48 protein-coding genes (2 of these 48 cut by a window edge) are annotated in these 57,671 nt (G+C 71.2%); 27 read left to right on the forward strand and 21 right to left on the reverse strand.

Translation table 11 applies throughout. The annotated features are described in order from the left end of the window. Positions 1 to 491: the 3' portion of a maltose alpha-D-glucosyltransferase gene (gene treS / locus ACH34R_RS28230; protein WP_397564554.1), read on the forward strand. Its footprint begins 1,195 nt before the window's first position; 491 of the gene's 1,686 nt are visible here — the last part of the coding sequence; the start codon falls outside the window, past its left edge; it ends in the stop codon at positions 489 to 491. A 6-nt stretch (positions 492 to 497) separates the two neighbouring features. Here the strand turns inward: treS and ACH34R_RS28235 are convergent, their stop codons facing one another. Genes ACH34R_RS28235 through ACH34R_RS28245 form a run of 3 tightly spaced genes read right to left on the reverse strand, consistent with a single transcriptional unit; the run spans position 498 to position 4,110 of the window. Next, positions 498 to 2,822, reverse strand: coding sequence for an FtsX-like permease family protein (locus ACH34R_RS28235; protein ID WP_397564555.1), 2,325 nt, complete (start codon positions 2,820 to 2,822; stop codon positions 498 to 500). A gap of 5 nt (positions 2,823 to 2,827) precedes the next feature. Next, a complete protein-coding gene (locus tag ACH34R_RS28240; RefSeq protein ID WP_397564556.1) occupies positions 2,828 to 3,607 on the reverse strand; it encodes an ABC transporter ATP-binding protein in 780 nt (259 codons plus the stop codon). Further along, a complete protein-coding gene (locus ACH34R_RS28245; RefSeq protein ID WP_397564557.1) occupies positions 3,604 to 4,110 on the reverse strand; it encodes a PadR family transcriptional regulator in 507 nt (168 codons plus the stop codon). Before ACH34R_RS28245 ends, ACH34R_RS28240 begins: the two co-directional genes overlap by 4 nt. A gap of 130 nt (positions 4,111 to 4,240) precedes the next feature. On the opposite strand from ACH34R_RS28245, the gene ACH34R_RS28250 reads away from it, so the two are divergent. The 4 genes from ACH34R_RS28250 (at position 4,241) to ACH34R_RS28265 (ending at position 9,254) form a co-directional block, all read left to right on the forward strand. Beyond that, positions 4,241 to 5,512 (forward strand): ABC transporter substrate-binding protein, encoded by a 1,272-nt coding sequence (locus ACH34R_RS28250; protein ID WP_397564558.1) that lies wholly within the window; start codon positions 4,241 to 4,243, stop codon positions 5,510 to 5,512. An 80-nt stretch (positions 5,513 to 5,592) separates the two neighbouring features. Further along, a complete protein-coding gene (locus ACH34R_RS28255; protein WP_397564559.1) occupies positions 5,593 to 6,924 on the forward strand; it encodes an ABC transporter substrate-binding protein in 1,332 nt (443 codons plus the stop codon). Positions 6,925 to 6,936: 12 nt separating this feature from the next. Next, on the forward strand, positions 6,937 to 8,367 hold the full coding sequence (locus ACH34R_RS28260; RefSeq protein ID WP_397564560.1) for a carbohydrate ABC transporter permease: 1,431 nt from the start codon (positions 6,937 to 6,939) through the stop codon (positions 8,365 to 8,367). Further along, positions 8,364 to 9,254 carry a carbohydrate ABC transporter permease gene (locus ACH34R_RS28265; RefSeq protein WP_397564561.1) on the forward strand — a complete coding sequence of 297 codons (891 nt, stop codon included), beginning with the start codon at positions 8,364 to 8,366 and terminating at the stop codon, positions 9,252 to 9,254. Before ACH34R_RS28260 ends, ACH34R_RS28265 begins: the two co-directional genes overlap by 4 nt. Positions 9,255 to 9,631: 377 nt before the next feature. Here ACH34R_RS28265 and ACH34R_RS28270 read toward each other — a convergent pair whose 3' ends face one another. Further along, positions 9,632 to 9,967, reverse strand: a complete 336-nt coding sequence (locus ACH34R_RS28270; protein WP_397564619.1) for a transposase family protein — start codon at positions 9,965 to 9,967, stop codon at positions 9,632 to 9,634. Between the two features lie 1,379 nt (positions 9,968 to 11,346). Here ACH34R_RS28270 and ACH34R_RS28275 point away from each other — a divergent pair. The 3 genes from ACH34R_RS28275 to ACH34R_RS28285 are packed head-to-tail and all read left to right on the forward strand — an operon-like array spanning position 11,347 to position 12,683. Further along, the gene (locus ACH34R_RS28275) at positions 11,347 to 12,024 is read left to right on the forward strand and encodes a uracil-DNA glycosylase (RefSeq protein ID WP_111166411.1); all 678 of its coding nucleotides are present in this window, start codon (positions 11,347 to 11,349) and stop codon (positions 12,022 to 12,024) included. Between the two features lie 18 nt (positions 12,025 to 12,042). Next, the gene (locus ACH34R_RS28280; protein ID WP_111166412.1) at positions 12,043 to 12,390 is read left to right on the forward strand and encodes a hypothetical protein; all 348 of its coding nucleotides are present in this window, start codon (positions 12,043 to 12,045) and stop codon (positions 12,388 to 12,390) included. Further along, positions 12,387 to 12,683, forward strand: a complete 297-nt coding sequence (locus ACH34R_RS28285; RefSeq protein ID WP_397564562.1) for an MTH1187 family thiamine-binding protein — start codon at positions 12,387 to 12,389, stop codon at positions 12,681 to 12,683. Before ACH34R_RS28280 ends, ACH34R_RS28285 begins: the two co-directional genes overlap by 4 nt. Before the next feature lie 701 nt (positions 12,684 to 13,384). Here the strand turns inward: ACH34R_RS28285 and ACH34R_RS28290 are convergent. After that, a complete protein-coding gene (locus ACH34R_RS28290; RefSeq protein ID WP_397564563.1) occupies positions 13,385 to 13,738 on the reverse strand; it encodes a hypothetical protein in 354 nt (117 codons plus the stop codon). Between the two features lie 2,559 nt (positions 13,739 to 16,297). On the opposite strand from ACH34R_RS28290, the gene ACH34R_RS28295 reads away from it, so the two are divergent. Beyond that, a complete protein-coding gene (locus ACH34R_RS28295; protein ID WP_397564564.1) occupies positions 16,298 to 16,948 on the forward strand; it encodes a PadR family transcriptional regulator in 651 nt (216 codons plus the stop codon). Positions 16,949 to 17,257: 309 nt separating this feature from the next. Here ACH34R_RS28295 and ACH34R_RS28300 read toward each other — a convergent pair whose 3' ends face one another. The 5 genes from ACH34R_RS28300 to ACH34R_RS28320 all read right to left on the reverse strand — a co-directional run bounded on the left by ACH34R_RS28300 (position 17,258) and on the right by ACH34R_RS28320 (position 25,358). Continuing rightward, the gene (locus ACH34R_RS28300; protein ID WP_397564565.1) at positions 17,258 to 18,652 is read right to left on the reverse strand and encodes a sugar porter family MFS transporter; all 1,395 of its coding nucleotides are present in this window, start codon (positions 18,650 to 18,652) and stop codon (positions 17,258 to 17,260) included. A 150-nt stretch (positions 18,653 to 18,802) separates the two neighbouring features. Next, on the reverse strand, positions 18,803 to 20,539 hold the full coding sequence (treZ, locus tag ACH34R_RS28305; RefSeq protein ID WP_397564566.1) for a malto-oligosyltrehalose trehalohydrolase: 1,737 nt from the start codon (positions 20,537 to 20,539) through the stop codon (positions 18,803 to 18,805). Further along, the gene (treY, locus tag ACH34R_RS28310; protein ID WP_397564567.1) at positions 20,529 to 22,751 is read right to left on the reverse strand and encodes a malto-oligosyltrehalose synthase; all 2,223 of its coding nucleotides are present in this window, start codon (positions 22,749 to 22,751) and stop codon (positions 20,529 to 20,531) included. Before treY ends, treZ begins: the two co-directional genes overlap by 11 nt. After that, complete coding sequence (gene glgX, locus ACH34R_RS28315) at positions 22,744 to 24,861, reverse strand: glycogen debranching protein GlgX (protein WP_397564568.1); 2,118 nt, start codon at positions 24,859 to 24,861, stop codon at positions 22,744 to 22,746. The genes treY and glgX overlap by 8 nt, the downstream gene beginning before the upstream one ends. A 170-nt stretch (positions 24,862 to 25,031) precedes the next feature. Beyond that, positions 25,032 to 25,358: a hypothetical protein gene (locus ACH34R_RS28320; RefSeq protein WP_397564569.1), complete on the reverse strand. Its 327-nt coding sequence runs from the start codon at positions 25,356 to 25,358 to the stop codon at positions 25,032 to 25,034. 376 nt (positions 25,359 to 25,734) lie between these two features. Here ACH34R_RS28320 and ACH34R_RS28325 point away from each other — a divergent pair, with 376 nt between their 5' ends. Both ACH34R_RS28325 and ACH34R_RS28330 read left to right on the forward strand, forming a co-directional pair. Continuing rightward, positions 25,735 to 26,586: a helix-turn-helix domain-containing protein gene (locus ACH34R_RS28325; RefSeq protein ID WP_397564570.1), complete on the forward strand. Its 852-nt coding sequence runs from the start codon at positions 25,735 to 25,737 to the stop codon at positions 26,584 to 26,586. A gap of 54 nt (positions 26,587 to 26,640) precedes the next feature. Next, complete coding sequence (locus ACH34R_RS28330) at positions 26,641 to 26,862, forward strand: DUF397 domain-containing protein (RefSeq protein WP_397564571.1); 222 nt, start codon at positions 26,641 to 26,643, stop codon at positions 26,860 to 26,862. Here the strand turns inward: ACH34R_RS28330 and ACH34R_RS28335 are convergent. The 3 genes from ACH34R_RS28335 to ACH34R_RS28345 are packed head-to-tail and all read right to left on the reverse strand — an operon-like array spanning position 26,846 to position 30,680. Further along, entirely contained in the window at positions 26,846 to 28,531 is a 1,686-nt protein-coding gene (locus ACH34R_RS28335) for an alpha/beta hydrolase (RefSeq protein ID WP_397564572.1), read from the reverse strand. The genes ACH34R_RS28330 and ACH34R_RS28335 overlap by 17 nt on opposite strands. A 47-nt stretch (positions 28,532 to 28,578) precedes the next feature. Continuing rightward, positions 28,579 to 29,709, reverse strand: a complete 1,131-nt coding sequence (locus ACH34R_RS28340; protein WP_397564620.1) for a glycosyltransferase — start codon at positions 29,707 to 29,709, stop codon at positions 28,579 to 28,581. 14 nt (positions 29,710 to 29,723) lie between these two features. Further along, positions 29,724 to 30,680: a glucosyl-3-phosphoglycerate synthase gene (locus tag ACH34R_RS28345; protein WP_111166438.1), complete on the reverse strand. Its 957-nt coding sequence runs from the start codon at positions 30,678 to 30,680 to the stop codon at positions 29,724 to 29,726. 161 nt (positions 30,681 to 30,841) lie between these two features. On the opposite strand from ACH34R_RS28345, the gene ACH34R_RS28350 reads away from it, so the two are divergent. After that, complete coding sequence (locus tag ACH34R_RS28350) at positions 30,842 to 31,813, forward strand: Gfo/Idh/MocA family protein (RefSeq protein WP_397564573.1); 972 nt, start codon at positions 30,842 to 30,844, stop codon at positions 31,811 to 31,813. Then, positions 31,806 to 32,897 carry a zinc-binding dehydrogenase gene (locus ACH34R_RS28355; protein WP_397564574.1) on the forward strand — a complete coding sequence of 364 codons (1,092 nt, stop codon included), beginning with the start codon at positions 31,806 to 31,808 and terminating at the stop codon, positions 32,895 to 32,897. Before ACH34R_RS28350 ends, ACH34R_RS28355 begins: the two co-directional genes overlap by 8 nt. On the opposite strand, the gene ACH34R_RS28360 is transcribed toward ACH34R_RS28355, so the two are convergent. The 3 genes from ACH34R_RS28360 to ACH34R_RS28370 are packed head-to-tail and all read right to left on the reverse strand — an operon-like array spanning position 32,787 to position 36,151. Next, positions 32,787 to 34,190, reverse strand: coding sequence for an amylo-alpha-1,6-glucosidase (locus ACH34R_RS28360; protein ID WP_397564575.1), 1,404 nt, complete (start codon positions 34,188 to 34,190; stop codon positions 32,787 to 32,789). The two genes, ACH34R_RS28355 and ACH34R_RS28360, sit on opposite strands and share 111 nt — an antisense overlap. A gap of 45 nt (positions 34,191 to 34,235) precedes the next feature. After that, positions 34,236 to 35,045, reverse strand: a complete 810-nt coding sequence (locus tag ACH34R_RS28365; RefSeq protein WP_397564576.1) for a sugar phosphate isomerase/epimerase family protein — start codon at positions 35,043 to 35,045, stop codon at positions 34,236 to 34,238. 14 nt (positions 35,046 to 35,059) lie between these two features. After that, the gene (locus tag ACH34R_RS28370; RefSeq protein ID WP_397564577.1) at positions 35,060 to 36,151 is read right to left on the reverse strand and encodes a zinc-binding alcohol dehydrogenase; all 1,092 of its coding nucleotides are present in this window, start codon (positions 36,149 to 36,151) and stop codon (positions 35,060 to 35,062) included. Between the two features lie 250 nt (positions 36,152 to 36,401). Here ACH34R_RS28370 and ACH34R_RS28375 point away from each other — a divergent pair, with 250 nt between their 5' ends. Genes ACH34R_RS28375 through ACH34R_RS28390 form a run of 4 tightly spaced genes read left to right on the forward strand, consistent with a single transcriptional unit; the run spans position 36,402 to position 40,752 of the window. Beyond that, positions 36,402 to 37,763, forward strand: a complete 1,362-nt coding sequence (locus ACH34R_RS28375; RefSeq protein WP_397564578.1) for an ABC transporter substrate-binding protein — start codon at positions 36,402 to 36,404, stop codon at positions 37,761 to 37,763. Continuing rightward, positions 37,760 to 38,704, forward strand: a complete 945-nt coding sequence (locus ACH34R_RS28380) for a carbohydrate ABC transporter permease (RefSeq protein WP_397564579.1) — start codon at positions 37,760 to 37,762, stop codon at positions 38,702 to 38,704. The genes ACH34R_RS28375 and ACH34R_RS28380 overlap by 4 nt, the downstream gene beginning before the upstream one ends. After that, a complete protein-coding gene (locus ACH34R_RS28385) occupies positions 38,701 to 39,585 on the forward strand; it encodes a carbohydrate ABC transporter permease (protein WP_397564580.1) in 885 nt (294 codons plus the stop codon). Before ACH34R_RS28380 ends, ACH34R_RS28385 begins: the two co-directional genes overlap by 4 nt. 24 nt (positions 39,586 to 39,609) lie before the next feature. Beyond that, positions 39,610 to 40,752, forward strand: a complete 1,143-nt coding sequence (locus ACH34R_RS28390) for an ROK family transcriptional regulator (RefSeq protein WP_397564621.1) — start codon at positions 39,610 to 39,612, stop codon at positions 40,750 to 40,752. Positions 40,753 to 40,760: 8 nt separating this feature from the next. Here ACH34R_RS28390 and ACH34R_RS28395 read toward each other — a convergent pair whose 3' ends face one another. Beyond that, positions 40,761 to 41,942 (reverse strand): serine hydrolase domain-containing protein, encoded by a 1,182-nt coding sequence (locus ACH34R_RS28395; protein ID WP_397564581.1) that lies wholly within the window; start codon positions 41,940 to 41,942, stop codon positions 40,761 to 40,763. Positions 41,943 to 42,069: 127 nt separating this feature from the next. Between ACH34R_RS28395 and ACH34R_RS28400 the strand changes: the two genes are divergently transcribed. Then, positions 42,070 to 42,633 (forward strand): TetR/AcrR family transcriptional regulator, encoded by a 564-nt coding sequence (locus ACH34R_RS28400; RefSeq protein WP_397564582.1) that lies wholly within the window; start codon positions 42,070 to 42,072, stop codon positions 42,631 to 42,633. On the opposite strand, the gene ACH34R_RS28405 is transcribed toward ACH34R_RS28400, so the two are convergent. Next, positions 42,614 to 43,294, reverse strand: coding sequence for a hypothetical protein (locus ACH34R_RS28405; protein WP_397564583.1), 681 nt, complete (start codon positions 43,292 to 43,294; stop codon positions 42,614 to 42,616). The two genes, ACH34R_RS28400 and ACH34R_RS28405, sit on opposite strands and share 20 nt — an antisense overlap. A 158-nt stretch (positions 43,295 to 43,452) precedes the next feature. Then, positions 43,453 to 44,061, reverse strand: coding sequence for an NYN domain-containing protein (locus tag ACH34R_RS28410; RefSeq protein WP_397564584.1), 609 nt, complete (start codon positions 44,059 to 44,061; stop codon positions 43,453 to 43,455). A 147-nt stretch (positions 44,062 to 44,208) separates the two neighbouring features. Here ACH34R_RS28410 and ACH34R_RS28415 point away from each other — a divergent pair, with 147 nt between their 5' ends. Further along, on the forward strand, positions 44,209 to 45,309 hold the full coding sequence (locus ACH34R_RS28415) for a mandelate racemase/muconate lactonizing enzyme family protein (RefSeq protein WP_397564585.1): 1,101 nt from the start codon (positions 44,209 to 44,211) through the stop codon (positions 45,307 to 45,309). Positions 45,310 to 45,316: 7 nt separating this feature from the next. Here ACH34R_RS28415 and ACH34R_RS28420 read toward each other — a convergent pair whose 3' ends face one another. Further along, positions 45,317 to 45,973 (reverse strand): response regulator, encoded by a 657-nt coding sequence (locus ACH34R_RS28420; RefSeq protein ID WP_397564586.1) that lies wholly within the window; start codon positions 45,971 to 45,973, stop codon positions 45,317 to 45,319. Next, entirely contained in the window at positions 45,970 to 47,097 is a 1,128-nt protein-coding gene (locus ACH34R_RS28425; RefSeq protein WP_397564587.1) for a sensor histidine kinase, read from the reverse strand. Before ACH34R_RS28425 ends, ACH34R_RS28420 begins: the two co-directional genes overlap by 4 nt. 453 nt (positions 47,098 to 47,550) lie before the next feature. Between ACH34R_RS28425 and ACH34R_RS28430 the strand changes: the two genes are divergently transcribed. From ACH34R_RS28430 to ACH34R_RS28465, 8 genes are all read left to right on the forward strand, one after another. Continuing rightward, positions 47,551 to 48,573 carry a LacI family DNA-binding transcriptional regulator gene (locus ACH34R_RS28430; RefSeq protein ID WP_397564588.1) on the forward strand — a complete coding sequence of 341 codons (1,023 nt, stop codon included), beginning with the start codon at positions 47,551 to 47,553 and terminating at the stop codon, positions 48,571 to 48,573. A 48-nt stretch (positions 48,574 to 48,621) separates the two neighbouring features. Beyond that, a complete protein-coding gene (locus tag ACH34R_RS28435) occupies positions 48,622 to 51,396 on the forward strand; it encodes a glycoside hydrolase family 2 TIM barrel-domain containing protein (RefSeq protein WP_397564589.1) in 2,775 nt (924 codons plus the stop codon). Between the two features lie 41 nt (positions 51,397 to 51,437). Then, a complete protein-coding gene (locus tag ACH34R_RS28440; RefSeq protein ID WP_397564590.1) occupies positions 51,438 to 52,484 on the forward strand; it encodes a LacI family DNA-binding transcriptional regulator in 1,047 nt (348 codons plus the stop codon). Positions 52,485 to 52,578: 94 nt separating this feature from the next. Next, on the forward strand, positions 52,579 to 52,860 hold the full coding sequence (locus tag ACH34R_RS28445; protein WP_397564591.1) for a metal-sensitive transcriptional regulator: 282 nt from the start codon (positions 52,579 to 52,581) through the stop codon (positions 52,858 to 52,860). A 43-nt stretch (positions 52,861 to 52,903) separates the two neighbouring features. Continuing rightward, the gene (locus tag ACH34R_RS28450; protein WP_397564592.1) at positions 52,904 to 53,125 is read left to right on the forward strand and encodes a heavy-metal-associated domain-containing protein; all 222 of its coding nucleotides are present in this window, start codon (positions 52,904 to 52,906) and stop codon (positions 53,123 to 53,125) included. Beyond that, entirely contained in the window at positions 53,122 to 54,075 is a 954-nt protein-coding gene (locus ACH34R_RS28455) for a hypothetical protein (protein ID WP_397564593.1), read from the forward strand. The genes ACH34R_RS28450 and ACH34R_RS28455 overlap by 4 nt, the downstream gene beginning before the upstream one ends. Before the next feature lie 18 nt (positions 54,076 to 54,093). Beyond that, positions 54,094 to 56,322 carry a heavy metal translocating P-type ATPase gene (locus ACH34R_RS28460; RefSeq protein WP_397564594.1) on the forward strand — a complete coding sequence of 743 codons (2,229 nt, stop codon included), beginning with the start codon at positions 54,094 to 54,096 and terminating at the stop codon, positions 56,320 to 56,322. Between the two features lie 1,279 nt (positions 56,323 to 57,601). Further along, positions 57,602 to 57,671 carry the 5' end (the start) of an Lsr2 family protein gene (locus ACH34R_RS28465; RefSeq protein ID WP_111167193.1) on the forward strand. The gene runs 272 nt beyond the window's last position, so the window shows 70 of its 342 coding nt (coding positions 1-70); its start codon is at positions 57,602 to 57,604; its stop codon lies beyond the right edge, outside the window.

Raw genomic sequence — 57,671 nt, forward strand, 5'->3', positions numbered from 1 at the left:
TGGGCGACAACATCTGGCTCGACGACCGCGACGCCGTCCGCACGCCGATGCAGTGGAACCCGGACCGCAACGCGGGCTTCTCCGCCGCCGACCCCGGGCAGCTCTACCTGCCGGCGGTGATGGACCCGATCTACGGGTTCCAGGCCGTCAACGTCGAGGCCCAGCAGAAGAACCCGGCCTCGCTGCTGCACTTCACCAGGAGGATGCTGGAGATCAGGCGGCAGCATCCGGTGTTCGGCACCGGCGTCTACAGCGAGCTGTGGTCCTCCAACCCGGCCGTGCTGACCTTCATCCGCGAGGACGGCGACGACCGGATGATGTGCGTCAACAACCTGTCGAAGTACCCCCAGCCGGTCGAACTGGACCTGCGCCGCTTCGCCGGTTCGACGCCCGTCGAGTGCCGGGGCGAGGTGCCCTTCCCGGTCATCGGCGAGATGCCCTACCTGCTGACCCTGCCGGGCCACGGCTTCTACTGGTTCGCCATCCGCTAACGCCGCTCACCTGGTGGCGACGGGCACCTGCGCCAGGGCCGCCCGTCGCGCCAGGAACAGCCGGAACAGCAGGGCCAGGGCCAGCGCCGCCACCGCGGCGGTCACCAGCGTGAGCACCGACGGCGGATGCCCGAGGCCCGCGCCCACCCCGCTGGTGTGGCCCTGCACGTCGATCAGCCGGGCGACCAGCGAGGCCCCCGCCACCGTCCCGGCGACCACGCCGATCAGCACCAGCAGGCCGGTACCGGTGATCATCGTGGCGACCACCTGGCGGGGCGTCAGCCCCATCGCCTTGAGCACCGCGAGGTCGGGGCCGTGGTCGCGCTCGGCCACCACGCTGGCGGTGTAGAGGTTGCTCAGCCCGATCAGCACCAGCAGCATGACCGGGATCAGGATCATCCAGCGGAGTTCGGTGAACCGCCGCGCCGGGTTGACCACCAGGCGCACCTCCAGCGCGTCGCCGGACGCCTCGCGCAGCCGCTGGGCGGTCTCCTCGGCCGGCTCGCCGGGCTTCAGCACCACGCTGTAGAACTCCGGCGGCGTGGCGTCCTTGGCGGGCAGGCTGTCGATCCCGAAGGACAGCACCTCGCCGTCGTGTTCCAGTTCCACCACCCGGCCCACGATGCGCACGATGAGCGGGGTCCCGCCGACCAGCACGCGGACCCGCTGGCCGATCTTCTTGTCCAGCCGGTCCAGCAGGCCCTGCCCGGCCACGGCCTCGCCCCTGGCGGCGTACGGCCGCCCCTCCACGACCTTGAACGGGTACGGCCGGGCGGACTCCCCCATCGCCCGGGCCAGCACGGTCCTCGGCTGCCCCTGGACCACGGCGTCCATGTCGGCGCCGGGGTAGATCGCCTTGACCGCGGGATCGGCCGTGATCAGGGCCGTGGCACGGGTGGCGGGCAGCCGTCCCGGCCTGACCTCCAGGGCGGCGGCCTGACCGACCTGCTCGGGGTGGCGCAGGATGTTGTCGAGCGTGGACAGGCAGCCCAGCCCGATCGTGATCACCATCATCGGGATCATCACCCCGAAGACGGTGAGGACGGCGGGCAGCCTGCGGGTGAACGCGTCGCGGGCGCCGAGCACCAGGGCGGGCGGCAGGCGTACCAGGAGGGCGAGCCTGGCCAGCTTGGACAGCCGGCCGCGCGGCGGGGCGACCAGTACGGCGGGCGTCGGCGGCGTGCGCCCGGCGCGCCAGGCCGGCAGCGCCGCGGCGAGGATCACCACGGCGGCGGTGCCCGCCGCGATCAGCAGCGTGAGCATCGGCGACAGCCCGATCCCGGCGCCGCTGTGCAGCGACAGCGCGGTGACGAACCGGCCGGCCGCGAGCCCGGCGGGCAGGCCGGCGGCCACGCCGATCAGGCCGAGCGCGGCGTGCTCGACGATCAGCATCGAGGTGACCTGGGCCCGGGTCATGCCGAGCGACTTCAGCGTGGCGAAGTCGCGGGACTGGGTCAGCACCCGGCTGCCCACCGCGTGCGCGATCGCCAGGCCGCCGGCCAGCAGCCCGCACCCGCCGAACAGCCCGAGCAGCAGACCGAACAGGCGGTTGTCGAGCATCATCGCATTGCGTACGTCCAGCCAGGTCGAGACCCGCAGGACCCGCCCGTCGAACTGCGCGGCCGAGTCGCCCGCCACCTGGACGGTGTTGTCGCGTCCCGGATCGGCCAGGCGCAGCCCGATGACCGACTGGCTGCGGCCGATGACCGGCTCGACCTGGTCGAGGGTGCGCGGCAGGGTCCAGGCCAGGCCGGGGGTCGAGGTGGGGTAGAACCCCTGCTCGGCGGTCTCGGCGATGCCGACCACGACGAGTTCGTGCCGCTGGCCGGACAGCGCGGTGACCGTGAACGAACCGCCCGGCCGGAGGTTCTCCGCCGCGGCGAAGGACCGCTCCAGCACGACCCCGTCGGCGTCGTCCGCGCTCAGCCAGCGGCCCTCGCGCACCACCGGGCGCGCGATCCTCGGCGGCTCGGGCCCCAGCGCCCGCAGCGCGAGCGGGGCGTTGCGCCCGTCGTGGGTGAGCGTGACCGGCGCGCTGCGGTACGGCCCGGCCACGCCGGTCCGCTCGGGGATGCCCGTGGGGGCGGTGACCTGACCGCCCTGCCCGTTCTGTACGTGAATCCACACATGGGCGCCGTTGGTCTCGTCGAACAGCCCGCGCCAGGGGTTGGTGCCGCCCTCCAGCAGGGTGGCCGCGGCGACGAGCGCCGTCACGATGCCGCCCACCGTCAGCACGGTGACCAGCGCGTGGCCCCACCGCGCCCGCAGGTCGGCGGCGATCCACCGGATCGGCGCCCGGTGCGCGCCCATCGTGCGCGGGGACGTTCGCACGACGCCTAGCCTCCGAAATCGGCCAGGCCGCCGGGACCGCCCGCCGTCCTGCGGCCGGGCGGCTCGATCGGCGCGTCGTCGGCGACCTGCCCGTCGAACAGGTAGATCATCCGGTCGGCCAGGCCGGCCAGGCGGGCCTCGTGGGTGACCATGACGATGGTCTGGCCGGTCTTGTGGACCTTGTTCAGCAGGCCGAGCACCTGCTGGGCGTTGCGGCTGTCCAGGTTGCCGGTCGGCTCGTCGGCCAGCAGTACGCTCGGCCGGTTGGCCAGCGCCCTGGCCAGCGCGACCCGCTGCTGCTCGCCGCCGGACAACCGGCTCGGGGCGGCGTCCGCCCGCTCGGCCAGCCCCAGGGCCTCAAGCAGCTCCTCCCGCCGCTCGCGGGCCTCCCGCGCGCTCGCGCCGGCCAGCAGCGAGGGCAGCTCCACGTTGTCGGCGACCGTCATGTTGGCGATCAGGTTGAAGAACTGGAAGACGAAGCCGATCTTCGTACGCCGCAGGACCGCCCTGGCGCTCTCCGACATGGTGTCCAGCCTGCGCCCGTCCAGCCAGACCTCTCCGCTGGTCGCCGAGTCCAGGCCGCCCAGCAGGTGCGCGAGCGTCGACTTGCCCGACCCGGACGGGCCCATGATCACGACGAACTCGCCGGGGTGGATCTCCAGGTCGATCCCGCGCAGGGCGGCGACGGACACGCCGCCGTTGGGGTAGATCTTGGTGAGGTTGACCGTCCTGATCACCGGCTCCGGGCGCACCACCTCCAGCGGCTTGCTCTCGGCCCGTCTCACGGAAGCTCCTCCTGGCAGCGTTCCAGCCAGTTGAGGTCGGCCTGCAGGTGCAGCATGAACCCTTCGATGAGCAGATGGGCCACCCGGTTGGCCGGATCGGTGCGCGCGGCCAGCTCGTTGTACTCGCGCATCTGCCGCAGGCAGTGCCGGCGCTGCCGGTTGATCAGCGCCATCCGGTCGGCGATCCCGGTGAGCGGGGCGAGCACCAGCTTCATGAAGAACTCATCGCGCACCCGCGGGCCCTCGGCCGGCCCGTCCACCCAGGCTGAAAGCGCCTCCCGGCCCGCCGCGGTGATGTAGTAGACCTTCTTGTTGGGCCGGTTGGACTGCTCCACGCCCACCGAGCGCACCAGGCCGTCCTTCTCCAGTCGCCCCAGCGTCACGTATATCTGGCCGATGTTGGGAGATGGATATGCCGTGCCGAAGATCTGTTCGAGCGCCTGTTTCAGCTCGTACCCGTGGGCAGGCTCTTTCGCCAGAAGCGCCAGCAGCGGCGACCGCACGCCCCACCTCCTAAGGACCGAGTGACATGAGCGTTACGGGAATACCGGTTGACGCCCACATTACCGCTGTGCATAACATGCATGCATCTACCTAACACGCATGTAGCCACCTGGAGACCGGGAGGACAACGTGCAGCGCCGGATCGTCGCCCTGCTCGCCCTGGCAGCCGTGCTGCCCGCGGGCTGTGCGGGGCTCGGCGACGGCGGCGGGCCCACGGCGGCCGCCCCCCGGGACGAGAAGATCACCCTGGTCGTCGGCCGCGAGGGCAGCGACTACCTCAAGACGCTGCTCGCCCGGTGGAACGAGCGAAACCCGGCCAAACAGGCCAGACTGCTCACTCTCCCTGAGGCCGCCGACGAACAGCGGGCCCAGTTGGTGGCCAACCTCCAGGCCAAGAGCGACGCCTACGACGTGCTCGCGCTCGACGTCGTGCTGACGGCGGAGTTCGCCGAAGCGGGGTGGATCATCCCGCTGGACGAGACGCAGTTCCCGCTCGACCGGTTCCTGCCGCCCGTGGTGCAGACCGCCCGCTACAAGCAGAAACTCTGGGCGGTGCCCTACTCCAGCAACGCCGGCCTGCTCTACTACCGCAAGGACATCCTCAAGAAGGAGGGCCTGGCCCCGCCCAAGACCTGGGCGGAGCTGCGCGACCAGGCCAAGACTCTGACCGCCCGCCACGACATCGGCGGGTACGCGGGGCAGTTCCTGGCCTATGAGGGCCTGACCGTCAACTTCGCCGAGGCGCTGCAGTCCGCCGGGGGCAGGGACATCCTCAGCCCCGACGGCGCGCGCGTCACGATGGACGTCGAGCGGGCCGGCCAGGGCATCGACTTCCTGCGCCAGGGGCTTCGCGAGGGCTGGATCCCCCGGGAGGCGCTGAGCTACAAGGAGGAGGAGTCGCGGGTGGCCTTCCAGGAGGGCAGGCTGCTGTTCGCCCGCAACTGGCCGCACGCGTACGGCTCGGCCGCCGCCTCCGAGATCAACGGGCGGTTCGCGGTGACCGGCCTGCCCGGCCGCGACGGCCCCGGCGTCAGCTCACTGGGCGGCCACAACCTGGCGATCAGCGCCTACTCCGCCCGGCAGGGGCCCGCGCTGGAGCTGATCAAGTACCTCACCCGGCTGGACACCCAGCGCCTGGTGCTGACCGAGGGTTCCTTTCCGCCCGTCTGGGAAGAGCTGTACGACGATCCCGACCTGATCCACGATTTCCCCTACCTGCCGGTGCTGAAGAAGGCGATCCGAACCGCACGACTCCGGCCCACCACGCCCGACTACGACCAGGTGAGCCTGACCATCGCCAACGCGGTGTCCCGGGCCCTCGCCGCGCCTTCAGAGGGGGACGGCGGCGACATCGCCGCCTCCATGAGAACCGAGCTCGCCGAGATCATCCAGACCGGATGACCGCCGGGGCGAACCCCCGTCCATGCCGAGCCGTCATACCCATAGTCACTTTGAGAAGCACATCGAACACAGGAGGTAACATGCGTACTGCCAAGGCCCTGGCAGCGTTGGCAGGGCTGGCGCTCGCGGCGGCCGCGTGCGGCGGCGGTGGCGGCACACCCCAGAGCGGGCAGACCGGAGGCGCGGCGACGAGCAGCGCCCCGGCGGGGCCCAAGCCCCTCGACGGCGTGAGCATCGAGGTCGCGGCCAAGTGGACCGGCGAGGAGCAGCGCAACTTCGAGCAGGTGCTCAAGGCGTTCCAGGCCAAGACCGGCGCGAAGGTCACCTACGCCTCGACCGGGGAGGACACCGGGGCCTACCTCGGCCCGCGCGTCCAGGGCGGCAACCCTCCGGACATCGCGATCCTCCCGCAGCCCGGCCTTGTCCAGCAGTACGCGGACCAGGACGCCCTCAAGCCGCTGTCGCCCGAGGTGCTGGCCGAGATCGACAAGAACTACACGCCGTACTGGAAGGAATTGGGCTCGGCCGACGGCAAGGTGTACGGGGTGCTGGTCAAGGCCGCGCACAAGTCGCTGATCTGGTACAACTCCACCTCCTTCGAGGACGCAGGCGTCCAGCCGCCCACCGACTGGGCCGGGCTGGTCACCGCCGCGCAGACCGTGGCCGACTCCGGCGTGGCACCGTTCTCCCTGTGCGGTGCCTCCGGCTGGACCCTCACCGACCTCTTCGAGAACGTCTACCTCTCCACGGCCGGACCGGACAACTACGACAAGCTCTCCAAGCACGAGATCAAGTGGACCGACGCCACCGTCACCGCCGCCCTCCAGAAGATCGCCGAGATCACCGGCAAGAAGGAGTACGTGCTCGGCGGCACCTCCGGCGCGCTGCAGACCGACTTCCCGACCTGCGTGACCCAGGTCTACGGCCAGAAGAAGGCCGCGATGGTGATCGAGGCCGACTTCGTGGCCGCGTCGGCGGCGGAGTCGGGCGCCAAGGTCGGGGAGACCGCGAAGTTCTTCCCCTTCCCCAAGGCGGGCGAGACCGAGCCGGTGGTGCTCGGCGGTGACATCGCGGTGGCGCTGAAGGAGTCCAAGGGGGCGATGGAACTGCTCGCCTACCTGGCCTCGGCCGAAGGCGGTTCGGTGTGGGCCAAGCTGCCCGGCTACCTCTCCCCCAACCGGAACGTCTCACCGGCCAACTACCCCAGCGAGCTGACCAAGACGCTCGCCCAGACCATCATCGACGCCGGGGAGTCGGTCCGGTATGACATGTCCGACCTCGCGCCGAGCGCCTTCGGCGGCACCGACGGCAAGGGCGAGTGGAAGCTGCTCCAGGACTTCCTGCGCGACCCCTCCGACATCAAGGGCATCCAGCAGAAGCTCGAAGACGAGGCCGCCAAGGCCTGGAAGTAAGAGGAGAAGGCCGTGACCGAACGGTCGGACGGCCCGCGGGACTCGCGGAGCGGCACGACGGCCGCCCGCGAGGCTCCCGCCGAGCCTGCGCAGCACCCCTCCGCGACGAGCGGAGGCGGCGGCTCCGCCGCCGCGAAGCCCACGTGGGGCGGACGGAGCGGGAACCTCGGACCGTCACCGCGCGTGGCGATCTTCTTCCTGCTCCCCACCCTGATCCTGCTCGGCGCGATGGTCGTCTACCCGATCATCTACTCGATCTATCGCAGCCTGTTCGACCGCGCCGGGAACACCTTCGTCGGCCTGGGCAACTACACCGACATCTTCACCGACCAGTCCATGCTGACCACGATCAGGAACAACCTGATCTGGGTGGTGGTCGCCCCCATCCTGGTCACCACGCTCGGGCTGATCTTCGCGGTGCTGACCGAGCGGATCCGCTGGGCGACGGCGTTCAAGCTGATCGTGTTCATGCCGATGGCGGTGTCGCTGCTGGCCTCGGGCGTCATCTTCCGGCTGGTCTACGAGCAGGACCCGGACAAGGGCGTGGCCAACGCGGTGATCACCACCGTGCGGGACGCGTTCTCGTCCAGCGCCGGATATCCCGGGGCCCGGCCGCGGCCGAACGACGGGGCGCACGCCGTACAGAACGGAGCCGTGGTGACCCGGCAGCCGGTCGGAGCGGGCGGTCCCGCGCTGGTGCCGCTGGTGGGCCTGCGGCCGAACGCCGTCCCCGCCGACGCCGCGCCCGCCAAGGCCCCGGCCGCGGGCGGCGGGCTGAGCGGCACGGTCTGGCTGGACTTCACGCCGGGCGGCGGCGGGAAGACCGGCCAGATCGACGCGAGCGAGAAGGGCATGCCGGGCATCACCGTCGAGGCGCTGCAGAACGGCGCGGTGCGCGGCACCACCACCACCGGGTCCGACGGGACCTTCGCCTTCGCCGGACTGCCCGCGGGCCAGTACACCCTGCGGCTGCCGCAGGAGAACTTCGCGGCGGCCTTCAACGGGGTGAGCTGGCTCGGCCCGGCCCTGATCACACCGGCCATCATCGGGGCGTTCATCTGGGTGTGGGCGGGCTTCGCGATGGTGCTGATCGCCGCCGGGCTGGCGGCCATCCCGCGCGACGCGCTGGAGGCCGCCCGGATCGACGGCGCCACGGAATGGCAGGTGTTCCGCCAGATCACCGTGCCGCTGCTGTCGCCGGTACTCGTGGTGGTCTTCGTCACGATGATCATCAACACCCTCAAGGTGTTCGACCTGGTCTTCGTGATCGCGCCCGGGTCGGTGCAGCCGCAGGCCAACGTGATCGCCCTGGAGATGTGGCGCGTCTCCTTCGGCGGCGGCGACAACCAGGGCCTGGGCTCGGCGCTGGCGATCTTCCTGCTGGTGCTGGTGCTGCCATTCATGATCATCAATATCCGGCGGTTCAGGAGGGAGGGCCGATGACCACCGCGCCACTCGATTCCGGCCTCGCGGGCGCGCCGCGCCGCGGCGTGCTCGGCCGCATCGTGGACCGCGCCGGAGGCGGGCTCCTTCAGGTCTTCCTCATCGTGATCGCGCTGTTCTGGCTGATCCCGACCCTGGGACTGCTGGTCGTCTCGATCCGCGGCGAGACGTTCAACAACTCTTCGGGATGGTGGACGGCCTTCACCCGCCCGGCCGAGCTGACCCTGGAGAACTACCAGAACCTGCTGGCCACCGGGTTCACCTCCTCCTTCTGGAACACCGTCCTGATCACGGTCCCGGCCACCGTACTGGTGATCGGCATCGCCGCGATGGCGGCCTACGCCTTCGCCTGGATCGAGTTCCCGGGGCGCGACCTGCTGTTCCTGGTGGTGATCGCGCTGCTCATCGTGCCGATCCAGATCGCGCTGATCCCGATCGCCCGGCTGTACGGCACGCTGAACATCGCGGGGTCGATCCTCGGGGTGGTGCTCTTCCACGTGGCGTTCGGCCTGCCGTTCGCCGTCTTCCTGCTGCGCAACTTCTTCGTCGGCATCCCCAGAGAACTGCTGGAGGCGGCCCGGATGGACGGCGCCGGCGAATGGAAGATCTTCGCCACGGTGGTGTTCCCCCTGGCCGCCCCGGCGGTCGCCTCCCTGGGCATCTTCCAGTTCCTCTGGGTCTGGAACGACCTACTGGTGGCCCTGGTCTTCGCCGACACCGAAAACCAGCCGATGACCAAGGCCCTCCAATCGCAAATGCGCCAGTTCGGCACCAACGTCGACATCCTCGCCCCAGGCGCCTTCCTATCCCTGATCATCCCCCTGGTGCTGTTCTTCGCCTTCCAGCGCTACTTCGTCCAGGGAATGATGGCCGGCTCCGTAAAGTAACCCCTCCCGCCCGGTATCGCCCTAACCCCGCGATACCGGGCCCTTAAGGAGTCACCGGCCAACGCGACCACCCCACGCCCCCACACCCCTTAACACAACGCCCATCCCGAACATGTGAATTCAACCCACACAGATAACCACCACAATTTCCCCCATATAAGCGCAGCCCGGCAGACCAGCGCGCCCCAGACGATCTGCGAGCCCAACAGAGCAATGCAGACCAGGCATCCAATGAGCACGGGGTGAATGAGACCACCCCACAACAACGCGAATTCACCCATCAATCCCCCCTGTCCTTCACTAACTGGACCAGATAAAACCAGTAGAGTGGTCGAACTCTCCCGCAGCCGGCGTGGCCATCCTTCGCGAAACCCATTTCAGCGGGCTTCGTGGAGTTGTGGAACGAGGATGGCTTTGACGAGTTGACCCGCGTGGAGCAGGCAGCAGCGGAGCTTGCGCAGGACCCGCCAGGCTTTCAACACCGCATTGGCACGTTCGCCGAGACCTTGGAGCATGGCACGCGACTGCCGCTTGTTGCGCCTCTTCTTGTGCGGCACAAGTACTCCCTCACCTGCGCCGACGTACGCCATGTCCACGAGCGTGATCAGTTCCCCGGCCTGCACACGACGGATGATGTCCCAGATGCGGGCGACCCTCAGATCGTGTACCGAACCGGGCAGCGACCCCGAGGTACACAGCGGAGTACCGTCCAGGACGGTCGGCGGGCAGGCGGTCTATCCGGCTCGTTCGGCCGCGCGGATGGCACAATGAACCTTTTCCAACCTCAAGTTCCCTGGTCAGAGACGGCAAGCGAGCTACCCCACCCGGTTGACCAGGTGTCCTGCCGAGGTGCCGGATTCGGTCCGAGGCCGCTGGAGCGGCCTGTGACCTGGTCCAAGCGACCGGTTGAAAGAGGTTCAATCCAGGCGGGCCCGAGCAGGGTGACGGCCTCCTGTACGGTGCGCCAGACGGTCGCCGTGCCGGCCTCGAACCCCGCGGCGATCTCGGCGAGGGCTCCCCTTTGCACAGGTGGACCAACACGACCATGGCCTGTCGACCGGGCGCGAGGGGGCGCGCGGTGGACTTCAACGCCCGCCGGTGCCGGCCGAGTATCCCGGCGAGATGAATCAACGTCTTGGATGACCACGACAGCACAGCACATCCCACCCTGGCGGCGATGGTTGATCTTGATCCCCCCGCAACGGGCCCGCGACCTGCCAGATCACGGCGAAATGGGCTCCCGCCCTCCGATTTTCACGCTCCCCATCACACCACTCAGCAGGACAGCGGCCTTGAGCATCACCACCACCCACCCCTCCCCACCAGACCGCATCCCGCCGAGGAAGGAACCTCCCCCAGCCGACATATCCCCTATCCCACCTGCACAACCTCCAATTTGAGCATTCCCGATCACACCACCCGCCAAGGCAACAGCCTGGAGCATCACCACCACCAGCCCCTCCCCACCAGACCGCATCCCACCGAGAGGGGGAACCTCCCCCCAGCCGACATATCCCCTATCCCACCTGCACAACCTCCAATTTGAGCATTCCCGCTTACACCACCCGGCAGGACTTCCCCGCCGTAAAACGCCCCCTATACCACGCCCGGACAAGGACCCACTCCCGTTGCGCGATGCCTCCGTGGGCGGTGTCCGGGCACGGTGGAACTTGCGGCCAGACCCTAGGGTGAACGCCTGGGCCTACACGGACCCACCACCACCCCCTCCAAAGGAGGACAAAACCCCCAACAAGTGAGGGCAGGATCGCATTGCCCGGGCCCCGGAACGGCGAGGCGACATCACCTGCTCGCCGCCGCCGGGCCGACTGACCGGGCACGGTGGAGCTTACGGCCAGACCCTAGGGTGAACGCCTGGGCCTACACGAACCCACCACCCCCCAAAGGAGGACAAACCCCCACGGGGTGAAGGGTGGGATGGCATTGGCGGGGCCCCGGAATGGCGAGGTGGCATCGCCTGTTGGCCGCCGCCGGGCCGACTGAGAAGAGGGCTGATGGGGAGTCCTCTGGCGGGTTTGATCGTTTTTTGGATAGCCGCCGCGAGCGGGCTTCCGTGGCACTAGAGTTTGCGGACATGGCCGCACGTCCGTTGCACGAAGTCGTCGAAGCAGGGTGGGCGCAAGCCCTTGAGCCGGTCGCGGATGCGATCTCCACGATGGGAGACTTTCTGCGCCAGGAGATCGCCGACGGGCGGTCCTACCTGCCTGCCGGAGCCCATGTGCTGCGCGCCTTCCAGCAGCCGTTCGACGAGGTCAAGGTCCTGATCGTCGGACAGGACCCGTACCCGACGCCCGGCCACCCCATCGGCCTCAGCTTCTCCGTGGCCGCCGACGTGCGCCCGCTGCCGGGCAGCCTGGTCAACATCTACAAGGAGTACATGGCCGACCTCGGCCACCCCGCGCCGTCCAACGGCGACCTGACGCCCTGGACCGAGCAGGGCGTGCTGCTGCTCAACAGGGTGCTGACGGTGATGCCCGGTAAGCCCGCCTCCCACCGTGGCAAGGGCTGGGAGCAGGTCACCGAGCAGGCCATCCACGCGCTGGTCGCCCGCGCCAAGCCGATGGTCGCCATCCTGTGGGGCCGCGACGCGCGCAATCTGCGTCCGATGCTCGGCCAGGTGCCCGCCATCGAGTCCGCGCACCCCAGCCCGCTTTCGGCGCGCAGCGGGTTCTTCGGTTCCCGCCCGTTCAGCCGGGCCAACGAGTTGCTTGAGCAGCAGGGCGCCGCACCGGTCGAGTGGAAACTGCCGTAGGCGCATAGGGTTTCCGTTATGAACGGGGACCTTTCCCGCGTTGAAGCGGAACCGGACGGCGAGCGCCACCTGCGGATCACTCTGGAGCTGACGGTGGAGGTGCTCGATGTCGACGCACTACAGGCCGCCGCTCTGGCCGAGCTGCGCGATCCGGACCATGGGTTCGACGAGTCGCAGCGCCAGGAGCAGTCGGCCGCGGTCACCGGCGACGAGAGCGGGGCGAGTGCGCTGCAGTGGCTCATCCAGCCCGACCATGTGCGCGCCCTCATCGAGCACATCGACGAGGTGGAGCCACGCGATGCGGTGCTCAGCGTGACGCTCGCCGAAGACCTCGACGAGGACGAAGAGGAGGAGGAAGACCAATGATCGTCGCCTTCTCCGTCACCCCGCTCGGCGTCGGCGAAGGCGTCGCCGAGCCGGTGGCCAGGGCCGTCAAGGTCGTCCGCGACAGCGGCCTCCCCAACCGAACCGACGCCATGTTCACCACACTCGAAGGCGAGTGGGACGAGGTCATGGACGTCGTCAAGCGCGCCGTGGAAGCCGTCGCCGAGGTGGCCCCCCGGGTGAGCCTCGTACTCAAGGCCGACGTCCGCCCCAGCGTGGACGACGCCATGACCTCCAAACTCGAATCCCTGGAGCGTCATCTCCCTCCTTCCTAGCCGTGGTGCCCCGCTTTCGCTCTCCTGGAGGCCCGCGACCCTGGTGCCATCGCCATGACGCCTGGAAGCCTCTCCGGTAAGGAATGGTCCTGCGGGATCGAGTCTCACCTCGCCTGAGCGGGCGAGGCCCGATCCCGGACCTGCGGCAGCAGCCCGACTGGGCGATGTGGCGGGTTTCGTGCAGAGCGGTCGCGGCCATGATCGATACCATGGCCGGGCCGATTATGCTTGTGCCATGTGCGCGTACGCGATGACCAACTACAAGGTCCACTATGTGTGCGTCGAGTGCCGCCGGTCCCAAAAGCTCCCACGGGATGGCAGGGTGCATCCCTGCGCCCAATGCCGCGAGCCGATGATCTACGCGGGTCACGATTTCGCCGCCCCGCGTAGGGGCGATCTGCGCCGGTGGGCGGCAGTGACCGCCGTATTGGGAGCCGGCCTGCGGTACGAGGGTTTCGAGCCTTGCGGTTGCGGGCGGGTGCCGGCGTACCGCCCTCACACGAGCGCTCAGGTCCGTGCCCGTCTCCGAGCGGCGGCCCGCGAAGGTCTCACCACGGCCGAAGCCCTTGCGTTGCGCGACCTCCCCTCCCCCGTCCGGCACGGCGGAACGCGGTCTCACCCCCGGCGGCGGGCGCGCTGAGGGCGGCACGCACCGTATGGACCATGCTTGCCGGGGCCTGCAAAGGCGCTGGCGGGGCCGGTCAGGTGCCATAACGCGCTCTGGAGGCGAAGAGAGCCGTGGACTCGGTCATCACGCACAGCCCGGCCGAGGGAGCCACGCTGACCTCCAGGCATCCGGCCGGGGCCTTCCCCAGACCGGAGGTGACGACGGGCTCCAGCCAGCCGAGCCGGATGTCCATGTCTTCGATGAACAGACGGTCATCGATGGTGCGGCTCATGGCGATCGGGTGAGAGGCGAGCCAGTCGAAATGGGAGGTGAGCAGCGACTCGGCCACAGCGCGGACAAAGCCGGCCGTGCACAGGCCATGGCCGCAAGGCGAGACGCGGGTGACGATCTCCGGCAGCCCGAACCTCCGCAGCCCCCTGCTGACCACATGTGGACAGGGCGGCCGATCACTCGGCGGGCTGGACCGTTGATGAGTTGTGGCCCTGGCATTCGGATGGTCGGTGGGACGGGCCTGCTGAACGCCGACCAGGCTGGATCGCCGATCGCCGTACGGGTGGAAACGCCGATCGGCACCTGCATGGGATCTCTGATCGACCGATCGACTGAGCCCCTGGTCACCTGACCTATCGGAATGCCGGTCACCCGGCGGTCCCGACACCTGATCATTGAACAGGCCAGTCCTGGGGGCCGCATGTGGCTGAGAGTCCCTATCGCCGGGACGGTCGGCCCCCTGCCCGTCCAACGGCCAGAGAAGCTGATCACGTTGTAGGCGAGGATGCTCGTCAGCAGAGGCACTAGGACGTTGGTCACCTGGTGCTTCGGGCTCGCGATCATCCCACGAGCACCGGTCTCTCCCCGAGAAAGAACGCGCACCACCTGACGACAGGGGTCCATGATCGCCTGGTGGTCGGTCATTCGGGTCGCGAGGCGAGACCGAATCCTGATCATGCGCTAGCCGGAACCCTCGATCACCCTGCGAGCCGGAAGGCTGATCAGCCGGGACACGGATGTCCCGGCCAAGCAGGTGCATCCCCTGGTCACTTGACGGGCAGGGCCCCGCGCCAGGTATGAAAGATCCGTGATCAACAGATGACTGCGATCGCTGATCGCCCGACGGGATGGTGTAGGGATCAACTGGTGCGTACGCAGCCTGGTCAGACACCCGGCGCGACCCTCGATCTCCGGACACGCCCGTTGCCCCCTCACCACCAGTCGGCTGCCCAGGCGAATGGCGCCCCAGATCGCCAGGAGGCCACGCGCCACAGGGATACGGGTCATCCAGCGAATGGGAACGCTGGACACTTGGCGAAGTAGGCCATCCATCGCCCGGCCGGGTAGATCCCTGATCAGCAAGCGACGGTGATCGCTGGTCGCCTGACGGGCTGCTGTACGGATCAGCAGGTGAGTACGCAGCCTCGTCGTACGCCAGATGGGGCCCCCGAGCGCCGAACACCCCCGTTCCCCCATCACCACACGGCTGAGACCGCCCAACACCGCCCCCCTCATCGAGCGCACGAGGCTGCCGTCCATCTGGTGAATGGGAGCCCCAGTCACCAGACGCCAGACGGAACTCCCGATCGCCGGGCGGCTGAGACCGCCCAACGTCGAACCCCTGATCAAACGCGCCATGCTGCCGGCCATCCAGCGAAAGAGCGCCCCGATCACCAAACATCCGAAACTCCGAATCACCAGGCGGGGAAGAACCCTGATCGCCAGGTCGCTGATCGCCTGACAGGCTGGTATACGGACCACCAGGCGAGCACGCAGCCTCGTCGTACACCAGACCGGGCCGCCGATCGCCGGGCAACTGAGACCGCCCGACGCCGAGCCCCTGATCACCGGGAGGCCGCGATCGCCGATCAAGCGATGGTCGGCTATACGGACCCATGGGTGAGTACGCAGTCTCGTCGTACGCCAGATGGGACTCCCGACCGCCGAACACGCCGGTTCCTTCATCGCCGGATGAGCGAGATCGACCGACATCGACCCCCTCACCAAATCCACCAGGCTGCCCGTGGGAGCCCCGGTCACCAGACATACGACGCCCAGGATCGCCTGATGACCCAGTTCCCTGATCGCCAGGCAAGTGCGCCATACCGAGATGCGGTGCAGCCAGGGCATCTGGTGGAGGGAGCGGTTCATCGCCCGGCGGGTCATCCGGGGGCCGCGACCGTCGTACGGTCAATAGGCCAGCGGCCTCAGTAGCCCGCATAGGAGGACGCCGGTCGTCAGGTGGATGGGGCTGGCGGGCGGGCGACAGGGCAAGGCCCTGAGAGGGGGCCGGGCGATCCTTTGAGGCGCGTCCTGCGTGTTCGTGGGGATGGCGGTCATCCGGCAGGTGGCAGGGGCATAAAGGGCCGGCGGGGCCCCAGGTGAGCCAGTCGTCGGTGAGGGTGAAGGATGGGCGTTCGCCTGGGCAGTCGTCGCAGTGGAAGACGGACGAGGCGGTGAGCGGGTCGATGATAAGGCCGTCGCACATGCTCGCGACCGCGCGGGCCGCGGCTCTGGCGGTTTGGGCCGCGGCCGGTTGGGCGGTGGCCGGGGCGAGGCTGGAGATGACGACGTGGCGGCGGGCGCGGCGCAGTCGTGCGTACTCTTCGCCGCCGATGAACCGGTCTTTCAGCTCGCGCCAGGGTGACGCCGCCGCCCGCCAGGTGGAGATCGAGAGGCGGCGGGTGCCCAGGGACTCCAGCACGCCCCTCCTGTAGGGCCGGCGCATCCGCCACGGCAGCATCGGTTCGAGGGTGCGCGGAACGCGGGCCGCCGCGACCACGAAGACCGACCTCATCTCGGCCGGCAGCGGAAACGTGATCTTCATTGGTGTCCTCCTTGCAACGAGCTTGGGGTGCGGCGCCTTATGGCACCGATGCCGCAAGCATTCACGGAAACGGCCCGCTCCCGCGCCGCCGAACCGCGTTCTGTGGACAACCGGCCGTCATCCCGCTCGATATAGTCGATCCTGACTAATCGGCCCTGAGGAGAAGCAGTGGCAAAGCGCCGCAAAGTCGCCAATCCGCTGGCACTGGCCGTGCTCGCCGGACTGCTCAAGGAGCCGATGCACCCTTACGAGTTGGGCAGGCGGTTGATGGAGAGCGGCAAGAGCCGCCACATCAGGTACAACCGCGGCTCGCTCTACATGGTGGTCGAACAGCTCCGTAAGGCCGGGTTCGTCACCGAACGGGAGACCGTACGCGACACCCAGCGCCCCGAACGTACCGTCTACGCGATCACCGACGAGGGCCGCGCCGAGTTGCGTGACTGGATGCACGAATCGGTCGCTCTCCCCCGCGCGGAGTATCCGCAGTTCGGCGTCGCCCTGTCCCTGCTCGGCGCGCTGGATCCGGCCGAGGCGGCCGGGCTGCTCGACCGCCGGTCGGAGGCCCTGGCGACGGAGGCTGACGAGGTGCGCGCCCACGTCAAGGACGCCGTCGATCACGGTGTCGCCTGGGCGCTCCTCGCGGAGGAGGAGTACCGTCTCACGCTGCTCAACGCCGAACGGCGTTTCGTCGCCCGCCTGGCGAAGTCGCTCCGGCACCCAGACCACATCAGCGTGCCGCAGGAGCTGCTCAGGCCGGTTCCCAAGAGGACCCGGCAGGAACCCGACCGAACCTATCGCGCTGGGCGACAACCTGGCTGAGCCACGGCCGGGCCAACGCCTGACCGGACCGGACGGCAACCGCCTCCAGCAGCCGGTGTTGCCGGCGCGTTTCCCGGCGTACTCCAGGTGAGGGGCGAGCCGGTACTAGGTGGTGATCGCGGGAGACGGTGGAAGAGGAAGGTTGCCCCCGCGGCGAACGGCCCGCGGGTAGCCGCGCCCAGTGGTCCATCCGCCCCTGGGCTGCGAGGCCCCCACCATGTTCCCCGGCCCTGGATGCCGGGCAATGGACGCGCACGGCTCCGCGAGCGAGGCCGCCGACCGAACCGCCGCCAAATCCACGGCAGGCGATCACCTGTGCTGTAGCTCCTCGTCGATCTGCCGGAACGACCGGCCCTTGGTCTCCGGTACCGAGCGGATCACGAAGACCAGGGCCAGCACGCAGATGACCCCGAATATCCAGAATGTCAGTGCCTGCCCGATCGCCGCCGCCAGCGGCAGGAAGGTCAGGCCGACGACGAAGTTGGCCAGCCAGTTGACCATCGTGGCCAGCCCCGCCGCCTGCGCCCTGGCGAACGGCGGGTAGATCTCCGAGTTGAGCAGCCAGAAGACCGGCCCCAGGCCCGCCGCGAACGCCGCGATGTAGACCAGCATCGAGCCCAGCGCCAGCGCGCTGGAGGCGTCCCCCGCGAAGGGCGTGAACGACAGGCCGAGCGGCACGGTCGCGGCGGCCATCACGGTCAGCGAGATGATCAGCAGCGGGCGGCGGCCGAGCCGGTCCACGACGGGCAGCACGACCGCGGTCAGCACCACGTTGATCGCGCCGATCATGATCGCGTAGACCAGCGAGTTGGACGCGTTGAGCCCCGTCTTCTCCATGATGCTCGGCGCGTAGTAGATGATCGTGTTGATCCCGGCCAGCTGTTGCAGCGCGGCCAGTGTCAGCCCGATGACCAGCGCCGGCCTGGCCGAGGAGGCGAACAGCCGCCGCCAGGTCTGCTTGCCGCCCTGTTCCTCGCGCGACCTGGTGTAGCCGCGCAGGATGTCGTCCACGGCGTGCGGCGGGTGGAGCGAGGCGAGTACCCGCCTGGCCCGGTCGTGCCGGCCGTTGCGCTCCAGCCAGGCCGGTGTCTCCGGCACGGTGAGCACCCCGAGGAGCATCGCCACCGAGAAGATCAGCCCGACGGCGAACATGCCGCGCCAGTTGGCGGTGCCGGCCAGCGCCAGATCGACGCAGTAGGAGACCAGGATGCCGATGGTGACCAGGAGCTGGTTGAGCGACACCAGCAGGCCGCGTATCCGGGTGGGGGCGATCTCGGAGAGGTAGACCGGCACGATCGCCGACGCGCCGCCGACGCCGAGGCCGAGCACCAGGCGGGCCATCAGCAGCAGCGGGTAGCCGGGCGACAGCGCGGCGAGCAGCAGCCCGATGGTGTAGACGACGGCGATCACGATGAGGGCGGGCCGCCTGCCGTACCGATCGGCGAGCCGGCCCGCCGCGAGCGCGCCGGCCATGGCCCCCAGCAGCAGGATGCTGACCACGCTGCCCTGCTGGAAGGGGCCGAGCCGGAAATCCTCCCTGATGAACAGCAGGGCCCCGGAGACGACCCCGGTGTCGTAGCCGAACAGGAACCCGCCCAGCGCGGCGAACGCCGCCCAGGTGGTCAGCCGCCGCCGCGCGTGCGGCGGGACGTCGTGGTCTCCGTGCTCGTGTGTGACCGGCCGCGCCGGGAACCCGTGCGTCACCGCCCGCTCCCCGGCCACACCTTGAGCGCTCGTCGCCGCACGTGCCGTCCTCCCCCGCCATGACCGTCCATGTCAGGGGGACTTCTCCGGGTCTACCCCGGACCGCGCGCCCGCATCCCTGTACGACGCTCTCCCCGGGCGGAACCGCCGTCAGGGGGCTTTCAGGATGGCGAGACTCATGGCGGGAAGCGTGACGCGCGCGAAGTCGTGGGTGATGTCCTCGTCAGAGGCCAGCAGGACACGGGAGTGCGGCAGCGGCAGGTCCACCGGGTCGGCGCCCAGGTTGGCGGCCACGCGCAGCGTGCCGCGGCGGACGACCAGCCAGCGGGCGTCCTCGTCGAAGTCGACGGCGACCTCGCGCAGCCGCGGGTCGGTCAGCTCCGGCAGGGCCCTGCGCAGCGCGATCAGGTCGCGGTACCAGTTGAGCAGGGAGCGGTGGGAGTCGTGCTCCAGCTCGCTCCAGTCGAGTTTGGAGCGCAGGAAGGTGGTCTCGTCCTGGGGGTCGGGGGCCTTCGCCGCCCAGTCGTCGTAGCCGTGGTCGACGAACTCCCGCCGCCGCCGTTCCGCCTCGCCCTCGGCGAGTTCGGGCTCCACGTGGTCGGTGAAGAACAGGAACGGCGTACGCGCCCCCCACTCCTCCCCCATGAACAGCATGGGGGTGAACGGCGAGGTCAGCAGCAGCCCGGCGCCCACCCGCAGCAGCTCACCCGGCAGCCGGTCACCCTCCGCGCGGTTGCCGATCTGGTCGTGGTTCTGTAAGGCCGCCACGAACCGGTAGCCGGGGATGTGCCAGGCCGGGCGGCCGTGGCCACGCCCTCTGAAGCTGGAGTAGGTGCCGTCGTGCAGGTACGCCGAGGTGAGCGTCTTGGCCAGCACGGCCATCGACCCGAAGTCGCCGTAGTAGCCGTGCCGTTCGCCGGTCAGCGCCGCGTGCAGGGCGTGGTGTACGTCGTCGTCCCAGACCGCGTCCAGGCCGTATCCGCCGGCGTCGCGGGGGGTGACCAGGCGTGGGTCGTTCAGGTCGGACTCGGCGATCAGCAGCAGCGGCCTGCCGAGCGAGACGGCCAGCAGGTCGGCCTCGACGGTCAGTTCCTCCAGCAGGTGGACGGCCCGCTTGTCGTGCAGCGCGTGGACGGCGTCCAGCCGCAGGCCGTCGATGTGGAAGTCCCGCAGCCAGGACAGCGCGTTGCCGATGATGTAGCGGCGGACCTCGTCCGACCCCGGCCCGTCCAGGTTGACGGCCTTGCCCCAGAAGCTCCCCAGCGACTCGTGGAAGTACGGGCCGAACGGTTGCAGGAAGTTCCCCGACGGGCCCAGGTGGTTGTAGACGACGTCGAGGATCACGCCGATCCCGGCCCGGTGGCAGGCGTCCACGAAGATCTTCAGCCCGTCGGGGCCGCCGTAGTTTTCGGTCACCGCCCACAGATCGACCCCGTCGTAGCCCCAGTTGTGCCGGCCGGGGACCGGCGGGACCGGGAGCAGTTCGACGAAGTCGACGCCCAGCTCGACCAGGTGGTCGAGCCGCCGGACGGCCTCGGCGAAGGTGCCGCCCACCGTGAAGGTGCCGACGTGCATCTCGTAGATGACCGCGCCGCGCAGGTCGCGGCCACGCCAGTCGTGGTCGCTCCAGGTGAACCTGTCGTGGTCGTAGACCCGGCTGGGGCCGAAGACGCCCTCGGGCTGCCGCCGGGACATGGGGTCGGGGTAGGGCCCGTCACCGTCCACGATGAACGCGTAGTCGGTGCCGTGGCCGGCTCCGGGGACGGTGGCCGACCACCAGCCCCGCTCGCCGGTCCGGCGCATTCGATGGCGGGTGCCGCCGATCTCCGCTTCCACGCTGTCGGCCCGGGGGGCCCAAACCTCGAAGGTCCAGCCGTCATTGCGCATCGATGACTTCCCTTTCCAGCAGTGCGACGGGGTACCTGGACAGCAGGTGGGCCAGCGGGACGCGGCCGGTGTGGAGGTGGCCGGTGAGCAGGTCGCGCCAGCGACCGGCGGGCAGCGGGAGCCAGGTGCCGCCCCAGCCGCCGCGCCGGGACAGGCCCACCGGCAGGCGCGTGGCCACCGCCACCGCCACGGGCGCCGACCGCCTGCCGCGGGCGAAGGCGACGGCGTGGCCGGCCGCGGGCCCCTGCGCCCGAAGCGGCGCGTACGGCAGGCCGCCGCCCATCCGCCGCCGCAGCCCGAGGGCGGACCTGGTGAGCAGCAGCTTGGCCGCGTCCCACTCGCCGTGCGGCACGCACGGGTACCGCACCGGGCGCCGGTTGTCCGGGTCCACCAGGGAGAAGTCGGTGACCTCGTTGCCCTGGTAGACGTCGGGGACCCCCGGCATCATCAACTGGACGATCTTCTGGCCGAGCGAGTTGGCCATGGCGTGCGGTTCGATCCGCCGGGCGAACGCGGCCACCGAGTCGCCGCACTCGGCCACCGCGCGGGCGGCGAAGTCGTCCAGGCCGTGCTCGTAGACAGGGTCGGGGCGCACCCAGGAGATGGCGGTCTTGGCCTCCCTTGCCGCCTTGTGCAGGTACGCGGCGAACCGCGCCGGGTCGATCGGCCAGGCGGCCATGAGGTTCTGCCAGGCCAGGTAGTCCAGCGCCGGGTCGAAGGCCACCCGCGAGGACCAGTCGTCCACCGCCCGCGCCCACTCGTCAGGGATCTCCGACAGCACCGCCAGCCGGGCCCGCACGTCCTCGCTGCGCTTGGTGTCATGGGTGGACAGCGTGGTCATCGTGCCCGGCGGGAGCGCGGCGCAGTAGTCATGGAACTCCTCGACCGAGCCGCCGAACTCGCCGGGCTCGCCGCCGACCTCGTTGAGGCAGGCGAGCGGGTACCAGCGGTACAGGGCGGTGTCCTCCACGCCCTTGGCCATGACCGGGCCGGTGGTCTGCTGGAAGCGCACCACGGCCTCCGGCGTGCCGTACAGGACCCGCTTGACGACCTCGGCGACCGCGGCCTCGTCGCCGAGGCGGGCGGCGGCCACCCGGCCGGCGTCCTCCACCAGGCGGACGGCCTGCGCGGACGGCGGCTCGCCGGGCACCACGTAGGCGCGGTAGACGGGCATCGCCGCCAGCAGCTCGACCGCGGCGGCCCGCAGGTGCGGGCCGCCCAGGGCGGCGACCAGGCGGTCCACCTCGGTGGTGAAGAACAGGTCGAGCACCTCGCGCTTGGCCTGGTAGACCACGGCGGCGTAGTCACGGGAGACCCCGGTACGCCGGGCGAACTCCGCCACGAGCGGTTCGCCGCCCTCCGGATCGACGAACAGGCCGGTGATCCGGTTGAGCGCGTCGTAGCCGGTCGTGCCGTCGCAGGCCCAGCCGGCGGGCAGCCGCTCCTCGCCCACGAGGATCTTCTCCGCCACCGTCCACACCCCGCCGGACCGCTCGCGCAGCCGGGTCAGGTAGCCGCGCGGGTCGGTCAGGCCGTCGGGGTGGTCGACCCGCAGGCCGTCCACCAGCCCCTCCCCGACCAGGGAAAGGATCACCCGGTGGGTGGCCTCGAACACCTCCTCGTCCTCCACGCGCAGCGCGATCAGCGAGGAGACGTCGAAGAACCGCCGGTAGCCCGGCCCCTCCCAGTAGTAGCCGAGCCGGTAGTGGTCGGCGGGCAGCGGGAACTCGTGGTCGTGGTAGCGCAGCACCCCGCCCTGCGGGCGCGGCGGGTCGTCCTCCGCGCCGGGGCCGAGCACCGGCATGGTCATCCGCCCGTCCTCGCCCCAGTCGATGTCGAACCACGCAGCGTACGGCGACGCCGCGCCCTCCCGCAGCACCGACCACAGCTGGGCGTTGCCCGATTCGGGCACCGGCACGGTCATGTGGTTGGGCACGATGTCCAGCACGACACCCAGACCGTGCGCGGCCAGCGCGCCCGCCATGGCGCGGAACCCGGCGAGGCCGCCGAACTCCGCGCGGACCCGCGAGTGGTCGGTCACGTCGTAGCCGTGCAGGGACGCGGGCACCGACTGCAGGACCGGCGACAGGTAGACGTGACTCACCCCCAGCCCGGCCAGGTACGGCGCCAGCGCGGCGACCTCGGCGAACCCGTGCTCGGGCGTGAGCTGGACGCGGTAGGTGGACACGGGCGCGGAGGGGGTCTCAGACACGCCGCAGCACCCGCACCGAACGGCCGGTCACGGCCACGTCCTCACCGGCCCGGCAGGCCCGGGTGTCCAAGGTGATCGGCATCGCGGTGTCGATCTCGGTCAGCCACATCTCGCCGTAGTCCTTCGGAATCGTGAACTTGATGACCTCGTGGTGGGCGTTGAACATGAGCAGGAAGGAGTCGTCGGAGATCCGGCGGCCCCTGCGGTCGGGCTCGGTGATGGCGTCGCCGTTCAGGAAGACGGCGAGCGAGCGGGCCTCGCCCTCGTTCCAGTCGGCGCCGGTCATCTTCTCCCCCGCCGGGGTGAGCCAGACGATGTCGCTCAGGCCCTCGCCGGGCCCGTCGTCCGACCCCCGCACCGGGCGGCCGTAGAAGAACCGCCTGCGCCGGAAGACCGGGTGCGCGCGCCGCAGCCCCGCCAGGCTCTTGGTGAACTCCAGCAGCAGCCAGTTCTCCCGCACGTCCGACCAGTCGACCCAGGACAGCTCGTCGTCCTGGCAGTAGGCGTTGTTGTTGCCCCGCTGGGTGCGGCCCAGCTCATCGCCGTGGGAGAGCATCGGCACCCCCTGGGACAGGAACAGCGTGGTGAGGAAGTTGCGTTTCTGCTGCTCGCGCAGCGCCTCCACGGTCAGCGAGGCGGGGCCCTCCACGCCGCAGTTCCAGGAGCGGTTGTCGTCGGTGCCGTCGCGGTTGCCCTCGCCGTTGGCCTCGTTGTGCTTGTGGTCGTAGGAGACCAGGTCGCGCAGGGTGAACCCGTCGTGGCAGGTGACGAAGTTGATCGAGGCGGCCGGGCGGCGGGTGTCGAGCTGGTAGAGGTCGCTCGACCCGGTCAGCCGGGAGGCGAACTCCGGCAGCGCGGCCGGCTGGCCCCGCCACAGGTCGCGGATGGTGTCGCGGTAGCGGCCGTTCCATTCGGTCCATCTGGGCGGGAAGTTGCCCACCTGGTAGCCGCCCGGCCCGACGTCCCACGGCTCGGCGATCAGCTTGACCTGGGACAGCACCGGGTCCTGCTGGACCAGGTCGAAGAACGCCGACAGGCGGTCCACCTCGTGCAGCTCGCGGGCCAGGGTGGCGGCGAGGTCGAAGCGGAAGCCGTCCACGTGCATCTCGATGACCCAGTAGCGCAGCGAGTCCATGATGAGCTGGAGGACGTGCGGGGAGCGCATCAGCATGCTGTTGCCGGTGCCGGTGGTGTCCAGGTAGTAGCGCGGGTCGTCTTCCACCAGCCGGTAGTAGCCGACGTTGTCGATGCCGCGCATGCTCAGCGTCGGCCCGAGGTGGTTGCCCTCCGCCGTGTGGTTGTAGACCACGTCGAGGATGACCTCGATGTCCGCCTCGTGCAGAGCCTTGACCATCGCCTTGAACTCCAGCACCTGTTCCCCCCGGCGGCCGGTGGAGGAGTAGGCGTTGTGCGGGGCGAAGAAGCCGATCGTGTTGTAGCCCCAGTAGTTGGTCAGCCCCCGGTCGGCCAGCGCCTGGTCGGTCACGAACTGGTGCACCGGCATGAGTTCGAGCGCGGTGACGCCGAGGCCGCTCAGGTGGTCGATGATCTCGGGGTGGCCGAGCGCGGCGTAGGTGCCGCGGATGCGCGGCGGGATCTTGGGGTGCCTGATGGTGAGGCCGCGCACGTGCGCCTCGTAGATCACGGTGTCGTGGTACGGCGTGGCGGGCGGCCGGTCGTGGCCCCAGCCGAAGAACGGGTTGATCACGACCGAGCGGGGGACGTAGGGGGCGGAGTCGGCGTCGTTGCGGCTGTCGTGGGCGCCGAAGCGGTAGCCGTACACCGCCTCGTTCCAGGTCACCTCGCCCTCGATGGCCTTGGCGTAGGGGTCGAGCAGCAGCTTCCTGGGGTTGCAGCGGCGGCCCTGGCGGGGTTCGTAGGGCCCGTGGACGCGGTAGCCGTAGCGCTGCCCGGGGCCGATGCCGGGGAGGTAGCCGTGGTAGACGAAGCCTTCGACCTCGGTCAGCCGGACGCGGGTCTCCTTTCCCGCGTCGTCGAACAGGCACAGCTCCACTTTCTCCGCCATCTCCGAGTAGAGGGCGAAGTTGGTGCCCGCGCCGTCGTAGGTCGCGCCGAGCGGGTAGGGGTCACCCGGCCATATCTCCGTCATCGCACCGCCCTTCAGCGGTGAGGGGTTATGCCCATTTACGGGTACGGCCATGCGTGGCCGGGCGGCTTGGGAGAAGAGAGCGGGATCCGGGCCGGAGGAGTAGGGACGAGAATCCCCCCAATACATCAAACTCCTCATAATCCCGCTATTTCATGCTTTATTTGCCGACCTCAGACAGAACGGATGCCCCGCCGCTTCACCCGGCCATGGCCCCCACAGCCGCGGCACTTCGGCGCCGGCGTCGCCGGCCGTACGGCGGTGCCGGTGCGCGCCTCGCCGCTTCCTGCGCATCCGGGGCAGACGGTGAACGCCCGGAAGCGGGGATCGCGGTACGCGCGCGCGAACGGCGCCGGGCGGGCGGTCTCCCACCCGACGACGAACGCGAAGGAGTCGACCTCGCCGAACACCTCCGCGCCCAGGGCATAGGCCCACATCAGCACCCGCCGGCAGGCGAGCGCCCAAGGACCGCTTCTCCAGTGGTAATTCTCAACAAGCATGAATCCCCGTCATCTACCTTTTGGCTAGAAATTTCCGATTCATCGGGAAGCCGGCCCGATGACCACCGCACCGGCCCGGCTTTCGTGGATCGGCGGCAGCGGGACCGGGGCGGACCCCCCGGCCCCCTCGCTCCCGGACCTCCTTTCGATCTTGCAGAATCCCGGCAGGAGACCTACTCTCCTTTTACGCCGATTCGTTGCCAAAGACGACATGCCTCTGGCAATTGCCACAGGAATGTACCTGTGGCGGTCACCTATCGTGCCTGCCATACCGGGCTATCGTTGGCAGTCAGGATCGCTTCGCAGGCGGGGGCAGGCCGCCCGCGGACGACCGATTCCGCCAGGTCCCCGCGGCATCGTGATGAGGTGAGCGCCGATGGCCGCAGCCAATCCCACCCTCCGGCGCCGCCAGCTCGCCGCCCGCCTGCGCGAGCTCCGCAAGGAGTCGGGCCTCAGCATCGACGAGGTGGCCCAGAAGCTGCTCTGCTCTCCCGCCAAGATCAGCCGCATCGAGACCGCCCAGCGCGCGGCGAGCCTGCGCGACGTACGCGACCTCGCCGCCATCTACGCCGCGGGCGACGCCACCGAGACCCAGACCCTGATGACGATGGCCCAGGAGGCCAAGCAACCGGGCTGGTGGCAGCAGTACGACGACCCCGACGTGCGCGGCTTCATCGGCCTGGAAGAGGCGGCCACCTCGATCACCGTCTACGAGACCTGCCTGGTGCCCGGCCTGTTCCAGACGGAGGACTACGCGCGGGCCGTGATCAAGGGCGTGCTCCCCCGCATCCGGCCCGACGTCCTTCAGGAGCGGGTCGAGACCCGGCTCAAACGGCAGGAGCTGCTGTTCCGCGAGTCGCCGCCGCGTTACTGGACGGTGCTGGACGAATCGGTCCTGCACCGGCACATCGGCGGCCCCGGCGTGATGCGGGCCCAGCTCGCGCGCGTCGTGGAGCTGGCGGAGCTGCCGCACGTGGTGGTCCAGGTCGTGCCGTTCAGCGTGGGCGCGCACATGGGGCTGGACAACGCGTTCACCTTCCTCCAGCTTTCCGATCCGGCGGTGCCCGACACCGTCTTCGTCGAAGGTCTCATGGGGCTGATCTATCTCGAAAAGCCCACCGAGATCGAGATCTATCGGGAGGCCCTGGAAAGCCTCCGCGCGGCGGGGCTCGATCCGGCGAGGTCGACGGCCCGGATCGCGGAGATCAGCAGATCGTACGCGGAGTGATGGCGACCGGCCGGCGCGCCCGGCACGTAACTCGGCCAATGGCAAGGAGAGTCGATGGAAAATCCGGGTGATGACCGGCATTCCGGTCTGCGGTGGAGGATCTCCTCCCGGTGCAACGGCGGCAACTGCGTGCAGGTCGCGGTGCTGCCGGGCGGCGGCGTCGCGGTCCGGGACGGCAAGCACGAGGCGGGGCCGGTGCTGGAGTTCACCCGGGCCGAGTGGCACTCATGGATCGACCGGGTGAAGGGCGGCGAATCACCTATCGGTACTGGATGATCGTGCGGAGCCGGTCGGTGTCGGCGGGGGTCCAGCCCTCCGGGGCGGCGACCGCGGCCCAGCCGTTCACCAGGTTGGGGCCGTAGCGGTGGCCGTGCCCGTCGGGCACTCCCAGGGCGATGGTGAGATCCACCACGACCTGCCAGAACGTCACGACCGGATACCACCGCATGGCCGGGGCGACGTCGGGACCGCTCGGCTCGGCCAGCCAGGCCGGCTTGCGCCAGATCAGTGACGGGTTCCACCACACCACCGGATCGGACGCGTTCTGCAGGTAGACCAGGCCGGGCCGGCCGGCGTCGGCCAGGTCGTGCGGGGTCTGCCCGAACGCCACCTGCTTGCCCCCCTGGTAGAGCGGTCGCCACTCGGGGCTGCCAGGGTCGCGCCGGGCCACGACCGAGCGCCAGATCGGATTGGCGTTCGGCGGCCCGGCGAGCAGCACCCCGTCGGTGGCGGTGAGCAGGTCGTCGAGGTCGCCGCCGAACCCCTGCTCGACGAAATACGACCCCAGGCTCTCGCCGAACGCCACCAGCCGGGGCCTGCCGCCGGCGGGCAGCGTGGCCAGCCTGGCCTCCACCGCCGAGACCAGCGCCCGCCCCGCCTCGGCGGCCTTGGCCTGGTCCACCACGAACGACAGCCAGCTCGGCAGGTAGGAGTACTGCATGGCGACCATGGCGGTGTCGCCCGCGTACATGTACTCCAGCGAGTCGGCCCCGTCGGAGTCGACCCACCCGCTGCCGGTGGTGCCCATCACGGCCAGCACCGCGCGGTCGAAGGCGCCGGTCCGCTCCAGCTCGCGTACGGCCAGGCGGGCCTGCTCGGCCATGGTGGGCGCGGAGTCCAGCCCGACGTAGACCCGGATCGGCTCCTTGGCGGGCCGCCCGGCGAAGGTGCTGAGCTGCTGCTTGGTGGGTGTGGTGCCGATGAGGTCGCGGCCGGTGCGGCCGAGCGATCCCCACGACACCAGCGAGCCGGGACCGCCGGACAGCCTGCTGGAGGCGGGCGCGTGGATGCCCGGGCTGGTGGAGCCGTTGGCCAGCGAGGAGGTGTTGTTCATCACCTCGACGAACCCGGCGAACAGCACGTCGTTGGCGAACACCGAGACCAGGAACCCGGCGACGGCCAGGCCCGCGACCTTGGCGACCAGCGCGGGCACGAAGCGGCCGAGCAGCGCGATCAGCTTGCGGGTGCCCAGCCGTACCGCGCGGGCCAGGGCGAGCAGCGCCGTGAAGGTGGCCAGGGCGACCAGCGCGATCAGCGGGATGAACCACACGATGTTCGGGTCCATGCCGACGCTGAGCCGGATCTCGCGCTGCCAGTCGGCGCTGAACCACAGCACCGACAGGGCCACCACCGCGCCGCCGGCCACCAGCAGCCACCAGGCGACGCGCCGGGCGCGCGGGCTCGGGATGAGCCCGAAGACCCGGCGCAGCACCGCGGAGATCGCGCTGCCGAGGCCGTAGCCGAGGACCGCCGCGAGCCCGGCGACCACGCCCTGCAACGTCCAGGGGCGGGGCAGCAGCGACGGCGACAGCGAGGCGCACAGGAAGGCGACGGCCACGAGCGTGCCGCCCATGCCCAGTTCGCGCCGGATCACCCGAGAGGCCCGGCGGGCACCTTCCGGCTCGCCCTCCCGGTCCTCTGAGCGACGCCCCACCTGTTCTGCCAACAATGATCTCCCGCTGGAAAGACCGACTTCCTCACCAGCCGGAAACACTAACTCCTGTCACGCCGCCGTGTTGAGGTGACCTCGTGGTAAAGCTCCAGATACCGCTCGGCCATCGCGCCCGGCGTGAACCGCTCGCGCGCCACCGACCTGCACTCCTCCGGGTCGATCTCGCCGATCCTGCCGAGAAGTTCGGCGAGTTCCTCCTCGGTGTCGGCGAGCAGCCCGGTACGCCCGTGCTCGACGATCTCGGGCAGTACGCCCCTGCGCAGCCCGGCCACCGGGACGCCGAGGGCCAGCGCCTCCACGACCGCCGTGCCGCCCGGTTCGTCCCACTGGAGCGGGAACAGCGCGGCGCGCGCCGACGCGTACAGCCGGTCGCGCTCCTCGCCGGTCACCGAGCCGACCCAGCGGACCATGTCGCCGTCCACGTAACGGGCCACGCTGCCCGCGTAGTAGCGCACGTCGGGGTTGGCGTGGTGGGGGTCGTCCGGGTCGTCCAGCACGGCGGCCAGTTCGTCGGGATCGTCCAGCGGCCCCACCGGACCGGCGAGCACCAGCGGGATGCCGAGCTTCTGGCACAGCCGGGCGGCGACGTGCTGGCCCTTCAGATGGCAGATCCGGCCCATGACCACCAGATGGTCCTCCTTGCCCGCCACCGGGGCGCACCCGGCGAGCGGGGTGGCGAGGTGGACGAAGCCGAGGGCGGAGTCGCGCAGCGCGGCGGGGGCCCGGTCCAACTGCGAGCGGGACACCCCGTTGGTGCGGATCCGGTCGCCGGGGAAGGCCCCGTAGAAGTGCGGGTGTTTGGCGAGGTCCCAGTGCAGGGTGTGCAGCACGGGCGGCCCCTCGTCGCCGAGCGCGGACAGTACGGCGGGGCCGACGACCTCCACGTGGTCGTGGACGAGGTCGATGTCGTGGCGGCGGCGCAGTTCGGCCACCACCTTGGCCAGGTGGGCGTGCGGCACGCCCATGACCTGGTTGTAGGGCCGTTGCAACAGAGGGAACCGCCCCGCCGGGTAGACCTCCACCCGTTCGTCCACCTCAAGGGTGCTGTCGCCGACCGCGGCGAGCACCACGCGCACGCCCCGGCTGCGGAGTTCGGGGACCAGGGTGGCGACCACGTTCTCGATCCCGCCGTACCCGGCGGGCGGCACGGCCAGCCACGGCCCGCTGTTCATCAACACGGTGAGGTTCATCCTTGCCGCCCCGCTTTCTGCCTGGCCACCGAGGCGAGCGGTGGCCGTTCCGCGACACTGACGTCGCTGACCCGTGGTCGTCCCCGCTCGTACTGGAGCAGGTAGGGGTTCAGAGGTTCGGATGAGACGATCCGCCCCTGCCGGTCCAGGCGGGACCACGCGGTCAGCAGGATCTGCCCGGCCATCCGGCCGAGCGCGGCCGTGGACTGGTGGGCGTGTACGCGGTCGCCGAGGTCGACCTGTGCCATGCCGTCCAGCCCGATGATCCCGAGCAGGTCGATGAGCAGGCCCAGTTCGACTCCGTAGCCGCTGACGAAGGGGACCCGTTCCAGCACGTCCCGCCGGCCGGCGTACTCGCCGCCGAGCGGCTGGACGAAGCCGGACAGCTCCGGCCAGTAAAGGTTGAGCAAGGGCCGGGCCACCAGTTCGGTGACCCGGCCGCCCTCGCCGGGGTGCGTGACGCCGTCCTCGGTGATGTGCGGGCGCTCGTAGAGCGCCTTGACGAACCCGATCTCCTCGGTGGTGAGCAGCGGGCCGAGCAGGCCGCTGACGAAGTGCGGGCCGAAGTTGCGCAGGTCCGCGTCGACGAACACGACGAAGTCACCACCTGCGGCGGCGAGTCCCTTCCACAGTGCGTCGCCCTTGCCGGGCAGCGCGGGAAGGTGCGGGAGCACGGCGTCCTGGTGGACGACCCTGGCGCCCGCCTCCGCCGCGACCCTGGCGGTGGCGTCGGCCGAGCGCGAGTCGACGACCAGGATCTCATCGACCAGCGCGGGCAGGCCGGTGCGGATCGCCGAGACGATCCCGCCGACCGTCGCCGCCTCGTCCTTGGCGGGCAGGATGACGCTCACCCCGCGCGTTCCCTTGGCCGCCACGAGCCGGTCGAGGGGCCAGTCGGTCGCCCTGCTGGTGCGCCGCCGAGCCCAGCGCCGCACCTTGGCGTACGCGTCCATCGCGCCGCCCCGCAGGTCTACCCGCGGGTACACCGGTACCTCATGGTCCATCGCCTTCCCCGATCGGTGGAACGTTGGGTGCGACACTGACTGCCCTGATCTGAGGTGAATGAACATCACATCGCCGGTTTGAGCGGATGTGCTGGTGGCAGTCCATCGTCGTGAATCGCATACGGATCGGCATCGTGGGCGCGGGAAACGTGGCCGCGCGCCACGCCGCGGTGCTGTCGTCGTTCCCGGACGTGGAAATCGCCGGAATCGCCGACACAGTGCTTGATAAAGCACGAGTACTCGCTGGCGAATATGGGGTGCCCGCATATTCCGGGCATGAGGCGTTGCTCGCGGCGGATTCGCTGGACGCGGTGTACGTCTGCGTCCCGCCGTTCGCCCATGGCACTCCCGAACTGGACGCGCTCTCCCTCGGCCTGCCGCTGTTCGTGGAGAAGCCGCTTGCGCTGGACGCCGCCACCGCCGAGAAGATAGCCGCCGAGGCGGCCCGGCGGGGCGTGCCGACCGCGGTCGGCCACCACTGGCGCTACCTGGACGTCCTGGACCGGGCCCGCGCCCTGCTGGACGGCCGTCCGGTACGGCTGGCCCTCGCCCACTGGCTGGACAAGATCCCCCCGGTGGGCTGGTGGCCGCACCGCGCGATGTCCGGCGGCCAGGTGCTCGAACAGGCGATCCATGTCCTTGACCTGGCGCGGACGCTGGTCGGCGAGGTCGGCGAGGTGCACGCGGTGCCCTCGGCCGCCACAGATGGGCAGGAGGGCGACGTCGATCGGGCCACGGCGGCCGTGCTGCGCTTCCGCAACGGCGCGGCCGGGCTGCTGGCCACCAGTTGCCTGCTCGGCTGGAAGCACCGGGCGGGGCTGGAGGTGCAGGCCGACGGCATCGCGCTGGACCTCGGCGAGGACGAGCTGGTGACGCACACCTCGGAGGGCAGGCGGGTGGAGCGCGACCCGGGCCATGCCCGCACCCGGGTGGACCGGGCCTTCGTGGACGCGGTGCGCGGGACCGGCGACGACGTGCGCGCGCCGTACCAGGAGGCGCTGCGCACCCACCGGCTGGCCTGCGCGCTCACCTCCTCGGCCGGGCTCGGCCGGCCGGTCGCATTGGAGGACGGCGATGGGTGAGGGACGGGTGCTCCGCATCCCGGCGGCGGGCCGCGCGGAGATCGTGACCGAGGCCGTGCCGGACGTGGCCGACGGCCGGTTCCGGGTGGAGACCCTCTACAGCGGGATCTCCGCGGGCACCGAACTGACCTACCTCAAGGGCACCAACCCCTACCTGCGCACCTCCTGGGACGGCGGGCTGGGCCTGTTCACCGACGGTGAGCCGGCCATCGAGTACCCGGTCACCGGGATCGGCTACATGCAGGTGGGCCGGGTCACCGAGAGCCGCACCGCCGCCGTGTCGGAGGGCGCGGTGGTCGCCATGACGTACGGCCACCGCACGGTGCACGTGGCCGATCCGATGAGCGAGCGGTTCGTCGAGCTACCCGGCGAGATCGACCCGATGCTCGGCATCTGGGTCGCCCACATGGGCCCGATCTGCGCCAACGGGCTGCTGCACGCGGCCCACGACGTCTACGGCCCGGCCGCGGGGCAGCTCGGCGACGGGGTGCGCGGGCGGCGGGTGGCCGTCACCGGCGCGGGCGTGGTCGGGCTGCTGGTCACGGCGTTCGCGCTGGAGCACGGCGCGGCCGAGGTGATCGTCGTCGACGGCACGCCGTCGCGGCGGCGGGCCGCCGAGGCGCTCGGCGCGCGGGCGCTGGACCCCGAGGCGGCGGACGCGCCGCTGACGGTCAAGCAGCGCTGGCGGCACGGCCCCGGCGACCGCGGGGCCGACGTGGTCTTCCAGTGCCGTGGCCGGCCGGGCGCGCTGGCCCTGGCGCTGCGCCTGCTGCGCCCCCAGGGGACCGTCATCGACCTGGCCTTCTACACCGACGGCGCGGAGCAGGTACGGCTCGGCGAGGAGTTTCATCACAACGGGCTGGGCATCCGCTGCGCGCAGATCGGCCGGGTGCCGCGCGGCATGGCGCACCTGTGGGACCGCGAACGGCTGTCCGCCGAGACCATCGGCCTGCTCCGCGCGCGCGGATCGGCGCTACGCGAGCACCTGATCACCGAGGTCGCCGCCTTCGACGACGCCCCCGCGCTGCTGGTCGAGCTGGCCGAGCGGCGCAGGCACGCGGTCCAGGCGGTACTGAGCGCGTAGCGCGGGGTCGGCGAGCACGTCGAGGGCCAGCGCGGCGGACCAGCCGAAGTCGCCGCAGCCGTGCCCCTCGCCGGTGAACGGGTTGAAGTATTCGCGAAACCCGGCCTCGCGCACCGCCCGCAGCATCTGCGCGCCCAGCCTGTGGGCGAGCCCGGGGTCGGCGGCGCGCAGCCCTTCGAGCACCAGCCAGCTCGTGTTCAGCCAGCTCGGGCCGCGCCAGTAGCGGGCGGGCTCGAAGGCGGCCCCGCCCGGCGGGTAGCTCGGCAGCAGCGTGCCGTCCTTCAGGCCGAACCGGGCCACGGCGGTGGCCACCAGCCGGTCGGCGACGTCGGCGGGCAGGCCGGGCAGGATCAGCGGGACCAGCCCGGCCACGCTGTCCTCGGGCAGCATTTCGCCGGTGCGCGCGTCTCGGGCGCGGAAGATGCCGCCCGAAGGGTCCCACAGCCGCTCCAGCATGGCCTGGGTGATCTCTTCGGCCCTGCGCAGGTGCGGGGCGGGGTCGGCGTCCACCACGGCCGCGATCCGCGCGAGCGCTGACTCCGCCGCGCCGTACAGGGCGTTGAACAGCGGGTCTTCCACCACGAAGCCGGTGCGGCCGGTGTAGCCGGCGTCACGGTAGGCGGCGGCGATGGCGGTGTAGCGGGCGTAGTCGCGGTCGGTGGGCCGCTCGCCCGCGGCGACGTGCGCGAGGTCGCGGCGGCGCTCCCGCATGGGCGGAGCGGGGACCTTCGCCAGCGGAGCGTCCCATACGGGGCTGTTGTCCATCCCGGACTCCCACGGGTGCACGATCGACACCAGCTCCGACCCCGACATCCGCCGGGACGTGCGCAGAAACCGGTGCTGGGCCTCCAGCCTGGGGTAGATCCGGTAGAGGAAGGCGCGGTCCGGGTCGGCCAGGTGCACCCGCCAGGCGGCCAGCGCGTGCACGGGGGGCTGCACGATGCCCGAGGTGCGCGCTCCGGAAGGCGCGGTGGCCTGCCAGAAGGCCGGGCCGGGGAAGTAGGCGTCTTCGGGCACCGCCGGGTTGAACACGATGTGCGGCACCCGGCCGTCGCGCCACTGCCCGCCGAACAGGGTCATCAGCTCGGTGCGGGCCCGGCGCGGCGACCAGCGGGCGGCGCCGATCGCGATGAACGCCGAGTCCCAGCTCCACTGGTGGGGGTAGAGCCTGCGGGAGGGCACGGTGTAGGCGCCGGTCCAGTTGGCCAGCAGGACGCGGATCGCGCCGCGGCGTATTCCGGCCTCTTCGGCCGAGGGCTCGGCGATGGTCGTGGGGCGGGCAGGTGCTTGCACCGGGGGAATCATGGCTTCCTAGGGGTCACCGGGGGAGGACGGGGATCACAGGAACTTTCTGAGGAACGCGGCCGTCTGCGGGAGCGCCGTCTCCGGCTCGCCGCGCAGCCGGCACTCCAGGGCGAGGTCGCCGTGGTAGCCGACCGCGTCGAGCGTGGCCAGGTGGGCCGCCCAGTCCAGGTGGCCGGTGCCCGGCTGGTGCCGGTTGGACTCGCTGACCTGCATGTGCGCGAGGTAGGGAGCGGCTTCGGCGAGCGCCGAGCAGGGGTCGTCCTCCTCGATGTTCATGTGGTAGGTGTCGCCGACCGCCCGGACCGAGCCGAGCCCGGTCGCCCGGCACAGCTCGACGGCCTGGGCGAGGGTGTTGACCATGTGGTTCTCGTAGCGGTTGAGCGGTTCCAGCATGATCAGCACGTTCAGCGCGCCCGCGTGCTCGCCCAGCTCGGTCAGCGCGTCGAGCAGCACCGCCCGGTCTTCAGCGGGTGGGCGCGGCGGCTCGAACGGCGGCAGCCGCAGCGAGAACCGCCCCCACGAGGCGGGCGTCATCACTCCGAGGCCGCCCAGCTCGGCGATCACCGAGAGCTGCGACCGCAACTGGTCGATCGCGTCGCGGCGCAGCTCGGCCGAGAAGTCGCCGATGAAGTGGGGCATGTCCACACAGACCGTCGGCATCACCACGCCGTCGGCCTTGGCCCGCGTCAGCTCGGGCAGCCGGGACTCGAAATGCCGCCCGCCCTTGCCGCGCAGCTCAATGCCGTCGAACCCGGCAGCGGTCGCGAAGTCGAACTTCTCCTGCAAGGAGCGGCCGGGAAGGAGCTGCTCCTGGCAGGTGATCCGCATGGTTTTCGCTGTCATAGCTGTCATAGCTGTCATCGCTGGACGGACTCCTCGGGCGCCGTACTCTGCTCGGACGCGGAATCGAACTTGAAGACCACCTGGAGCACCTCGTGCGGACGCCGGTCGATCATCGCGTAGACCTCGGCGGCCTCGGCGACATCGACCACATGGGTGACCAGCGCGGCGGTGTCGACCCGGCCGGCGACGGCCAGGTCCATGAACGTGCGCTGCAACCGCGGGACGTCCCACCGGTGGACCAGCCAGGAGGCCACGCTGGAGATCTGGGAGGCCACGAGCTGCACCTGGTTGTGGTGGAACTCCTCGCCGAGCCGCAGGTCGAGCGCGCCGTCCTGGTAGAAGCCGGCCGCGACCACCCGGCCGCCGCGGCGGACCGTCCTGATCGCCTCGTGCAGCCCGGCGTGGTTGCCGCTCAGCTCGATCGCGGTGTCGGCGCCCACGCCGCCGGTCAGCTTGCGGACGAACTCGGCGGCCGACCCGGAGGTCACGTCGAACGCCTCGGCCGCGCCGTACGCCTTGGCCAGCGCGAGGCGCTGCGGGATCGCGTCGGCGGCGACCACCCTCGCCCCGTTGAGCACCGCCAGGCGGGTGGCCAGCAGGCCGATCACGCCCTGCCCGAAGACCGCCAGCTCGTCACCGAGGTGGATCCCCGCGGCGTGCACGGCGTTGAGCGCGATCGCGCCCACCCGGGCGAAGACGCCGGTCAGCGGGTCGGCGCCGGGCGGCAGGACGTGCCCCGCCAGCTTGGCCGCGGGCACCACCGCCTCGCCGCGATGGCCCCAGATGCCCCACACGATCGAGCCGAGCGGGGGGTCGGTGACGTCGGGGGCGGCCTCGACCACCTCGCCGACCTCCTGGTAGCCCCAGCCGGTCAGCGGGTAGAGGTGGGTGCGCCCTTCGACGAACAGGCCGTTGGCCGCGTCCCAGCGCCGGGTGAGGTAGGGGTTGGTGCCACGGTAGGCGGTCAGCTCGGTGCCCGCGGAGATGCCCGAGTAGAGGGTGCGGACGCGGACACTGCCGGGAGACAACTCCGCGGGACGCTCGCCGATCACCTCGACGGAGCCCGGTCCCTTGATGCTGACGACGCGGTTCACAACAGTCTTCACAGGGGGATTCACAGTCGGTTTCGGGGGATTGTAACGTTGCACACCGAGACTTATGCTTTCTGATCAATCAAAAGCATCTGGGTTACTGCTTCCACCAACACTCTACCCGCTTTTGAATCACGCATAAGTGGAATGAGACGTACCACGCCCCCAAGCCCGCGCCCCCACGCGACTGGATTACCGCCGCCGCCAGGGGTAGTGGACGCGCACATCACCGATGGGGGCCTACCTGACGTGAGGGGGCGAGCACATGCCGGGAAGGGCGTTCGCCGCGGCCTGCTCCCTGACCCTCGCCGCACTCCTGGCCGGTTGCGGCGGCGGCGAAGGGCGCGACGACTCCACCATCACCGTCTGGACGGAGGAGAACCTCCCCGACCGCATGGCGGCGCAGCGGGCGATCGCGGCCGACTTCGCCGAGCGGACCGGGATCAAGGTCGATCTCGTGGGCGTCGCGGAGGACCAGTTCAGCCAGGTCATCACCGCCGCCGCGGCGGCCGGTGAGCTGCCCGACGTGATCGGCGCGCTGCCACTGGCGTCGGTGCGCGAGCTGGAGGCCGACGACCTGCTGGACCTGGAGACCCCCGGCGCGGTCGTGGAAGAGCTGGGCAGGGACACCTTCATCCCGCGCGCGCTGGAGCTCAACACCGCGGATGGGCGGCTGCTGGCTGTACCGAGCGACGCCTGGGCGCAGCTCCTCCTCTACCGCAAGGACCTGTTCGCCAAGGCGGGCCTGGAGCCGCCGCGGACGCTTGCCGGGCTGCTCACGGCGGCACGCGCGCTGAACCGCGACGACATGGCCGGGATCACGCTCGCCCTGTCGGCCCGCGACTCCTTCACCGCGCAGAGCTTCGAGCACCTCGCGCTGGCCAACGGCTGCCAGATGATCGACGGGCGCGGCGCGGTGGCGCTGGACTCCCCCGCGTGCGTACGGGCCTTCCAGCTCTACGGCGAGCTGGCCAGGAACTTCTCCGTGCCCGGCAAGCAGGACGTGGACACCACCCGGGCGACGTACTTCTCCGGCAGGGCCGCGATGACGATCTGGTCGTCGTTCGTGCTCGACGAGCTGGCCGGGCTGCGCCGGGACACGCTGCCGAGCTGCGCCGAGTGCCGCGCCGACCCGGAGTTCCTGGCCGAGAACACCGGCGTGGTGACCGCGCTGTCCGGCCCGGACTCCCCGCGCCCCGCGCAATACGGCGAGATCGTCTCCTGGGCGGTCACCAGGGAGGCCGACAAGGACGCCGCGCGCTCCTTCGTCACCTACATGATGAGCGACGGCTACGAGCGGTGGTTCGGCATGGCGCCCGAGGGCAAGGTCCCGGTACGCGAGGGTTACGCGGACGCCTGGAGCCGCGCGCCCGCCGGCGTCGACGGCAAGCGGCCACTGTCGGAGGTCTACCCGAAGTCCGTGCTGGACGCGCTGCGCACCAGCCCTGAGACCTTCTCCCGGTGGGGCATCCCGCAGGGCCAGGGCAAGCTGGTCGGCGCGGCCATGGGCGAACTGCCGGTGCCCAAGGCGCTCAACGGCGTCGTCACCGGCTCGCTCACCCCGCAGCAGGCCGCCGCGCAGGCCAGGCGGGACGTCGAGGCGATCAAGCGCGGCCTGCGGCAATGACCCCGGCGCGCACCTCCCCCCGCCGCTCGCGCACCCTGCGCGGGCAGGAGTCGCGCGCCGGGCTGGTCCTGATCTCCCCGACGCTGGTCATCACACTGGTCGTGGTGATCGTCCCGATGGCCTGGGCGATCATGCTGGCCTTCCAGGACGCCCGGCTCATCAACATCCGCTACACCGGCCTGCTCGGCAACCACACGCTCGGCAACTTCGCCTACGTGCTGTCCGAGCCGGGCTTTTGGGGCTCGCTGGCCACCACCCTCGTGTACACCGTGGCGGGCACGGCCCTTTCCATCGGCGGCGGGCTGGTCGCCGCGCTGGCGCTGCGCGGCGGCTTTCGCGGCCGCACGCTGGTGCGCGCGTCCATCCTGCTGCCGTACGTCGCGCCGGTGGTCGCCGCCACGTTCGTGTGGGAGGTCATGCTCGACCCCCGGTACGGCATCGCCAACGTGCTCGGCACCCGGCTGCTCGGCTGGGACGCCCCGGTCGCCTTCCTCACCCAGGCCGAAGGCACCTTCCTCGGCGTGGACGTGCCCCTGGCACTGCTCACCGTGATCGCCTTCGAGGCGTGGCGGTACTTCCCCTTCGCGTTCCTGTTCATCCTGGCCAGGCTCCAGGCGCTGCCCCGTGACCTGGACGAGGCCGCGCTGGTGGACGGGGCCACGCCCGTGCAGCGGTTCGCGCACGTCACGCTGCCCCAGCTCGGGCGGGTGATCGCGCTGCTGGCGGTGCTGCGGTTCGTGTTCACCTTCAACAAGTTCGATGACGTCTACCTGCTGACCGGCGGCGCGGCCGGGACCGAGGTGGTCAGCGTGCGGGTCTACAACCTGCTCACCGCGCGCGGCGACATCGGCGCGTCGGCGGCCCAGGCTCTCGTGCTGGCCGTCGTACTGGTCGTCTTCCTGACGATCTACCTGCGCTTCTTCGCGAAGGAGGGGCCATGAGCACCGCGCCCGCCCGCCGGTGGACCCGCGACCGGGTGGAGCGGGCCGTCTTGGGGGTGCTGCGGTGGGTGGTGATCGCGGTGCTCGTGGTGGCCACCGCGTTCCCGTTCTACTACATGGTCATGCTGTCCCTGCGCGACATCCAGGACCTGATCCTCCGCCCGGGCGCGCTGCTGCCGTCGGAGATCACCATCGGGACCTACCGTGAGGTGCTGGCCTCGGAGGAGTCGGGCGGGCAGGGTTTCCTGACGTTCATCAGGAACAGCGCGCTCATCGCGATCGCCGCCGTGGCGCTGACTTTGGCGATCGCCATTCCCGGCGCTTACGCGGTGGCCCGGCTGCGTTTCTTCGGCCGCCGTCAGGTGCACTTCCTGTTCCTGGCCGTCTACCTGTTCCCGGCGATCGTGCTGGCGATTCCGCTGTTCGTGCTGTTCACCATGATGGGGCTGCGGGGCTCGCTGGTGGGGCTGGTGCTGGTGTACATCTCCCAGACGATCCCGGTGACGGTCTATATGCTGCGCAACTATTTCGAGACGGTGCCGGCCGGCGTGGAGGAGGCGGCGGCGATCGACGGCTGCGGGCGGCTGGCCACGGTGTGGCGGGTCACGCTGCCGCTGTCCAAGCCGGCGCTGATGGCGACCGGGCTCTACGTCTTCATGATCGCCTGGAACGAGTTCCTGTTCGCGCTGCTGTTCCTGGTGGAGCGCAGGGAGAAGTGGACGGTTTCGCTAGGTCTGTCACAACTTGCCGGGAGTATCGAGATTCCCACTACGGTACTGATGGCGGGATCGGTGGTGCTGACGCTCCCGGTCGTGATTTTGTTCTTCGCCGGCGAACGCCTGCTCACCGAGGGGCTGACGGCCGGCGCGGAGAAGGGGTGAGAGAGCCTGTCACCTGGCCAGATCCTGCGGCTCATCCGGGAAGGGCGCTGCCGTACCCGCAAGGAGCTGATCGCGTACACCGGGCTGTCCCGATCGACGATCAGTGATCGGGTGGACCGGCTCATCGAGGCGGGCTACATCCGCGAGTGCGGGGTGGGCGTCTCGGAGGGCGGACGTCCGCCGTCGGTCCTCGAAGTCGACCCGGCCGCGCGGCTGGTGCTCGTCGCCGACCTCGGAGCCGGGCATGCCGGCGTCGCGCTGACCGACATGTCGGCCACGGCGGTGGCCGAGGAGTTCGCCGAGATCCACATCGACCGCGGCCCGCAGCACGTGCTGGACTGGGTCCGCGAGGCGTTCTTCCGGCTGCTGGACAAGACCGGCAGCCCGATGTCGGCGGTGTGCGGCGTCGGAATCGCGGTACCCGGCTCGGTGGACCACGAGTCCGGCCGGGTCGTGCGGTCCTTCCTCATGCCCGGCTGGGACGACTACCCCATCGCCGATGTCCTGCGCGGATCGTTCGACGTGCCGATCCTGGTGGAGAACGACGCGACCGCCATGGCGATGGGCGAATGGTGGGCCTCCTGGCGCGGGTCCCGGTCGCTGCTGCTGGTCAAGGTCTCGACCGGCGTCGGCGCGGGGATCGTGCTCGACGGCCGCATCTACCGGGGCGCGGAGGACGCGGCCGGCAGCATCGGCCACGTGCGGATCAGGGAGGAGGACGACCGCGTTTGCTCGTGCGGGTCGCGCGGTTGCGTCGCCTCCCTGGCCAGCGGGCGCGCGGTGGCGCGCGAGCTGACCCGGATGGGACGCGACGCGTCCTCCAGCCGCGACGTGGTACGCCTGGTCCAGGCGGGCGACCCGGACGCGATCGACGTCACCCAGGAGGCCGGCCGCACGCTCGGCATCGTGCTGGCCACGGCGGTCAGCCTGCTCAACCCCGGGGTGCTGGTGCTGGGCGGCGACATGGCCGAGACCAAGGAGCACTACCTGACCGGCATCCGGGAGACGGTCTACCGGCGCTCCCTCCCCTACACCACGCGCAACCTGGAGATCGCGACCAGCACGCTGGGACGGCGCGCCGGGATCGTGGGGAACGCGGTCCGGGTGATCGAGCACGTCCTTTCGGCCGAGGCGGTGGACGCCCGCCTGGCCTCATCGGCCCCCTGACCCTCCGGTCAGGCCACGACGGCGTATACCGCTTCGACCAGCGACCTGACCCGGAAGTCACCGCCTTCGAGGAGTTCGGAGCCCCGGTTGGGCACATAGCCGAAGGCGAGGCCGCGGTCGGGGTCGGCGAAGGCGAACGACCCGGTGGCCCCGCTCTGCCCGAAGAGCCCGGTGATCTTCTCGGGCGCGGGCCAGAACGGCCCGCCGGGCACGGCGAAGCCCACGCCCCACGCCGTGCGCGTCCGCAGGATCATGTCCATCCCGTCGGCCTGCGGCTCCCTGATCTGTTCGACCAGATCAGGGCCGAACAGCCGGATGCCGTCCACCTCGCCGATCATCGCGGCGAAGTAGCGGGCCAGCGAGTGCGCCGAGGCGACTCCGTCCATCGACGGGCTCTCCACCTGGAAGGTCCGCGGGTCGTTGCCCGACTCCCAGCCCATCGCGACGCTCCCGTACAGGGCGCGGTAGGTCAGGGTCTCCGGGTCGTTCAGCGCCGTGACGAAGTCGGCCATCTCCGGTATCCGCATGCCCAGGCGCAGCGACTCGGCGTCCGGCAGCACCATCGTGGCCAGCCGCGGCATGGCCGCGTCCGGAACCCGGACGTAGCAGTCCAGGCCGAGCGGCCCGGTGATCTCACCGGCCAGGTACTCGCTCAAGGTCCCGCCGGAGATCCTGCGGACGATCTCGCCGGCCAGATGGCCGATGCTGACCCCGTGGTAGCCGTGCGCGGTGCCGGGCGGCCACTCGGGGGTCGCGGCGGCGAGGGTGTCGGTGATCGGGGTCCAGGCGCGCAGGGTCTCCAGGCTGACCGGGCAGTCGTGCAGGCTGGGCAGCCCGGCCTGGTGGGAGAGCAGCGTGCGCACGGTGATCTCGCCCTTGCCGCGCTGGGCGAACTCCGGCCAGTAGCGGGCGACCGGGGCCGCGAGGTCCACCTCGCCGCGCTCGACCAGCGTCAGCAGCGCCCCCGCGGCGAAGGTCTTGCAGGTGGAGGCGATGGCGGCGATCGTGTCCCGCTGCCAGGGGCGGCGGGTCTCCGGGTCGGCGTACCCGCCCCACAGGTCCACCACTGGCTCACCGCGCCGGTAGAGCGTGACGCCCGCACCGACCTCTCCGCCTTCGGCGAAGTTGCGCTCGAACGCCTCCCGCACCGCCTCGAACCCGGCGGCCGTGGAGCCGTGGATCTCTGTCATCGTCGATCCTTCCCTCGGCAAATGACCCGACCTATCGGTCGGTAGGCAGCCGACGATAGCCTACCTACCGGAAGGTAGGCAATGCTAGGCTGGGATCACTCGTCACCACCGGACCGAAGGACCGCCGTTGCCGCCCAATACCGAGCCAGGCGACACCCGCTCACGGATCATCGAGACGGCGCGGGAGCTGTTCGCCGCGCAGACGTACCGCGCGGCCTCCATGCGCGACATCGCCGAGCGGGTGGGGATCAGCAAGCCCTCGCTCTACCACCACTTCCGGGGCAAGAGCGAGATCCTGGCCGCCCTGGTCGCCGCGCCGATCGAGCAGTTGGCCGCCACGGTGGAGGCCGCCGCGGCCCTGCCGGCCGACCAGGTACGGCAGGGCGTGCTCACCGGCTGCACGGACGTCATGCTCGCCCACCGCGACACCATGGCCCTGCTCCTTCGCGACGCCTCGGTCTACGGCGACGAGACCACCGAGATCATGTCCCGGGTGGTGCGCATCATCGAGCAGGCCGTCGCCCTGCTCGCGGGCCCCGACCCCGACTGGCGCGCCCGCGTCCGCGCCGCCCAGGCGCTCGCCGCCGTAGCCGACCCGATCACGCAGTTCCCCGACATCCCGGCGGGCGCGCTGCGCGCCGAACTGCTCCGCGGCGCCGGGGCCATCCTCGCTACGGACCCGCGCCGATGATGTCGAGCATGGGGCCCAGGGCGGACGACAGCAGCATCCCCATCGCGATGAGCCCGACCGCCGCCACCGCGGACCGTGACACCCCGTCGGCCGCGGCCTCCCCGCCCTGGCTCACCCCGGAGGGCGCGCCGCCGAGCAGTGCGGCGAGCAGCCAGGCCAGGCCGCAGATCGCCATCAGCCCGCCGAGGTAGAGCATCCGGAAGCGCAGCCAGTCGAGCGGCGAGCAGTCGTAGGTGCCGATCCTGATCCAGGCCGGCCAGGACGAGCAGTCGAACAGGCTCTGCAGGATCCACAGCAGCAAGGTGGCGCCGGGCACGGCGATCACGATCCGCGCCGCCAGATAGGCCAGCAGCGCGCCTGCGGTGCCATCGCCCGGCGCGACCAGGATCATCCCCGCGATGATGACGCCCAGCATCGCGCCGCCCACCCACGGCAGATAGTCCGGCACCAGGTATCCAAGCCGCCCCGCCCCGAAAGTGCGGTAGATCCAGGCGTTGCCGAATCCGCCGATGAACGCGAACGCCGGGACATAGACGATCTTCCCCGCGAGCCCCACCACCGACCCGGCCCGCCGCCGCAGCCAGTCGGTCGAACAGATGAGCCCGGCCAGCTCCAGTACGAACCCCAGAAGCTGTAACCAGCTCAGCACCAATTTGTCCACGCCACGACCCGCCTACACCGGACTACGGCCGCCCTGACGTGCCCCCCGGCCGCAGCCCTCCGGCCGCCGGCTGCGCGCAGACCACACTATGCCGGTCCATGCCACCCGGGCCATCGCTTTTACATCAGGTCCCCATCACCTCGGCGCTCCCACAGGGATCACGAACGCTTGCTGTAGTCGGTCAGGTCCTCGACGGACCGGTAGTCGGCCTCGTCCATCCAGTGGCACCAGGGCAGCGATGTGCCCGGCAGCATCAGCCTCCCGCCACCCCGCCACGCCGCGACCTCGACGTGCCCGCAGCGCAACTCCATGACGGCCTCGATCGCAGGCAGCAGATCTGTGTCTCCACTGACCAGCACACCGACATCGAAGGCGTTGTCGATCCCAGCGAGCCGGACGACGTCCACCGCCAGAGCAACATCGATGCCCTTCTCCTGCGCGGGCATGGTCGGCCATCCCCTTGGGTAACGAAGGGGGCGGCGCTTCACCACGACCAGCGGCGACCGGCTCCAGGCGTCGGCCTGGCGGTCGTTCGCGGAGGCCGCGGCGGGCTGCCGATCACGACTCGGGTAGCCACGGTAGACACGGACCTGGGCCAGTCGGCTAAGCCGTCCGCTGGCCGATCGCCTGTCCACGATCAGGTGGGCGAGGCGGACCGGATCGATGTGACCTTGAGAAGGGTGGGTGTTTCTCGGCCAGAACCGGCTGAGCGCTGCGGTGTGCAGGTTCTGATAGTCGATGAACACCACGACACGTGCGGGGGACATCACTCTTAGATATCACATGACTACAGTGTGTGGGGGCAAAAAAAATTCCCCGCCAGGCCCGGAGGACGGCGGGGAGCAATCGCTTTCAGCGTACACCAGGTCACGGTGAGTTGTCACCTGGTCTTGCGTGGGGGGAAGGGGGCGGCGGTGAGCAGGCGGGTCGAGCGGGTGCGGGTGGTGGCGGTGGAGGTGCCGTTGGTACGTCCGTTCGTCACCGCCGTGCGGCGTACCGACCGGCTCCGGGCGGTGCTGGTAGAGGTCACCGACGACGACGGGCGGAGCGGGTGGGGGGAGGCCGCGACGAGCTGGCGGGTCACCGGGGAGAGCCCGCGAAGTGTCGCGGCGGCCGTGCTCGGGCCGATCGCCGGCGCGGTGACCGGCCTCGCCGTCGATGACCCCGGCGCCTGGGGCCGGGCGATAGAGACGAGCGTCGTCGGCAACGCGGCGGCGCGCTCGGCGGTGGACTGCGCGCTGTGGGACCTCGCGGCCCGCGCGGCGGGCCTGCCGCTGGCCGAGTTCATCGGCGGCCGGGCCGCCCCGGTGCGGACCGACATGACGCTGTCCGTCGGCGCGCCGCGCGACCTGCTCGAACGCGCCCGCGAGCACCCCGGCTTCGGCACGCTCAAGGTCAAGGTCGGCGGCGGGGAGCACGACGTCGAGGGCGTCGAGTCGCTGCGCCGCGAGCTGGGCCCGGCGATCGTCCTGCGGGTGGACGCCAACCAGGCGTGGACCGCCGGGCAGGCCGTCGAGGCGATCCGGCGCTGGGAGGATTCGGGCGTCGGTCTCGACTTCGTGGAGCAGCCGGTGCCCGCCGCCGACGTCGAAGGGCTCGCCGCCGTGCGCGCGGCCGTCACGACGCCCGTGCTGGCCGATGAGTCCGTGTGGAACCGCCGTGACCTGCGGCAGGTCATCCGGTACGGCGCGGCCGACGCGATCAACGTGAAACTCGCCAAGTCGGGCGGGATCACCGAGGCCCGCCGGATGATCGTCCTGGCGGCCGAGGCGGGGCTCGGTGTGATGGTCGGCTGCATGATGGAAAGCCACGTGGGCATCGCCGCCTCCGCCGCGCTCGCCGCCACCTTCACCCCCACCGGCGCACAGGACCTGGACGCGGGTCTGTGGCTCACCCGTTCCCCGGTGTCCGGCGGCGTCGAGTACCACGGCGACCTGGTCCGGTCCTCCCCCGCCCCCGGCCTCGGCATCACCGCCCTCGCCCCGGACGCCGCCGCCCGCGAACTCCACCCCTGACCCGGCATCAGCGCGGCGGCAGCAGGCGGTTCTCCCAGGCCCAGGCGACGACTTCGACGCGGTTGCGCATGCCGAGCTTGGACATCACGCTCGCCACGTGCCCCTTGACCGTGCTCAGCGAGATGAACAGCTCGGCGGCGATCTCCTGATTGGTACGCCCCCTGGCCACGGCCCGCACGACCTCCAGTTCGCGGTCCGTCAGATTCGGGGCCGGAGGGCGGGCGGCGGGGGCCGTGGCGACGGCGAGGTGGCGCAGCAGGCGCACGGTGACCGACGGCGAGATCAGCGCGTCGCCGGCGTGCGCCGCCCGCACCGCCTCCACCAGCACTCCCGGTCCCGCGTCCTTCAGCACGAAGCCCACCGCGCCCTCGGTCAGCGCCCCGTGGACGTACTCGTCCAGGTCGAAGGTGGTCACCACGATCACCTTGAGCGGGTCGGCGACCCCCGGCCCGGCGAGAGCCCGGGTGACCGCGATGCCGTCCAGGCGGGGCATCCGGATGTCCACCAGGCAGACGTCCGGGCGCAGCCGGCGGGCCAGTTCGACCGCCTCCGCGCCGTCGGCCGCCTCGGCGACCACGCTGAAGCCGGGCTGGTCCTCCAGGATGACCCGCAGGCTGGCGCGGACCATCGCCTGGTCATCGGCCACCAGCACGCTGACGCTCATCGTGGCCCGCGCAGCGGCAGCGTGGCCACGACCGACCAGCCGCACCCATCGGCGGGCCCCGCGCGGAGGGTGCCGCCGAGGGCTTCCAGGCGTTCCCGCATGCCGATCAGGCCGTGCCCGGCGCGCCGGGCCGCGCGGCCCCGGACCGGCCCGGGCGCGTCGTCGGTGATCTCCACGGTGATCGAGCCGGCGTCCTGCGCCACGCCGACCACGACCGACCGGGCGCCGGGGGCGTGCCGGGCGATGTTGGTGAGCGATTCCTGGACGACCCGGTAGACCGTGCCGGCCACCTCCGGCGGCCATCCGGGGTCGCCGGACGGCAGTCGCGCGGTGACCTCCGCGCCGCGGCCGTCGAAGCGATCGACCAGCTCGGCCAGCTCGGCCAGCTCACCGGGAGAGCCGTGTTCGGCGCTGCCGGGTGCCGCGTCGCGCAGCAGCCCGACCACCCTGCGGGTGGCGGCCAGCGCGCCCGCGCCGACGGCCTCGATGTCCGCCAGGGAGCCTTCGACCTCCTCCGGACGCCTGCGGGCGAGCACCTGGGCCGCCTGCGCCTGCAAGATGATGCCGGTGATGTGGTGGGCGACGACGTCGTGGAGTTCTCTGGCCAGGCGCAGGCGTTCGTCACGGCGTATCCGGTCGGCGGCGGCGCGCCTGCGGCCCGCGAGGTACCGAGGCCACAGCCCGGCCGCGACGGCGGCCACCCAGGCCAGGGCGTTCAAAACCGGCACGGCGCTGTCGGCGAAGGCGGCGAGCGCCCCGGCGGCGACCGCGAGGCCACCGCCCGCGACGGCCACCGCCTGGCCCACGGGCAGCGCCCGCACCGCCGAACCGACCAGCACGGCCAGCGCCAGCGCCATCGCCGGGCCGGGCTCGGCGGGCAGCCCGCCGAGCCGGGCGGCCAGGATCGCGACCACGGCCACCGCCGCTCCGGCCACCGCCGCCCAGCACCGCTCGCGCCGCCGGGCGAGGGCGATCACGCAGACCACCGTGCCCGCCGCGCAGCCGGACACCCAGTGGCCGCCGCCCCAGCTCCCCGCGATCCGGGACGCCTGGAACGCCAGCGCCGCCGCGAACACCGCCCCGAGCCCGATGTCGACCTGGACGGCCCGGTCCCGCACGTTCACGGCGATCAGCGTAGAAGTGAACAGTCGGCGGGCCTACCGGCCGAAAGTACAGAAATGTCCGGGTGACGGCCTGCCCCGGGTACCGGCGTGGCGTGGCGCCGGACCCGGGGCGTGGTCGTATCCAGGTCCGCCCGGGGGACGCCACTCCCTGCGGGCAGGCCGGACACCGACCGGAACAAGCCGGGAAAAGCCGCCTGGCGCACAGCGCTCCCCCGGCGGCACCGCGAATCGCTACCCGCGACTCCGCCGGAGGGCACGGCCGTACGGCCAAGGGGACGTGCAGCTCACGACCCTCTCCTTTCGCACCCTCACCACGTGACAACGGTAATCCCCCGAGTGCCGGCATGCCATCGAATAACCGGGCATCGCCCGGCGGGGCCGGGACGGCGGCCCGCGCTAGCATCGACCGTCGGGGACGACCCGCCACGAAACCCCGCCACGGAGGGCGAACGGGTGTCAGATCTGGAAGAGCGGCCGGACCGGCCACGGGTGGTGACGATCCGGGACGTGGCGGCGGCGTCCGGGGTGTCGATCGGCACGGTCTCCAAAGTGCTGAACGGCCGCGGCAAGCTGCGTGCCGAGACCAGGGCGCGGGTGTCGGCGGTGGCCGACCGGCTCGGGTTCCGGCCCAACCCGCTGGCCCAGGGCCTGCTGGCGGGCCGTACGCACACGATCGGCCTGATCGCCTGCGATGGTTTCAGCCGGTTCAGCGTCCCGGTGATGCTCGGCATCGAAGACCTCCTCGCCTCCGGGGAGATCTCGGTGTTCACCTGCGACACCCGCGACGACCCGATCAGGGAGCGGCACCATGTCGAGCGCCTGCTGGCCCGCCGGGTGGAGGGCATCGTGACGACCGGGCGCCGGGCCGAGACCCGGCACGGGCTGGGCGATCTGCCGGTTCCGGTGGTCCACACGGTCAGCCGGTCGGCCGGTCCCGGCGACTTCTCCGTGGTGCCCGACGACCGCGGGGGCGGCGCGCTGGCCGTACGCCACCTGCTGGCGGCCGGCCGCGGCCGGATCGGGCACATCACCGGCCCCCGGCGGTTCCTCGCGGCCGTGCAGCGGGCGGCGGGCCTGACCGGCGCGCTGGCCGAGGCCGGGCTGCGGCCCGTGGCGGAGCCGCTGTTCGGCGAGTGGAGCGAGGAGTGGGGACGGCAGGCGGCGGGCATCCTGCTGCGCGCCCGTCCCGACGTGGACGCGGTCGTCTGCGGCAGCGACCAGATCGCCCGTGGGGTCGCCGAGGCGATGGGCGAACACGGCAGGAAGGTGCCCGACGACGTGGCGCTGATCGGGTTCGAGAACTGGGAGCCGATGGCGCTCGGCGCGCGCCCGCCGCTGACCAGCGTCGATCTGAACCTGACGGAGATCGGCCGGACGGCCGCCCGGTACCTGCTGGACGCCATCGGCGGCGCGCCTCCGCAGGGCGGCGTGCTCACCGTCCCGGCCACGCTCGTGGTGCGGGAGTCCACTCGCTGACCTGCCGCGTTCACCGGAGGCCCGGATCGGCGTGGGTAGGCTGCCGCTGTGACGGACTACCTCGCCGGGTTCGCGCCGGGGGCGGGCCGGCTCGGGCCGCGCGCCGCGTTCGCCGCCACGCTCGCCCGCATCGACCTCAATGGACCATGGCGGTTCCGCCTGTCCCCCACGGCGGCGGGCACGCCGATCGACGCGGACTTCTCCGACTGGGACGAGATTCCCGTCCCCGGCATGTGGCAGCTCCACGGCCACGGCGATCCCGCCTACACGAACGTGGTCTACCCCTTTCCGCTCGATCCTCCGTTCGTCCCCGACGAGAACCCGACGGGCGACTACCGCAGGGAGTTCGAGGTGCCGGCCGAGCGGGCCGGACGTGGCGGCGTGCTGCGCTTCGAGGGGGTGGACTCCTGTTTCCGGGCCTGGCTCAACGGCCGGGAGCTGGGCTTTTCCATGGGGAGCCGGCTGCCGGTGGAGTTCGACGTGTCGGGCGCGCTGGTGGCGGGGCGGAACGTGCTGGCCGTACGGGTACACCAGTGGTCTCCGGGGAGCTACCTGGAAGACCAGGACATGTGGTGGTTGTCCGGGATATTTCGTGATGTGGCGGTGCTCGCGCCGCCGGCCCTCCGCGACTTCTTCGTCCACGCCGGCTACGACCACCGCACCGGGCAGGGCAGGCTGCGGATCGAGACCTCCGCCCCGGCGACCCTCACCGTCGCCGAACTCGGCCTGACCGACGTCGCCCCCGATGACCTGCGCATCGACGGGGCCGAGCCGTGGTCGGCCGAGGTCCCCCGCCTCTACGACGGCGTACTTCGGTGCGGCGGCGAGCACGTGCCGCTGCGCATCGGTTTCCGGACCGTCGCGATCGAGGACGGCCTGCTCAAGGTGAACGGCGAGCGCGTGCTGTTCCGCGGGGTCAACCGGCACGAGTTCCACCCCCGGACCGGGCGCGCGCTGGACGAGGCCACCATGCTCGCCGACGTCCTGGCCATGAAGCGGCACAACGTCAACGCCGTCCGCACCAGCCATTACCCGCCGCACCCCCGTTTCCTGGACCTGTGCGACGAGTACGGCCTGTGGGTGATCGACGAGTGCGACCTGGAGACCCACGGGTTCGCCCGGGTGGGCTGGCGGGGCAATCCCAGTGCCGACCCGCGCTGGCGCGACGCCCTGCTCGACCGGATGCGCCGCACCGTCGAGCGCGACAAGAACCACCCCAGCGTGATCATGTGGTCGCTCGGCAACGAGTCGGGGACCGGGGAGAACCTGCGGGCGATGGCCGGGTGGACGCGCGAGCGCGACCCTTCGCGGCCGATCCACTACGAGCCCGACCAGGACGGCGCCTACGTCGATGTGTACTCCCGGATGTACGCGCCGGTGGAGGAGGTCGAGCGGATCGGGCGGGGCGACCACCTTCCTGGCCTGCCGTTCGTGTTGTGCGAGTACGCGCACGCGATGGGCAACGGGCCGGGGCTGCTCTCGGAGTATCAGGAGCTGTTCCACACCTACCCGCGCTGTCAGGGCGGCTTCGTGTGGGAGTGGATCGACCACGGGCTCGCGCATCCGGAGTACGGCTTCGGGTACGGCGGCGACTTCGGCGAGGACCCGCACGACGGCCCCTTCGTCATCGACGGGCTGGTCTTCCCCGACCGGACGCCCTCGCCGGGGCTGCTGGAGTTCAAGAAGGTGGTCGAGCCGGTACGGATCACGGTCAACGCCGGTGCGCCGATCGTGATCGAGAACCTGCACGACTTCCGCGACCTCGCCCACCTGGCGTTCGTGTGGACCCTGGAGGAGGAGGGGGTCGTGGTCGCGCGGGGCGCGCTCGACGTGCCCCCGGTCGCGGCGGGCGGCCGGGCCGAGGCGCCCGTTCCGGCGCTGCCCGGTACCGAAGGCGAGACGTGGCTGACCGTCCGCGCGGTGCTGGCGGCCGACGAGCCCTGGGCGCGGGCCGGGCACGAGGTCGCCTGGGGACAGGGCCGGATCGCCCCGGCCAGGCCGGCGGACTCCCGCGCGCCCGCCGCGCCGGGCCCGGGGGTGTTCGGCGACGACGGCCGGCTGCTGCGCATCGGCGGTGTGCCCCTGGTCAGCGGCCCGCGCCTGGACCTTTGGCGGGCCCCGACCGGCAACGACGCCGGCGGCCCCGCCCCCGACGCCGAGGTCTGGCGGCGCGCGGGCCTGCACCGGCTGCGGCACCGCGTGGTCGGCGTGGAGCGCGCGGCCGGCGCGCTGACCGTCCGCACGGTGGCCGCCGCGGCAGGGCACGACCGGGCCATGCGGGCTGCGTACCACTGGCAGGCCCTGACCGGCGATCGGCTGCGGCTCACCGTCACCGCCGAGCCGCGCGGCGAGTGGGATTTCCCGCTGCCGCGGATCGGCCTGCGCCTCGCGCTGCCCGCCGCGTTCGGCGAGGTCGAGTGGTACGGCAGCGGCCCCGGCGAGGCGTACCCCGACAGCTTCCGGGCCGCCCGGATCGGCAGGTACGCGATGACCGTCGAGCAGATGCAGACCCCGTACGTCTTCCCACAGGAGAACGGCCACCGGGCCGGCGTGCGGTGGGCCGTGCTCGCCGCGCCCGGCGCGAGGCTGCGCATCGAAGGCGACCCGGTCTTCGGGCTGACCGTGCGCCGGTGGACCAGCGAGGAACTCGACGCCGCCCGCCACCCCACCGACCTGACGCCGGGCGACGCCGTACACGTCAACCTGGACCTCGCCCAGCACGGCCTGGGCACGGCCGCCTGCGGCCCCGGCGTGTCGCCCCGCGACCGCCTGCGGGCCGGGCCGGTGACCTTCGGCCTGACGTTCTCCGACGCGTCGTTGTAGGCTGCGCCCGTCCCATGGGACGACGGCACCGGAGGCGGGGCATGGGTCGGGAAGCGGGCGAGGCCGGGCGGCACGCGGGGCTGAAGGACGTCGCCAGGCTCGCGGGCGTGTCGGTGAAGACCGTGTCCAACGTGGTCAACGGTTACGTCCACGTCGCACCGGCCACCCGCGCCCGGGTCCAGCGGGCCGTCGCGGAGCTGAACTACCGGCCCAACCCCTCGGCCCGCAGCCTGCGCGGCGGGCGTTCGGGGATCATCGCGCTGGCCGTACCGGACCTGCGCATCCCCTACTTCGCCGAGCTGGCCGGACTCGTGGTGGCCGCCGCCGAGGAGCGCTCGCTGACCGTGCTGATCGACCAGACCGGCGGCGAACGCGAACGCGAACTCCGGGTCGCCTCCGGCCTGCGGACGCACCTGATCGACGGCCTGATCCTCAGCCCGCTCGCGCTCGGCCCCGAGGATCTGGCGGCCCGCTCCGACGACACGCCGATGGTGCTGCTCGGCGAGCGCGTCCGGCCGGGCTCGGCCGACCACGTGGCGGTGGACAACGTGGCGGCGGCCAGGGAGGCGACCGCGCACCTGATCGGGCTCGGCCGCCGCCGGGTGGCCGCGATCGGCGCGCGGCACGACGCGGCGGGCCAGACCGCCCGGCTGCGGCTGCTCGGCCACCGTCAGGCGCTCACCGAGGCGGGGCTGCCCGTCCACGCCGACCTGGTGGCCCCCGTGGACGAATACCTGCGCGCGGACGGGGCGCGGGCGATGGCCCGCCTGCTCGACTCCCCCGAACCTCCCGACGCCGTCTTCTGCGGCAACGACCTGCTCGCCCTGGGCGCACTGCGCACGCTGTACGAACGCGGGGTGGACGTGCCCGGCCGGGTCGCGGTTGCCGGGTTCGACGACATCGAGGACGGCCGGTACGGCACGCCGTCCCTGACCACCGTCGCCCCGGACAAGCGGCGCATCGCCGGCGAAGCGGTCGGACTGCTGGCCGCCCGCCTGGACGGAGCCGCGACCGGTCCGGCGCGCGAAGTCCAGGTCGGCCATCGGCTGGTCCCCCGGGAGAGCACGCTCGGCCGAGCGGCCCGCTGAGGCTCGCCGGATTCGTGCCGGGGGACCTGCTTGCGGCCGGAATACCCTAGGGGGGTAAGGTGTTGAGCGTAACGGACGGACGAAAGGGGGAGTGATGGCCGGTTACACTCCGCGCAAGGATGACCATCTGCGGCGGCTGCGGCGCATCGAGGGGCAGGTGCGCGGCCTGGCCCGCATGGTGGAGGACGACAAATACTGCATCGACGTCCTCACGCAGGTCTCCGCGGCCAACTCCGCGCTTCAGTCCTTCGCGCTCTCCCTGCTGGAGGAGCACCTGGCGCACTGTGTCGCCGACGCCGTCGCCCAGGGCGGCGCCGAGGCCGACGCCAAGGTCAAGGAGGCGTCCGATGCGATCGCCCGCCTTGTTCGTTCCTGACCCGCCCCTGATTCACGCCGCACCGAAAGAGGAGTCATCGAATATGAGCACCGCCACCTACACCGTGATCGGAATGACCTGCGGACACTGCGTCAGCTCGGTGAAGGAGGAGGTCTCCGAGGTCCCGGGAGTGACCGGGGTGGAGGTCGACCTGTCCACCGGGCTGCTGACCGTGCACAGTGACGGCCCGGCGGACGACTCCGCGATCGGCGCGGCCGTGACGGAGGCCGGCTACAGCCTGGCGAGCGCGGCGGAGGCGTCGTGAACGCCGCCGCGAAGCTGGGCGTCTACGCCGCCGGGCTGGTGGTCGTGTTCGGCGGCGCGCTCGGGCTGGGCGGCCTGGCCGGGCCCGGCGCGCCCCCTCCCGCCAAGACGCATACCGATACGCACGCGGGCGAGGACGCGAGCGAGCCGGCCGGCGAACACACGCATGAGCAAGAGGACGAGAGTTCCGGCGATACCCCTGGGGGGCTCCAGGTGTCCGAGAAGGGATTCACCCTGACACCCGTGTCGACCGCCCTGAAAGCGGGCGAGGCAACCGATTTCCGATTCACCGTGACCGGGGCCGACGGCCGCCCGGTGACCGAGTTCGACGTGAACCACGACAAGAAGATGCACTTCATCGTCGTCTCCCGGGATCTGACCGAGTTCCAGCACCTGCACCCGGTACAGAAGGGCGGCGAGTGGTCGATACCGCTGACCCTGCCGAAGGGCGGCTCCTACCGGGCGTTCGCCGACTTCGTGCCCAGCGGCTACCTGGGGATGACCCTCGGCATCGATGTCGGCGCGGCGGGCGACTACGCCCCCGCCCCGCTGCCCGCCGCGAGCCGTACCGCGCAGGTGGACGGCTACACCGTCACCCTGGACGGCGAGCTGACGCCCGGCCTGGCCTCGAAGCTCACGCTGCGGGTCGAGAAGGACGGCAAGCCCGTCACCGACCTGGAGCGCTACCTCGGCGCCTATGGTCACCTGGTGGCACTGCGCGCGGGCGACCTGGCCTACCTGCACGTCCACCCGGAGGAGTCCGGCGCGGCGGGGCCGGAGATCGCCTTCTACGCCGAGGTGCCGAGCACCGGCGACTACCGGCTCTTCCTGGACTTCCAGCACAAGGGCAAGGTGCGCACGGCCGACTTCACCGTGCGGGCGGCTCCCGGCGCAGGGGCCAAGTCGCCCAAGCCAAAGGAATCGGCTGAATCGCCCGGGCACGGGCACTGAGCCGGAAAGGAGAAGATGATGTCCTCTGTCACCGACGGCACGCAGAACGCCGTCGAACTCTCGATCTCCGGCATGACCTGCGCCTCCTGCGCCAACCGGATCGAGCGCAAGCTCAACAAGCTGGACGGCGTGACCGCCACGGTCAACTACGCCACCGAGAAGGCCAAGGTCACCTTCGGCCCGGGCATCGAGCCTGAGGCGCTGGTCGCCGAGGTGGAGAAGGCCGGGTACGGCGCGGCGCTGCCCGCCCCCGAGCCCGCCGCCGGAGAGACCGGCGAGCAGGAGGAGCCGGACACGCTGCGCCCGCTGCGGCAGCGGCTGATCACCGCCGTGGTGCTGGCCGTGCCGGTGATCGCGATGGCGATGATCCCGCCGTTGCAGTTCACCCACTGGCAGTGGCTGTCGCTGACGCTGGCCGCGCCGGTCGTGGTCTACGCGGGGTGGCCGTTCCACCGCGCCGCCTGGACCAACCTGCGGCACGGCGCCGCGACCATGGACACGCTGGTGTCCATGGGCACCATCGCCGCGCTCGGCTGGTCGCTGTGGGCGCTGTTCTTCGGCACGGCGGGCATTCCGGGCATGACCCACCCGTTCTCCTTCGCCATCGAGCGCACCGACGGGTCGGGCAACATCTACCTGGAGGCCGCGGCGGGGGTGACCGCGTTCATCCTGGCCGGGCGCTACTTCGAGGCCCGCGCCAAGCGCCGCGCGGGCGCCGCGCTGCGGGCGCTGCTGGAGCTGGGGGCAAAGGACGTCGCGGTGCTCCGCGACGGCGTCGAGACCCGCATCCCCGCCGACCGGCTCGCGGTGGGCGACCGCTTCGTCGTACGGCCGGGCGAGAAGATCGCCACGGACGGCGTCATCGAGGAGGGCTCCTCCGCCGTGGACGCCTCGATGCTGACCGGCGAGTCGGTCCCCGTCGAGGTGGGTCCGGGCGACGCGGTGACCGGCGCGACCGTCAACGCGGGCGGCCGGCTCGTCGTGCGGGCCACGCGCGTCGGCGCCGACACCAAGCTCGCCCAGATGGCCCGCCTGGTGGAGGAGGCCCAGACCGGCAAGGCCAAGGTCCAGCGGCTGGCCGACCGGATCTCCGGCGTCTTCGTGCCGATCGTGATCGCGCTGGCCGTGGGCACGCTCGGGTTCTGGCTGGGCACCGGGGGCGGCGCGGGGGCGGCGTTCACCGCGGCCGTCGCGGTGCTGATCATCGCCTGCCCGTGCGCCCTGGGCCTGGCCACTCCGACCGCGCTGCTGGTCGGCACCGGCCGGGGCGCGCAGCTCGGCATCCTGATCAAGGGTCCCGAGGCGCTGGAGTCCACCCGGGCGGTCGACACGATCGTGCTGGACAAGACCGGCACCGTCACCGAGGGCCGGATGACACTGGCCGAGGTCCACACCGCCGAGGGCGAGGACCGCGCGGAGGTGCTGCGCCTGGCCGGTGCGCTGGAAGGCGCGTCGGAGCACCCGATCGCCCAGGCCGTGGCCCGCGCGGCGGGCTCCGACGCGACCGTGAGCGACTTCGCCAACATCGAGGGGCTCGGCGTGCAGGGCGTGGTGGACGGCCACGCTGTGCTCGTCGGGCGGCCCCGGCTGCTGGCCGAGTGGTCCCAGCACCTGCCGGCGGAGCTGGAGCGGGCCTTCACGGAGGCCCAGGCGAGCGGTCGTACGGCGGTGGCCGTCGGCTGGGACGGCAAGGCCCGCGCCATCCTCGTGGTGGCCGACGCGGTCAAGCCGACCAGCGCGGAGGCGATCGCCGGGCTGCGCCGCCTCGGGCTCACGCCGGTCCTGCTGACCGGCGACAACGAGGCGGTCGCCAAGACCGTCGCCGCCGAGGTCGGGATCGACGAGGTGATCGCCGAGGTGCTGCCCGCCGACAAGGTGGACGTGGTCAAGCGGCTACAGGCCGAGGGCAAGGTCGTGGCCATGGCGGGTGACGGTGTCAACGACGCCGCCGCGCTGGCCCAGGCCGACCTGGGGATGTCCATGGGCACCGGCACCGACGCCGCGATCGAGGCGTCGGACCTGACGCTGGTCCGCGGTGACCTGCGGGTCGCCCCGGACGCGATCCGGCTGTCCCGGCGCACGCTGCGGACGATCAAGGGAAACCTGTTCTGGGCGTTCGCCTACAACGTGGCCGCCCTGCCGCTGGCCGCGGCCGGTCTGCTGAACCCGATGATCGCCGGAGCCGCGATGGCGTTCTCCTCGGTCTTCGTGGTCGGCAACAGCCTGCGGCTGCGCGGCTTCCGCTGAACCGAACGGCCGCACGGCCGCACGGCCGGAAAAAAATAATCCCGGAAACCATTGCGCTGTCGCGGCGGATGCTCTCTGCATATGGCCGCCGCCCGGATGGTTTACCAGAGCGCCCGCCCCGCCGGTCGAGGAGCCGGCGGGGCGGGCGCTCGCCGGCATTCTTCCGAATCACGCGAGGGCCGGGTGTATTAGAGGTACGGCCGGGCGGAAAACCCTCCAGCAGAGGGAAGGTATAGCATTCACCGCCGGCGGTGGCGCCCCGTGCCACCCGGGCGGGCCGCATGGTTCGGGCCCGCCGAGGCCGCGCGGCACCCGCCGCATCGCCCGCCTCGCCGCCCGCCGATGGACGGCCTCGCCACCAATGGCGGCCCCTTCGGAAATCACCGGCGGACCCACATAGCGCGTGCTCAGCCCGTACGCCCACGAGCGGCGGAGCCGGCCACCCGCATTCCAGGACCGGGTCCGGCCGGTGCGATTCCCAGTGCCGGGAGCCGACCGGCCGCGCCACCCGATCTCCGGTGGCCGGACCACACCGCGAACGACCGGCCGCTCACTGGATTCACCGGCCGCCGGCACTTGTGAAAGCGATTCTCGGCGCGATCTCGGCGCGCCGCCCGCCGGAGCGCTCACCGCCGGCTCATCGGCAAAAAAATTCGGAGAGGGGTCGATAAATCCGATCGGAGGATTTACTCTGGTCCTGTAAATGGCGGCCACGAAAGGCGCTCCACCGAGACGCCTGGGTGGCCATGGCCATTCATGTGCGATCACCCTTGGGAGCCGTCGCGTGATCCCCCGCACGCGGCGGCTCCTGCTTTTTGCGGTGCGGCCGGCCGTACGCGGGCTCCCGCGGGGCCGATGACGCACACCGCCCGCGCCACGCCCGCCGCCCCGGCCCTCTTCACTCCCCCGCGGCACAATGCGCCCCGCCACGGTCACGTTCCGTGCATCGGCCGTGCCCGCGAGCCGAAGGCCGGCACCCGGGCGTGGGCTCAGCTTCCGGCCGATCGCGACTCGCCCCGCCGATCGTGACCACGGTGTTCAAGTGACACCCCAATGGCAGGCCGCCCATAGAGATCGCGGACTATAGCCCGGAAGAAAGTCGCGCTTGGTGACAAGCAGTTCTGGCGACAGTTCCGGCCTGCCGATACGCCTGTTTCATAGGGGATCCCGGCCCTACCGGAACTGTTGGCGGGACAACTGTGAGCAAAAAACGGGCAGCAGATCGTAAGGGTGCTATAGTACCCGCAACATCAGACAGACATCCGTGGAGTTAGTAGTCATGGCTAAGCAGATTAGAGAGATCTTCATCGACGACCTCGACGGTGGCGAGGCTACTAGTACCACAAAGT

The sequence above is a fragment of the Spongiactinospora sp. 9N601 genome, from assembly GCF_044326295.1.
Classification (GTDB): Bacteria; Actinomycetota; Actinomycetes; order Streptosporangiales; family Streptosporangiaceae; genus Spongiactinospora; species Spongiactinospora gelatinilytica.

Excerpts from the sequence above, each read along its gene's own strand:
- ACH34R_RS28285 (WP_397564562.1), top strand. The coding sequence starts at position 12,387 with ATGATCGTCGCCTTCTCCGTCACCCCGCTCGGCGTCGGCGAAGGCGTC.
- ACH34R_RS28275 (WP_111166411.1), top strand. The coding sequence starts at position 11,347 with ATGGCCGCACGTCCGTTGCACGAAGTCGTCGAAGCAGGGTGGGCGCAA.
- ACH34R_RS28445 (WP_397564591.1), top strand. The coding sequence starts at position 52,579 with ATGGCCGGTTACACTCCGCGCAAGGATGACCATCTGCGGCGGCTGCGG.
- ACH34R_RS28460 (WP_397564594.1), top strand. The coding sequence starts at position 54,094 with ATGTCCTCTGTCACCGACGGCACGCAGAACGCCGTCGAACTCTCGATC.
- ACH34R_RS28375 (WP_397564578.1), top strand. The coding sequence starts at position 36,402 with ATGCCGGGAAGGGCGTTCGCCGCGGCCTGCTCCCTGACCCTCGCCGCA.
- ACH34R_RS28330 (WP_397564571.1), top strand. The coding sequence starts at position 26,641 with ATGGAAAATCCGGGTGATGACCGGCATTCCGGTCTGCGGTGGAGGATC.
- glgX (WP_397564568.1), bottom strand. The coding sequence starts at position 24,861 with ATGACGGAGATATGGCCGGGTGACCCCTACCCGCTCGGCGCGACCTAC.
- ACH34R_RS28420 (WP_397564586.1), bottom strand. The coding sequence starts at position 45,973 with ATGAGCGTCAGCGTGCTGGTGGCCGATGACCAGGCGATGGTCCGCGCC.
- ACH34R_RS28410 (WP_397564584.1), bottom strand. The coding sequence starts at position 44,061 with ATGTCCCCCGCACGTGTCGTGGTGTTCATCGACTATCAGAACCTGCAC.
- ACH34R_RS28355 (WP_397564574.1), top strand. The coding sequence starts at position 31,806 with ATGGGTGAGGGACGGGTGCTCCGCATCCCGGCGGCGGGCCGCGCGGAG.
- ACH34R_RS28325 (WP_397564570.1), top strand. The coding sequence starts at position 25,735 with ATGGCCGCAGCCAATCCCACCCTCCGGCGCCGCCAGCTCGCCGCCCGC.
- ACH34R_RS28385 (WP_397564580.1), top strand. The coding sequence starts at position 38,701 with ATGAGCACCGCGCCCGCCCGCCGGTGGACCCGCGACCGGGTGGAGCGG.
- ACH34R_RS28345 (WP_111166438.1), bottom strand. The coding sequence starts at position 30,680 with ATGGACGCGTACGCCAAGGTGCGGCGCTGGGCTCGGCGGCGCACCAGC.
- ACH34R_RS28450 (WP_397564592.1), top strand. The coding sequence starts at position 52,904 with ATGAGCACCGCCACCTACACCGTGATCGGAATGACCTGCGGACACTGC.
- ACH34R_RS28320 (WP_397564569.1), bottom strand. The coding sequence starts at position 25,358 with ATGCTTGTTGAGAATTACCACTGGAGAAGCGGTCCTTGGGCGCTCGCC.
- ACH34R_RS28340 (WP_397564620.1), bottom strand. The coding sequence starts at position 29,709 with ATGAACAGCGGGCCGTGGCTGGCCGTGCCGCCCGCCGGGTACGGCGGG.
- ACH34R_RS28440 (WP_397564590.1), top strand. The coding sequence starts at position 51,438 with ATGGGTCGGGAAGCGGGCGAGGCCGGGCGGCACGCGGGGCTGAAGGAC.
- treZ (WP_397564566.1), bottom strand. The coding sequence starts at position 20,539 with ATGCGCAATGACGGCTGGACCTTCGAGGTTTGGGCCCCCCGGGCCGAC.
- ACH34R_RS28280 (WP_111166412.1), top strand. The coding sequence starts at position 12,043 with ATGAACGGGGACCTTTCCCGCGTTGAAGCGGAACCGGACGGCGAGCGC.
- ACH34R_RS28255 (WP_397564559.1), top strand. The coding sequence starts at position 5,593 with ATGCGTACTGCCAAGGCCCTGGCAGCGTTGGCAGGGCTGGCGCTCGCG.
- ACH34R_RS28380 (WP_397564579.1), top strand. The coding sequence starts at position 37,760 with ATGACCCCGGCGCGCACCTCCCCCCGCCGCTCGCGCACCCTGCGCGGG.
- ACH34R_RS28365 (WP_397564576.1), bottom strand. The coding sequence starts at position 35,045 with ATGACAGCGAAAACCATGCGGATCACCTGCCAGGAGCAGCTCCTTCCC.
- ACH34R_RS28395 (WP_397564581.1), bottom strand. The coding sequence starts at position 41,942 with ATGACAGAGATCCACGGCTCCACGGCCGCCGGGTTCGAGGCGGTGCGG.
- ACH34R_RS28265 (WP_397564561.1), top strand. The coding sequence starts at position 8,364 with ATGACCACCGCGCCACTCGATTCCGGCCTCGCGGGCGCGCCGCGCCGC.